The sequence below is a fragment of the Sphingomonas sp. genome (genome assembly GCF_029239295.1).
Taxonomy (GTDB): Bacteria; Pseudomonadota; Alphaproteobacteria; order Sphingomonadales; family Sphingomonadaceae; genus Sphingomonas.
The window spans coordinates 57,672-114,479 of record NZ_JAQZBC010000006.1; the positions used below are offsets into that span (position 1 = coordinate 57,672).

Annotated in this window: 54 protein-coding genes and 1 tRNA gene (2 of these 55 running past the window's edge); 42 read left to right on the forward strand and 13 right to left on the reverse strand. The window is 65.4% G+C overall.

Annotated elements, in window-relative coordinates:
• Positions 1-605 carry the 5' portion of an XRE family transcriptional regulator gene (locus K0S66_RS07460; RefSeq protein ID WP_301074722.1) on the reverse strand. The gene continues 313 nt to the left of window position 1, outside the view, so 605 of the gene's 918 nt are visible here — the first part of the coding sequence; its start codon is at positions 603-605; its stop codon lies beyond the left edge, outside the window.
• 17 nt (positions 606-622) lie between these two features.
• On the opposite strand from K0S66_RS07460, the gene K0S66_RS07465 reads away from it, so the two are divergent.
• From K0S66_RS07465 to K0S66_RS07610, 30 genes are all read left to right on the forward strand, one after another.
• Positions 623-1,117: a hypothetical protein gene (locus K0S66_RS07465; RefSeq protein ID WP_301074723.1), complete on the forward strand. Its 495-nt coding sequence runs from the start codon at positions 623-625 to the stop codon at positions 1,115-1,117.
• Positions 1,114-1,404 (forward strand): hypothetical protein, encoded by a 291-nt coding sequence (locus K0S66_RS07470; protein ID WP_301074724.1) that lies wholly within the window; start codon positions 1,114-1,116, stop codon positions 1,402-1,404. The genes K0S66_RS07465 and K0S66_RS07470 overlap by 4 nt, the downstream gene beginning before the upstream one ends.
• A complete protein-coding gene (locus K0S66_RS07475; protein WP_301074725.1) occupies positions 1,401-2,012 on the forward strand; it encodes a hypothetical protein in 612 nt (203 codons plus the stop codon). Before K0S66_RS07470 ends, K0S66_RS07475 begins: the two co-directional genes overlap by 4 nt.
• A 14-nt stretch (positions 2,013-2,026) precedes the next feature.
• Complete coding sequence (locus tag K0S66_RS07480) at positions 2,027-2,200, forward strand: hypothetical protein (protein WP_301074726.1); 174 nt, start codon at positions 2,027-2,029, stop codon at positions 2,198-2,200.
• A 226-nt stretch (positions 2,201-2,426) separates the two neighbouring features.
• Positions 2,427-2,987 carry a hypothetical protein gene (locus K0S66_RS07485; RefSeq protein WP_301074727.1) on the forward strand — a complete coding sequence of 187 codons (561 nt, stop codon included), beginning with the start codon at positions 2,427-2,429 and terminating at the stop codon, positions 2,985-2,987.
• 28 nt (positions 2,988-3,015) lie between these two features.
• Positions 3,016-6,024, forward strand: a complete 3,009-nt coding sequence (locus K0S66_RS07490) for a phage/plasmid primase, P4 family (protein WP_301074728.1) — start codon at positions 3,016-3,018, stop codon at positions 6,022-6,024.
• 281 nt (positions 6,025-6,305) lie between these two features.
• Positions 6,306-6,833, forward strand: a complete 528-nt coding sequence (locus tag K0S66_RS07495) for a hypothetical protein (RefSeq protein WP_301074729.1) — start codon at positions 6,306-6,308, stop codon at positions 6,831-6,833.
• A 170-nt stretch (positions 6,834-7,003) separates the two neighbouring features.
• Positions 7,004-7,363 (forward strand): HNH endonuclease signature motif containing protein, encoded by a 360-nt coding sequence (locus K0S66_RS07500; RefSeq protein WP_125944229.1) that lies wholly within the window; start codon positions 7,004-7,006, stop codon positions 7,361-7,363.
• A 100-nt stretch (positions 7,364-7,463) separates the two neighbouring features.
• Positions 7,464-7,895 (forward strand): hypothetical protein, encoded by a 432-nt coding sequence (locus K0S66_RS07505; RefSeq protein WP_301074730.1) that lies wholly within the window; start codon positions 7,464-7,466, stop codon positions 7,893-7,895.
• Positions 7,874-9,598: a terminase large subunit gene (locus K0S66_RS07510; protein ID WP_125944227.1), complete on the forward strand. Its 1,725-nt coding sequence runs from the start codon at positions 7,874-7,876 to the stop codon at positions 9,596-9,598. Before K0S66_RS07505 ends, K0S66_RS07510 begins: the two co-directional genes overlap by 22 nt.
• Positions 9,598-10,959 (forward strand): phage portal protein, encoded by a 1,362-nt coding sequence (locus tag K0S66_RS07515; RefSeq protein ID WP_125944226.1) that lies wholly within the window; start codon positions 9,598-9,600, stop codon positions 10,957-10,959. Before K0S66_RS07510 ends, K0S66_RS07515 begins: the two co-directional genes overlap by 1 nt.
• On the forward strand, positions 10,956-11,852 hold the full coding sequence (locus K0S66_RS07520) for a S49 family peptidase (RefSeq protein WP_301074731.1): 897 nt from the start codon (positions 10,956-10,958) through the stop codon (positions 11,850-11,852). Before K0S66_RS07515 ends, K0S66_RS07520 begins: the two co-directional genes overlap by 4 nt.
• 108 nt (positions 11,853-11,960) lie before the next feature.
• On the forward strand, positions 11,961-13,385 hold the full coding sequence (locus K0S66_RS07525) for a phage major capsid protein (protein ID WP_301074732.1): 1,425 nt from the start codon (positions 11,961-11,963) through the stop codon (positions 13,383-13,385).
• Between the two features lie 51 nt (positions 13,386-13,436).
• Complete coding sequence (locus K0S66_RS07530) at positions 13,437-13,913, forward strand: hypothetical protein (RefSeq protein ID WP_301074733.1); 477 nt, start codon at positions 13,437-13,439, stop codon at positions 13,911-13,913.
• Positions 13,914-13,915: 2 nt separating this feature from the next.
• Entirely contained in the window at positions 13,916-14,485 is a 570-nt protein-coding gene (locus K0S66_RS07535) for a head-tail connector protein (protein WP_125944223.1), read from the forward strand.
• A complete protein-coding gene (locus tag K0S66_RS07540; protein WP_301074734.1) occupies positions 14,482-14,850 on the forward strand; it encodes a head-tail adaptor protein in 369 nt (122 codons plus the stop codon). Before K0S66_RS07535 ends, K0S66_RS07540 begins: the two co-directional genes overlap by 4 nt.
• Positions 14,850-15,428, forward strand: a complete 579-nt coding sequence (locus K0S66_RS07545) for an HK97 gp10 family phage protein (RefSeq protein WP_301074735.1) — start codon at positions 14,850-14,852, stop codon at positions 15,426-15,428. The genes K0S66_RS07540 and K0S66_RS07545 overlap by 1 nt, the downstream gene beginning before the upstream one ends.
• Entirely contained in the window at positions 15,425-15,844 is a 420-nt protein-coding gene (locus K0S66_RS07550; RefSeq protein WP_301074736.1) for a hypothetical protein, read from the forward strand. The genes K0S66_RS07545 and K0S66_RS07550 overlap by 4 nt, the downstream gene beginning before the upstream one ends.
• Before the next feature lie 11 nt (positions 15,845-15,855).
• The gene (locus K0S66_RS07555; protein WP_125944219.1) at positions 15,856-16,059 is read left to right on the forward strand and encodes a hypothetical protein; all 204 of its coding nucleotides are present in this window, start codon (positions 15,856-15,858) and stop codon (positions 16,057-16,059) included.
• A 67-nt stretch (positions 16,060-16,126) separates the two neighbouring features.
• Complete coding sequence (locus K0S66_RS07560) at positions 16,127-16,579, forward strand: hypothetical protein (protein WP_301074737.1); 453 nt, start codon at positions 16,127-16,129, stop codon at positions 16,577-16,579.
• Between the two features lie 113 nt (positions 16,580-16,692).
• The gene (locus K0S66_RS07565; protein WP_301074738.1) at positions 16,693-17,127 is read left to right on the forward strand and encodes a hypothetical protein; all 435 of its coding nucleotides are present in this window, start codon (positions 16,693-16,695) and stop codon (positions 17,125-17,127) included.
• Positions 17,128-17,264: 137 nt separating this feature from the next.
• The gene (locus tag K0S66_RS07570) at positions 17,265-17,558 is read left to right on the forward strand and encodes a hypothetical protein (protein WP_301074739.1); all 294 of its coding nucleotides are present in this window, start codon (positions 17,265-17,267) and stop codon (positions 17,556-17,558) included.
• Positions 17,559-17,599: 41 nt separating this feature from the next.
• Positions 17,600-22,516, forward strand: a complete 4,917-nt coding sequence (locus tag K0S66_RS07575; protein WP_301074740.1) for a hypothetical protein — start codon at positions 17,600-17,602, stop codon at positions 22,514-22,516.
• Positions 22,513-26,382: a hypothetical protein gene (locus K0S66_RS07580; protein ID WP_301074741.1), complete on the forward strand. Its 3,870-nt coding sequence runs from the start codon at positions 22,513-22,515 to the stop codon at positions 26,380-26,382. The genes K0S66_RS07575 and K0S66_RS07580 overlap by 4 nt, the downstream gene beginning before the upstream one ends.
• An 11-nt stretch (positions 26,383-26,393) precedes the next feature.
• Positions 26,394-27,917, forward strand: a complete 1,524-nt coding sequence (locus tag K0S66_RS07585; protein ID WP_301074742.1) for a hypothetical protein — start codon at positions 26,394-26,396, stop codon at positions 27,915-27,917.
• Between the two features lie 26 nt (positions 27,918-27,943).
• Positions 27,944-28,480: a hypothetical protein gene (locus K0S66_RS07590; protein WP_301074743.1), complete on the forward strand. Its 537-nt coding sequence runs from the start codon at positions 27,944-27,946 to the stop codon at positions 28,478-28,480.
• Positions 28,481-28,572: 92 nt separating this feature from the next.
• Positions 28,573-28,935, forward strand: coding sequence for a hypothetical protein (locus K0S66_RS07595; RefSeq protein WP_301074744.1), 363 nt, complete (start codon positions 28,573-28,575; stop codon positions 28,933-28,935).
• A gap of 128 nt (positions 28,936-29,063) precedes the next feature.
• A complete protein-coding gene (locus K0S66_RS07600) occupies positions 29,064-29,573 on the forward strand; it encodes a TIGR02594 family protein (RefSeq protein WP_301074745.1) in 510 nt (169 codons plus the stop codon).
• Positions 29,570-29,926 carry a hypothetical protein gene (locus K0S66_RS07605; RefSeq protein ID WP_301074746.1) on the forward strand — a complete coding sequence of 119 codons (357 nt, stop codon included), beginning with the start codon at positions 29,570-29,572 and terminating at the stop codon, positions 29,924-29,926. Before K0S66_RS07600 ends, K0S66_RS07605 begins: the two co-directional genes overlap by 4 nt.
• A 618-nt stretch (positions 29,927-30,544) precedes the next feature.
• Positions 30,545-31,069 carry a hypothetical protein gene (locus K0S66_RS07610; RefSeq protein WP_301074747.1) on the forward strand — a complete coding sequence of 175 codons (525 nt, stop codon included), beginning with the start codon at positions 30,545-30,547 and terminating at the stop codon, positions 31,067-31,069.
• Between the two features lie 326 nt (positions 31,070-31,395).
• Here K0S66_RS07610 and K0S66_RS07615 read toward each other — a convergent pair whose 3' ends face one another.
• Complete coding sequence (locus K0S66_RS07615) at positions 31,396-31,533, reverse strand: hypothetical protein (RefSeq protein WP_301074748.1); 138 nt, start codon at positions 31,531-31,533, stop codon at positions 31,396-31,398.
• A gap of 402 nt (positions 31,534-31,935) precedes the next feature.
• On the opposite strand from K0S66_RS07615, the gene K0S66_RS07620 reads away from it, so the two are divergent.
• Positions 31,936-32,427, forward strand: a complete 492-nt coding sequence (locus K0S66_RS07620; protein ID WP_301074749.1) for a ferritin-like domain-containing protein — start codon at positions 31,936-31,938, stop codon at positions 32,425-32,427.
• A 341-nt stretch (positions 32,428-32,768) separates the two neighbouring features.
• On the opposite strand, the gene K0S66_RS07625 is transcribed toward K0S66_RS07620, so the two are convergent.
• The 5 genes from K0S66_RS07625 to K0S66_RS07645 form a co-directional block, all read right to left on the reverse strand.
• Positions 32,769-34,037, reverse strand: coding sequence for a hypothetical protein (locus K0S66_RS07625; RefSeq protein WP_301074750.1), 1,269 nt, complete (start codon positions 34,035-34,037; stop codon positions 32,769-32,771).
• 322 nt (positions 34,038-34,359) lie between these two features.
• Positions 34,360-34,965, reverse strand: a complete 606-nt coding sequence (locus tag K0S66_RS07630; RefSeq protein ID WP_301074751.1) for a hypothetical protein — start codon at positions 34,963-34,965, stop codon at positions 34,360-34,362.
• A gap of 14 nt (positions 34,966-34,979) precedes the next feature.
• A complete protein-coding gene (locus K0S66_RS07635; protein ID WP_301074752.1) occupies positions 34,980-35,534 on the reverse strand; it encodes a hypothetical protein in 555 nt (184 codons plus the stop codon).
• Positions 35,535-35,537: 3 nt separating this feature from the next.
• Entirely contained in the window at positions 35,538-36,347 is an 810-nt protein-coding gene (locus K0S66_RS07640; RefSeq protein ID WP_301074753.1) for a hypothetical protein, read from the reverse strand.
• Positions 36,348-36,873: 526 nt separating this feature from the next.
• Complete coding sequence (locus K0S66_RS07645; protein ID WP_301074754.1) at positions 36,874-37,413, reverse strand: hypothetical protein; 540 nt, start codon at positions 37,411-37,413, stop codon at positions 36,874-36,876.
• A 246-nt stretch (positions 37,414-37,659) separates the two neighbouring features.
• Between K0S66_RS07645 and K0S66_RS07650 the strand changes: the two genes are divergently transcribed.
• A complete protein-coding gene (locus tag K0S66_RS07650; RefSeq protein ID WP_301074755.1) occupies positions 37,660-38,493 on the forward strand; it encodes a S1/P1 nuclease in 834 nt (277 codons plus the stop codon).
• Between the two features lie 149 nt (positions 38,494-38,642).
• Positions 38,643-39,140, forward strand: a complete 498-nt coding sequence (locus K0S66_RS07655) for a CinA family protein (RefSeq protein WP_301074756.1) — start codon at positions 38,643-38,645, stop codon at positions 39,138-39,140.
• A gap of 25 nt (positions 39,141-39,165) precedes the next feature.
• Here K0S66_RS07655 and K0S66_RS07660 read toward each other — a convergent pair whose 3' ends face one another.
• On the reverse strand, positions 39,166-39,825 hold the full coding sequence (locus K0S66_RS07660; protein WP_301074757.1) for a uracil-DNA glycosylase: 660 nt from the start codon (positions 39,823-39,825) through the stop codon (positions 39,166-39,168).
• 23 nt (positions 39,826-39,848) lie between these two features.
• On the opposite strand from K0S66_RS07660, the gene folK reads away from it, so the two are divergent.
• Both folK and K0S66_RS07670 read left to right on the forward strand, forming a co-directional pair.
• Positions 39,849-40,355: a 2-amino-4-hydroxy-6-hydroxymethyldihydropteridine diphosphokinase gene (folK, locus tag K0S66_RS07665; RefSeq protein ID WP_301074758.1), complete on the forward strand. Its 507-nt coding sequence runs from the start codon at positions 39,849-39,851 to the stop codon at positions 40,353-40,355.
• A tRNA-Lys gene (locus K0S66_RS07670) sits at positions 40,346-40,421 on the forward strand. Before folK ends, K0S66_RS07670 begins: the two co-directional genes overlap by 10 nt.
• A gap of 80 nt (positions 40,422-40,501) precedes the next feature.
• Here K0S66_RS07670 and K0S66_RS07675 read toward each other — a convergent pair.
• Complete coding sequence (locus K0S66_RS07675; RefSeq protein ID WP_301074759.1) at positions 40,502-41,503, reverse strand: 2-hydroxyacid dehydrogenase; 1,002 nt, start codon at positions 41,501-41,503, stop codon at positions 40,502-40,504.
• A gap of 301 nt (positions 41,504-41,804) precedes the next feature.
• Here K0S66_RS07675 and K0S66_RS07680 point away from each other — a divergent pair, with 301 nt between their 5' ends.
• From K0S66_RS07680 to paoC, 4 genes are all read left to right on the forward strand, one after another.
• Positions 41,805-44,480, forward strand: coding sequence for an HAD-IC family P-type ATPase (locus K0S66_RS07680; protein WP_301074760.1), 2,676 nt, complete (start codon positions 41,805-41,807; stop codon positions 44,478-44,480).
• A 217-nt stretch (positions 44,481-44,697) separates the two neighbouring features.
• On the forward strand, positions 44,698-45,336 hold the full coding sequence (gene paoA / locus K0S66_RS07685; protein ID WP_301074761.1) for an aldehyde dehydrogenase iron-sulfur subunit PaoA: 639 nt from the start codon (positions 44,698-44,700) through the stop codon (positions 45,334-45,336).
• The gene (locus K0S66_RS07690; RefSeq protein ID WP_301074762.1) at positions 45,333-46,283 is read left to right on the forward strand and encodes a xanthine dehydrogenase family protein subunit M; all 951 of its coding nucleotides are present in this window, start codon (positions 45,333-45,335) and stop codon (positions 46,281-46,283) included. The genes paoA and K0S66_RS07690 overlap by 4 nt, the downstream gene beginning before the upstream one ends.
• A 4-nt stretch (positions 46,284-46,287) precedes the next feature.
• Positions 46,288-48,507: an aldehyde oxidoreductase molybdenum-binding subunit PaoC gene (gene paoC / locus K0S66_RS07695; protein WP_301074763.1), complete on the forward strand. Its 2,220-nt coding sequence runs from the start codon at positions 46,288-46,290 to the stop codon at positions 48,505-48,507.
• Positions 48,508-48,518: 11 nt separating this feature from the next.
• Here paoC and K0S66_RS07700 read toward each other — a convergent pair whose 3' ends face one another.
• Entirely contained in the window at positions 48,519-49,160 is a 642-nt protein-coding gene (locus tag K0S66_RS07700) for an arylesterase (protein ID WP_301074932.1), read from the reverse strand.
• Between the two features lie 92 nt (positions 49,161-49,252).
• Between K0S66_RS07700 and K0S66_RS07705 the strand changes: the two genes are divergently transcribed.
• From K0S66_RS07705 to dinB, 3 genes are all read left to right on the forward strand, one after another.
• A complete protein-coding gene (locus K0S66_RS07705) occupies positions 49,253-49,924 on the forward strand; it encodes an ATP-binding cassette domain-containing protein (RefSeq protein ID WP_301074933.1) in 672 nt (223 codons plus the stop codon).
• The gene (locus K0S66_RS07710; RefSeq protein ID WP_301074764.1) at positions 49,921-52,410 is read left to right on the forward strand and encodes an FtsX-like permease family protein; all 2,490 of its coding nucleotides are present in this window, start codon (positions 49,921-49,923) and stop codon (positions 52,408-52,410) included. The genes K0S66_RS07705 and K0S66_RS07710 overlap by 4 nt, the downstream gene beginning before the upstream one ends.
• An 84-nt stretch (positions 52,411-52,494) precedes the next feature.
• Entirely contained in the window at positions 52,495-53,586 is a 1,092-nt protein-coding gene (dinB, locus tag K0S66_RS07715; RefSeq protein ID WP_301074765.1) for a DNA polymerase IV, read from the forward strand.
• Between the two features lie 104 nt (positions 53,587-53,690).
• Here the strand turns inward: dinB and K0S66_RS16760 are convergent, their stop codons facing one another.
• The 3 genes from K0S66_RS16760 to K0S66_RS07730 form a co-directional block, all read right to left on the reverse strand.
• On the reverse strand, positions 53,691-54,185 hold the full coding sequence (locus K0S66_RS16760) for a hypothetical protein (RefSeq protein WP_366520794.1): 495 nt from the start codon (positions 54,183-54,185) through the stop codon (positions 53,691-53,693).
• Positions 54,186-54,374: 189 nt separating this feature from the next.
• Entirely contained in the window at positions 54,375-55,841 is a 1,467-nt protein-coding gene (locus K0S66_RS07725) for an MFS transporter (RefSeq protein ID WP_301074766.1), read from the reverse strand.
• Between the two features lie 89 nt (positions 55,842-55,930).
• Positions 55,931-56,808 carry the final stretch of a TonB-dependent receptor gene (locus K0S66_RS07730; protein WP_301074767.1) on the reverse strand. It continues 1,732 nt past the right edge of the window, so 878 of the gene's 2,610 nt are visible here — the last part of the coding sequence; its start codon lies off the right edge, out of view; it ends in the stop codon at positions 55,931-55,933.

The following is a 56,808-nucleotide window of genomic DNA, read 5'->3' on the forward strand; positions in this document are numbered from 1 at the left end:
GGCTGCTGAATGGCTTCCTTGTATGCGCCAGCGGCAACGCGACCGATGATCGGGACCGTGCGGACCGCCGACGCGGCGAGCGCGCTGGGCGTCGGCGCAGCGCCGAGCCACGACTCAATTTTGATGATCTCGTTATGTTTGAACGGCCGCTTGCCCGTGAGCCGCTTGGACACGGCGGTTGGATCTATCCCGAGCAACTCGGCAAGGTCCGCCTGGTTGTACCCGCGCTCCTTCATCAAGCGCCGAATAGTCTCATTTTCCATGCCCATGGTTAGGCAGCCAACACTGCCATAATGGCAACTGCCGTTATGGCATTTTACCCCTTGCTTTGAACATGCCATTTTGGCATTTTCATCGGCATGGACACGTTCGCTTCTGATCTGATCAACGCTTTGGGGGGCACCGCGCAGGTCGCGGAGCTGTGCGACGCCCCAATGTCGACCGTGCATAACATGCGACGCCGGCTCACTGGTTCGCGGCTGAACCACCTCCGCCGGATCGCTGTCATGGAGGGGCTGGCCCATCGGGTTGCCGAAGTAGCCGTTCAGCATGGCATCGATCTCCCGCCCTTGGCGCGGCGTTCCGAGGTGGGCGAGCAGCAGCATCAACGGGTTGATGCAGCATGAGCGGCCGGAAAATCCACCGGTCTGATCGGACTATTTCGGGTAGTTTTCTGCTCGAAACGATCGGCGACAGCCTGCGCGATATCAAAGGCGAAGATGGCCTGATCGATGCGGATCTGGGCCGCGTGCTTGGCAAACATTCTGACAGCGTCGCGACCTATCGCGCCGGAGCCGGCGACATGGGGGCCGTGTCGTTCCTGTTCGGCTGCAAGGAATGGGACGGCCGGTTCGCCAATCCTGTCCTGCGGCAGCTGGGGCTGCGCCTGGTCCGCATCCCGCAGATGATGGCGACCCAGCAGGATCTGTTGGCTCTGCTCGCCCGCAAGGCGCGGGAGGCGAGCGACGTGACCACCGCGATCGTCGGCGGACTGGCAGACGGAAAGTTCTCCGCGGCTGATGCGCGCGCTGCCCTGAGCGAAGCGCACGAGCTGCTCGACGTGCTGCTCGCGATGATCGCCGAACTTGAAGCCATCGAAGCTGGAGAGACACGATGAACCGACTGCGTCTGCCCGTTCGGGTGCCGAATGAAGGCGCGCGCCGGTTGGCTTGGTGGCTCTGTGAACAGCCACGCGATGCCATGAAACGACTGGCCGACACCCTGCCTGTCGAGCCCACCACGGTCGAGCGCTGGATCTCGGGAGGCATCGAGCCGGGCGCGGAGGTCTCTTATGCGATCTCGCTCTTCACCCAGCATGCAGTAGTCACGTCGGATTGGCGGTCGCCCCCTGAGGGCGGCTGGTTCGATCGCCCTGCCCCCCGCACCTATCGGAAGGCTGCATGATGCGGCCGGCCAACATCATCACGGATCACGCGCAGCCTGCCTCCCCCCCGCCGGGTGGCGCGTGCCGGGGAGGAGGAGGGAAAGCCCCCCGCTCTTCCTCCTCCCCGGAAAGCTGGGCCGTCGACGTGCCCGCGTTCGATCGCTGGGTCGCGGGTGCCGCGCCGGGCGAGCGCATGCTGTACGCGCGCGGTGAGCAGATCCCGCGGCACGCCCCGGCCTGGTCGCATGCGCGCGAGCTGGCCGAGGACGAGGTGATCACGCTGACAAGCGGCCGCGACCCGGAGAACAAGCGCGCGTTCTGCTATTATGCGGTTCGCGTTGCGGCGCCGATCGCGCAGCCGACCCCGGCTCCCCCAGTCGAGGTCAATGAGGACGATCCGACGGAGCTGGTGCTGCGCGCGATCCGGCGTGCGGCGAACCTTCGCCTCCCCTGCCCGACGAACGCCTCGCTGGCGACCACCTGCGGGCTGAAGGATGCCGCAGCCGCCAGCTATCGGATTCGCTGCCTGGTGCAATCGGGGCAGCTGCGGATCGAAGATCAGGGGCCGGGCAAGCCGCGCATCGCGACGATTGTCGGCACTGGCAAGCAAACCCGCCGGGGCGCTTGAAGCAAGCGCCCGCCTTGACCGCTCGCAACCTGCGCAGCGCCTTCGCGAGCTACCGCGCGAACATCGAGATCGCGCGCGATCCCGACGAGCGTCCGATGGTTCGGGATGCTGCTTGGTCGCGGGCGGCAAAGGCGCGGACGCGGCTGGAGCGCGCATTCACGGCGCTTGAGGCAGGTGCGGCATCATGATGCGCTCGGCCGCTCACCCCTGCCGATCGGGCTGCGGGCGTCAGCGCCCGACCAGCGCGATGGATTTCTGCCGCACCTGCTTCGACCGGATCCCGCGCGATATCCGCCAACGCATGCGCGCCGCGCGGGACGCTAAGGCGGCGCACCTGTCAGCGCGCGCAGTGTCGGACGCAATGACCTGGCTGCGCGAGCACCCCCTCACCTCTGCCGGCCGGGGAGCTGTCGAATGAGCGATATCGCCGATTACGCGGCCGAGATCACCGACGAGCACGTCGCCTTGGGCATCGCCCGCGCGCGGGTGCCGATCGCGGCGGGTCAGCCGGGCGAGTGCGAGGATTGCGGCGAATACATGCCGCGCATCGTCAACGGACAATGCGGCTTCTGCCGCGACGGGCGCACGCCGCCTCCGGGATGGGAGCCCCCGGTTGCCCGGCCCCTCACGCAAGAGGAACCGACAATGGCCAATGGAAAGTCTGTGATGCTGCCGGGCACGGCAACGGCCGCGATCGGGCTGCTGGAGCGGCATGCGCGCGACAACGACATCTCGCTCGGCCTCGCGGCCGCACAGCTGATCGAGCGTGGCGAACCCGCCGAACCAGCGGCGCGCGAGGTTGTCACCCTCGATCTGTTTGCCATCGGTGCCGATGTGCTGCTCGCCCACCTCGGCGAGCGGATCGACCAGTCGGGCGAGCTGGACGCGCTGAAGCGGGAGAACGCGGCGCTCGGGGCTGAGCTGGAAGCGGCGAAGGCGAAGTTGGCGCAGGTGAGCGCGGCTCTGTCGGCCTGATCGGCCGGCAGCGGGGGAAGGTTTCATCGTGTCAGTATCCAAGCTGCCGTCGCCGATGGGGCAGGCGGCAATCCAATATGCGCGCCGGGGCTGGACCGTGTTTCCGTGTCGGGAGCGGGAAACGACGGCGTTCGTGCGGGGCGAAGAGCGCACCTTCCAAGCCAAGGCGCCGTACACCGGCAAGGGGCTGAAGGATGCCACGACGCATGAGCCGACGATCCTCGCCTGGTGGCGGGAGCATCCGGACGCGCTGATCGGCCTGCCGCTCGGCGAGAACGGCTTCTTTGTGCTGGACTTCGATCCGGAGATCGATCCCGATACGGGCGAAGCCTACACGCTCGATCGCCTGAAGGCGGATCTTGAAGAGCAGATGGGCTGCGCGCTGCCGCGATCGGTGACGGCGCTGACGCAATCCGACGGCGTCCATGTGTGGCTGAAGCAACCGAAAGACGGCGAGCCGATCCGCAACCGTGGCAACCTGCCCCGTCACGTCGACGTGCGCGGCCAGGGCGGTTACGTGATCGCGCCCCCGTCAGTGATGGTCGACACCGGCGCCCGCTATCGCTGGCTCGATCGCGGCGACTGGCGCGACGATGATGCCTTTGCCGAGGCGCCGCCTGCCCTGATCGAGATCCTTCGCGCGCCGAAGCAACGGCCGGCGAACAGCGCGTCCCCTCGGCCGGCCGCACAGCCGCGGCCGCACTCGAACGGGCGCGCGGCCGTCGACGTCGACGCAGACGTGCGGAGATATGCGCTGTCGGCGCTCGACGGCGAATGCCGATCGATCCGCGAAGCTGGATCCGGCCAGCGCAACGCCACGCTCAATGAAGCCGCGTTCAAGGTGGCAACTCTCGTCGCGGCCGGCGCGCTCGATGCCGGCGTTGCGCGGGCGAGCGTGGAGGCCGCTGCGCGTGACAATCCCGGCCGCGATGATGCGGGGCAGCTCGCCGCGACGATCGACAGCGGATGGACAGCCGGGCTCAACAGCCCTCGCGATCTCGGAGAGATCGCGGCTGCATCGCGCTCCCGCAGGGAGCGCACTGACCGCTCGCGCCCGCCCGCCCGCGCCGCTGCCGCGCGCGAGGAAAAATCCGCATCCTTCCGGTCTGGAAGGATGGATGGCTTGCAAGTGCTGTCGGAGGGGGAGCGGGAGCGCCTTCGCAAGGTTGCGGCCGGCTGGCTCGCCCGGCGGGTGGAGCATGTCGAGGCCGAACGGGACGCGATCCTGCGGCTTGCCTATGGTGTCGGCCGGCGCCTCGCGGCCGGGCTGCTCGACGAGCCGGCCGCGCTGGACCAGCTGGCGGCGGTGTGGGCCGACGTTGCCGATGTGAGCCGCGACGATATCGTGAGCGCGATCGATGACGGGTTCGCGCGTGGGTTCGATCTGGGCCCGCTGCTCGTCACCATGCGCTGCCTCGCCCACCCGCTGACCGACTTCGGGATTGCCGAACGGTTTCGCGATCGGTTCGGCGAGGATTTCCGGTTCACGACGGCTAAAGGCTGGCTCGGCTGGGACGGCCGGCGCTGGAAGGTGTTGGACCAGGACGAAAAGACGCCGCCTGCCGAAGTGGTCGCTGCGGTGTTCGAGACGGTTCGTGCCATTCAGGATGAAGCCCGCTTCGTCGCGGACACTGGGGTCAAGTGGACGCTCGTGGGCGAGGGCAAGGATGCCCGGCTTGATCTGGAGGACGAAGGCAACCCGCACGGGCTCGATCGGTGGATCCCGAAGGGCAAGAGTTTCGAGCTGCTGTCGACCAAGATCGCGGTGTTCGGCCGCCAGTCGGAAACGACCGGCAAGCCCGTTGCTGTCGCGATGCTGGCGCGGCGCTGGCTCACGGTGCCGATCGAGGCGTTCGATCACGACAAATATGCGGTCAATGTCCTGAACGGCACGCTGCGCTTCCGCACCGAGGATCTGCCCGACGGCAGCCGGCGCGGCGTGGTCGAATTGTCGCCCCACGATCGGAGCGACATGCAGACCAAGCTATCGCCGGTCGAATATGATCCTGCCGCCACGGCGCCGCGGTATGACTCCATGATCGAGTGGGCGCAGCCGGACGCAACGATGCGCCGGTATCTGCACCAGGTGGGCGGCTATGCGCTGACCGGCGACGCTGGCGAGCAGAAGCTGTGGTTCTGGTACGGCCGCGGCCGCAACGGCAAGGGCGTGACGATGGAGAGCTGGGCGCACGTCGCCGGCGACTACAGCGGCACGATTCCGATCGGCTCGTTCCTTGATCAAGGCATCAAGAAACGTGGCGACCAGGCGTCGCCGGATCTCGCGAAGCTTGCCGGCGTCCGCATGCTGCGATCGTCGGAGCCGGGCCGTAACGAGAAGCTGGATAGCGGCCTGATCAAGCTGGTGACGGGCGGCGAGCCGATCCCGGTTCGCATGCTGCACCGCGGGTTCTTCGACCTCGATCCGATCTTCAAGTTGATCATCCAAGGCAACACCAAGTTCGACATCCCCGATACCGACGACGGGATCTGGGGACGCATGAAGCTGATCCCCTGGCTGCGGAACATCGAGAAGCCCGAGCCTGGCGTCGCGAACTGGCCGGAGAAAGATCCGAACCTCGCCTCCAAGATCAAGACGCAGGAGGCGTCGGGCGTGCTCAACCGGCTGGTTGCCGGCCTGCTCGACTATATGTCGCACGGGCTAGTGGAGCCGAAGAGCGTCACCGAAGCCACCAGCGCCTACCGTGACGCCAGCGACCCGCTCGCCCGCTTCCTGCGGCTGTGCGTCGTCAGCGATCCGGATTCGCGCGTCCAATCGTCGAAGCTGCACGAGGTGTTCGTCGCGTGGAGCAAGGCGGCCGGCGAACGCGACTGGTCGAACAAGGGCTTCTCGAACGCGATGGTCGAGAAGGGATATCAGAAAAAGGCGTCCGACGGGATGCAGTGGCTCGGCATCCGCCTGGTGCGTGAGGTCGGCGATTTCGTCGACGAGAACGGCAAGCCGCGCACGCTCGACGGCGAGTTCGCGGATCCTCCGGACAATGCGCCGCCCTTCGGCGAGGACGAACTGCCGCCCTGACGCTGGCCTGCATGACTGATCCTTCCGGTTTGGAAGGGTGCCGGAAGGATACCGGAAGGGAAAAGGCGAGGATTTCCGCGGGTTCGGAAGGTTCGGAAGGGTTGTCGTGATGTTTCTTCGTATCTGTGTGCGCGCATGCGCAGGCGCACGATAGATCACATATACATATCCTTCCGATCCTTCCGATCCTTCCATAGTTGAGAATAAAGGGCGTTTCTCCAATGAGTTATGAAGGTCATCGCTGTGGAAGGATGGCAATGGAAGGTTCCAGCGCCGGAAGGATGCCTGTTCGCCCCCGTTGGTTGGCTCTGGCGGTCGCTGCGGGGCTCACCGAGTATGAGGCGGTGCAGGAGCGGCTGGTCGAAGCCTGGGGCTTCCTGCGCCGGATGCCGGACCGTGAGGCGGGCTGGATCCGCGAGCCGGGCGCGAGCGGGATCTACCAGCGGGGCCAGCTGAGCCGGCAGGAGCTGTGGGCGCAGTACAAGGTCGACAGCGATGACTATGATCGCGACCAGCGCCCCACCCTTCCCGGCCTGCGCTCACATGAGGTTGACCGCATGTGGGAGGCGCTCGGTTGGATCGATGCGGTGGTCGAGCCGCGCGATCGCAAGCTGCTCGGCGTCGTGCTGGGCCAGCTGAGCCGCGACAACGCGCGGCCCGCGTGGGTGTCAGCGGCCAAGGCAATCGGCTGGGGTGGGCATCCAGACACCCTCGCCAAGCGCTACGGGCGCGCCCTGACGGCCATCTGCGTGTATATCGACAAGGCTGAAACCCGCAGAAATGCGCACCTAGAGGCCGTCAAGCCCTAGAGAGCGGGTGGCATGCAAATAAACAATTCGGGCTCTAGGCCTCTCTGGCCATATTTCACGTCATGCTCGGGCAACGCTTCGTGCTGCGGCCGGGCAGCTCTCCCTTTCCGAACCTCGCGACGGGCGTCTCACCATTGGTGCGGCGCCCGTCGGCGTTTTGGTGATGATGCATGACGAAGTTCCGTGCCTTGGCGCCGCGCTTCCGATCGCTGCCGCCTCGGTTCGGGAGCGCGCTGCCGGTGACACGGCAGGATCGGGATCGCGACCGCGACCAGCGCGAATGGCGCAAGTGGTACAAGACGGCGCGCTGGCAACGGCTGCGCATGTCGGTGTTGGTGCGCGACCTGTTCACCTGCCAGTGGCCGGGCTGCGGCAGGATCGAGGCGGACACGTCGAAGCTGGTCGCTGACCATCGCCGGCCGCATCGCGGTGACGAAGCGATGTTCTGGGATCCGGACAACCTGCAGTGCCTCTGCAAGCCCTGCCACGACAGCAGGAAGCAGCGCGCGGAGAACCGCGGGCACCGCTGACCCGGGGGGGGGTGGGTCAAAGTCGACAGGGGCGCGGCCCCCTAGACCGCATACCGTCTCACGTGGAGATTTTTTTGTGGCTGAGTGGGATTTTGACCTGTTGGGCGATCCCATCCCGGCGGGTCTGGGGAAGCGTGGGCGCCCGCCGCACCTGCCGACCGACGAAAACCGGCGCAAAATCATAGCTTTAATGGCGTTCGATAAGAACGAAGCCCAGATCGCGGCCGCATTGAGCATCAGCGTGCCGACGCTGAAGAAGCATTATTTTCGTGAGCTGGCCGCCAAGCTGGAAGCCCGCCAGCGGGTCGAGGGCAAGCTGCTCGGCGCGCTCATGAAGGAGGTCGACGCCGGTAACGTCTCGGCGATCGACAAGGTGTTCAAACGGCTCGATCGCCACGACCTGGCGCGGGGCATCCAGCCGCCTACGGCAACGAAGCCTGCCAAGGCTAAGCCGCTCGGCAAGAAGGCGCAGGCCGAGATCGACGCGCACGACAATTCGGGTGAGGGCCGTTGGGGCTCACTGCTCAACTAGGCTGGCAGTTCGCCTGCCCTGATTGGGTTGAGCGGCTGCGGGAGGGGCGTTCGCTCCTTCCGGATCTGCCGCTCGACGAGGATGAGGCCGAGCGCGCGGTCGGGATCTTCAACGAGCTGCGCCTGCCGGACGTGCCTGGGCAGCCCCGGCTTGAGGATGCTGGCGGCGAGTGGGGCCGCGACATCGTGCGAGCGCTATTCGGCTCGCTCTCCGCTGCGGGCATCCGCCAGGTGCCGGGCATCTTCGCCATGGTGCCGAAGAAGAACGCCAAGACGACGAATGGCGCGGCCATCATGATGACCGCCATGCTGATCAACAAACGGCCTCGGGCCGAGTATCAGCTGATCGGCCCCACGCAGGAGATTGCCGACACCGCCTTCCAGCAGGCGGTGGGCATGATCGAGGCCGACGCGTTCCTGAAGCGCCGGTTCCACGTGGCCGAGCACACGAAGACGATCACCGACCGCGTCAACAAGGCGCGGCTGAAGGTGAAGACGTTCGACATGAAGGTCGCGACCGGATCCAAGCCGGTCGGTGTTCTGATCGACGAGCTGCACCTGATGGGGAACATCTCCTATGCCGCCCGAGTGATCGGGCAGCTGACCGGCGGCATGATCGCCAATCCGGAATCGTTCCTGATCATCATCACCACGCAGTCGGACGAAGCGCCGGCCGGTGTGTTCAAGTCTGAACTGGATTACGCCCGCGCCGTTCGCGACGGCCGGATCGAAGAGCCGCGCATGCTGCCGATGCTCTACGAGTTCCCGGAAGGGATGCAGACGGCAGACGACAAGCCGTGGCGCGATCCGAAACTGTGGCACATGGTGCTGCCGAACCTTGGCCGATCCATCACGATCGACCGACTGGTCGCCGAGTATCGCACCGCGCGTGACAAGGGTGAGGAGGAAGAGCGGCGCTGGGCGTCGCAGCACCTCAACATCCAGATCGGGCTCGCGCTGCACACCGACCGCTGGCGCGGCGTCGACTATTGGGCGAAAGCGACCGACTTCACGCTGCTCGGCCTCGACGAGCTGATCGAGCGGTCCGAAGTGATCACGGGCGGTTTCGACGGCGGTGGACTGGACGATCTTGCGGGCTTGGCTCTCATCGGACGGGAGACCGGCACGCGCCGCTGGCTCGGCTGGTGTCGAGCGTGGGCGCAAGATGACGTGTTCCGCACCAGGCTGGAGATCGCGCCACGCCTGAACGACTTCGTGGAAGCAGGCGATCTGATCAAATGCGGCGACGCGACCGAGGATATGATCGGTGTCGCCGATGTGCTCGAACGGGTTCTGGAAGCGGGGCTGTTCCCCGAAACGCACGCGGTTGGCTTCGACCCCGCGGGCGTGTCGGCAATCATGGACGAGCTGCTGACCCGCGGCTTCGCTGAGGAACAGATCACCTTCGTCACGCAGGGCTTCCGCCTCTCCCCGGCCACGTGGGGGCTGGAGCGCAAGCTGAAAGACGGCACGTTCGTTCACGCCCCGCAGGCCTTGATGGACTGGTGCGTCAGCAACGCGAAGGCCGAGCAGCGCGGCAACGCGGTGCTGATTACGAAGCAAGCAGCCGGCAAGGCCAAGATCGACCCGCTGATCGCGTTGTTCAACGCGTTCATGCTTATGAGCCGTAGCCCCGAAGCATCGGGCGGTCCCTCGGTTTACGAGGACCGCGGCATCCTCGAAATCGAAGTGGATTATCTCTGATGGGACGTCTGGCCAACGCCCTCAGGGCGTTCACCTCGCCGCCAAAGCAGTCGCTGGTCGCGTCGCCGGAGATCGGCGCCGGCCCGCATTACGGACAGTCCAGCAGCGTCGGTGCCAATGACGGCTGGTTCCTGAAGGTGCTTGGCGGTGGGCCCACCAAGGCTGGCACCTTCGTGTCGGAAGGCAACGCCCTCTATTCGCCCGTTGTGTTCGCTTGCGTGAACCGGATCGCCAACCCGATCGCCAACTTTCCGGTGTCGATCGTCGAGCCGGACGGCCGAGGCGGGTTCACGCGCGTCAACGAGCATCCCATGTCGCAGCGCCTCGGGCTGCGACCTAACGATTTCATGTCGTCGCGCACGTTGCGCAAGACGACGCAGGGGCACGCGCTCCTTTGGGGCAACGGTTATCAGGAGATCGAGCGAAACGGCCGCGGCGAAGCGGTAGGGCTCTGGCCGCTCCTGCCGGACAGGACGCGGCCGCACCGCGTGGGCGACCACCTGGTGTTCCGCACCAACATCGATGGCACGACGTACCAGCTCGACCAGCAGAACGTCGCGCACATCATGGACCTCAGCCACGATGGCTATGTCGGGCTGTCGCAGGTGGCGTTGGCACGCGAAGCGATGGGCATGGTCAAGGCGCTTGAGACGTTTGGCGGCAAGTTCTTCGCCAACGACATGAAGTCGGGCGGCTTCCTGATGCACCCTGGCAAGCTCAGCCCGCGTGCTCGCGGCAACGTGAACGGGCCGAACGGGGAGCAGAAAGCCGCGGCGGAAAATCCTGCGTCGGTGGTCGAGAAGCAGGGCGGGCTGGAAAACGCGCACCGTGTGAAGGTGCTCGAAGAGGGAATGAAGTTCGTCCAGACGACGATCCCACCTGAAGATGGCCAGTTCCTCGCCACGCGCGAGTTCCAGATCGCCGAGATCGCGCGCATGTACGACGTGCCCCTCGTGCTGCTGCAGAGCCACGAGAAGTCGACCAGCTGGGGATCCGGGATCGAGCAGCTGATGCTCGGCTTCATCATGCAAACCGTCGCGCCTTGGGTACAGGCGACCGAGCAGGAGCTGTCGTGGAAGCTGTTCACCGAGGCCGAGCGCGCGCGCGGCCTGCGGGTCAAGTTCAACATGAACGCGCTGCTGCGCGGCGACATGGAAGCCCGCTCTGCCTTCTACAAGACGATGTTCGAGCTGGGCATGACCATGAACCAGATCCTCGCACTGGAGGACATGAACGGCATCGGGCCGGACGGCGACATCAACTTCGTGTCGAACAACGTCCAGACACTTGAACGTGCGAAGGTCGGCCAGCCGATCCCGATCTCGCGCATTCGGGCGGGCGAACGAGAGGACAGCGAATGAAGTATCCCTACCTGCTCGCAGCCTTTGCGTCCGAGTTCTGGGCGATGGAAGAGACCAAGCTGCTCGCCATCGTCGATTTCCTCGCCATGCAGGCGGAAGGCCACAAGTTCACGGCACAGGAGATCGAGGCGCGGATTTCACCAGCGACCGCCTCTGCCGTGGCCCGCAAAGACGGCGCCGTCGCTGTCGTGCCGCTTCGTGGCATCATCTCGCCGCGCGTCAGCGTGGTCGAGAACAGCTCGACGGGCGGCGGGGCGACCGCGGAAGGCTTCGCCTCGACGATCGACCGCATGGCCGATGATGACGCCGTGAAGGCCATCATTGTCGATGCTGATACGCCTGGCGGTAACGTGCTGGGCGTCGACGAAGCCTCCGCTGCAGTCGCTGCGGCGAAAGAGCGCAAGCCCGTGATCGTTCAGGTGACCGGAAACCTTGCCAGCGCCGGCTATTGGATCGGCTGCTCGGCCAGTGAGATCGTTATGTCGCCCAGCTCGGCCGCGGGAGCGATCGGTGTTCGCACCGCATATGACGACGTGACTGAGGCGCTCGCCAAGTCGGGTGTGTCGCGCGAGATCATCGCGGCCGGCAAGTTCAAGGGCGAGGGACTGCTCGGCCCCCTCTCCGACGACACCCGTACCTACATGCAGGGACGAATTGACGAATATTACGGCATGTTCGTCGACCGCGTCGCTGCCGGCCGCGATGTGGCGACCTCCGCAGTGCGGGATGGCTTCGGCCAGGGCCGCATGCTCGGCGCCAAGGCGGCCGTGCGTGAGAAGATGGCGGATCGCATTGCCACCATGAAGGAAACGCTTGCGCGCTTTGGCGCTGGTGGCCCCGCCCCGCGGCGCTTCGCGCCGGAACGGGAAAAGCGAGCGCTCGCGCTCATCTGAAATCCTGCCCTTCGGAAAGGGATCGCCCCCGTTCGCTGTCGGAGCGAGCGGTTCCGGGCGCGTGTCCGACAACCTCAACAACATGGCCTGCGGGCCGGGAGATCCTCAATGCGGAAGACCATGCTTCTCGCGGCCGCGTCCATGGTCGCGGCCATCGGCCCCATGTCGGCGAACGAGCGTCGTCACGGGCGCTATATGCGCGACGGTGACGGGCACAGCGCCCCCTTGACCGGCCTTGCTGCCCTGCGGGCGCAGCGCAACACCCTTGTCGCCACCATGCGCGGCATGATCAACGCGGCCGAGACGGAGAACCGCGACTTCACGGCCGAGGAAACGGCCGCCTATGACGAGCACCAGGCGGTGCTCGCATCTCTGACGACGCGCATCGGCCGCCTTGTCGGCATCGAGACGGCAGAGGCGGCTGGTGCCGCGGTCACTCAGGCCGTTTCGCGTCGGCAGGGCATCACTCCCCCGCCCGGCCCGCATGGTCGCCGCGAGTTCGAGAGCCTTGGCGAGTTCATGGCAGCTGTCCGGTTCAACCCGAACGACCAGCGCCTCAACTTCGTCGAAGGCGTCGGCTCGCAGGGCGAGGATGGCACCGAGATCGGCGCCGAGCTGCGCATGGATGATCACCAGACGGGCGGCGGGTTCCTGGTGCCCACGCAATTCCGTCAGGAGATCATGCGGGTGCAGGAGCAGGATGCGCTGGTGCGTCCGCGCGCCAATGTCATCCCGGCCGGCTCGCCGCCCGATGCGGCGCTCACGATCCCCGCACTCGATCAATCCGGTGCCGGTCCGAACAACATCTTCGGCGGTGTGCAGGTCCAGTGGATCGAGGAAGGCGGCGACAAGCCGGAAACTGACGTAAACCTGCGCTCGATCACGCTGGAGCCGAAGGAAGTCGCCGGCACGATCGTCGTCACTGACAAGATGCTGCGCAACTGGCAGGCCGCCAGTTCCTTCCTCGAAAATCTTCTGCGGGGTGCAGTGACGCAGGCTGAGGATTATGCGTTCCTCCGCGGCGATGGTGTAGGCAAGCCGCTCGGCGCCATCAACTCGCCGGCGATGTTCCTGGTCAATCGCCGCACTGCCGGTCAGGTCACCTATCTGGATCTACTCGACATGGTGTCGCACCTGCTGATGCGTGGCGGCACGGCACCGGTGTGGTCCATGCCGCAGGGTGCTCTGGTTCAGATCGCCACGCTTCAGGATCCGGAAGGCCGCTACATCTGGAAGCCGGACGCGCGCGATGGCTTCGCCGGCACGCTGCTGGGCTATCCGGTTCGCTGGAACAACCGCGCGCCGGTACTCGGCACCAAGGGCGACATCACCCTCGTCGACTGGTCGCAGTATCTGATCAAGGATGGCTCCGGCCCGTTCGTGGCGGCGTCGGAACACGTGCTGTTCCGGCAGAACAAGACGGTGATCAAGATCTTCTGGAACGTCGACGGCAAGCCCTGGCTGACCGCGCCGATCCGGGAGGAGAACGGCTGGCAGGTGTCGCCGTTCGTCGGCCTGACCGTTCCCGCCTGACCAACGCGCCCCGGCAGCAGCCGGGACGCCCCTCCAATCGATAGGTGATCGATGCGATATCTCGTGATCTCGCCGTGCGTCGACGCGCGCACTGGCAAAGAGTTTGCAGCCGGCGACGAGTTCCTGCCCGAACCGGACACGGCACAGGCCGAACGCCTCATCAAGGCCGGTTGCCTCGACTTCATTCCGGATGGCGCGCCGCTTCTTCCCGGCACCGATCACGCGGACGCGGTGGTTGTGGATCTTCGCGACCAGCTTGCCCGCGCCAACGACACGATCATCGGCTTGAATGAGCGTGTCGGTCAGCTGACCGCCGCGAACGATGATCTCGCGGAGGCGGGCAAGAACATCGCGGCCAAGCTGGAAGCTGCGCGCAACGAACTGATCGCCGCGACCGGTGATCTAAACACTCTTCGGGCCGAGCGCGATCAGCTGGAGCAGCAGGTCAAGGATCTGACCGACAACCTCAAGGGCGAAGATGGTCCGGCCGAGCCTGCAGCGGCTAAGCCGGCTAAGCAGCGCTCCTAATCATGTTCAGCGTCGTCGTGGCGACTGCGCCCGCTCCGGTGGTTAGCCTGGCGGAAGCAAAGCAACACCTGAAGGTCAGCCATTCCGCGGAAGACGCGCTGATCGAAGGGATGGTGGCTGCGGCGACGCAAACAATCGACGGCCCCGAAGGATGGCTGGGCCGCGCGGTGGGCGTGCAGACGCTGGAGGCGCGGTTCAGCCTCCTGTTCGACCGCCCGTCGCTGCGGCTTCCCTATCCGCCCGTGGTGGAGCTGCTGACCGTTCGGTACCTCGACCGCAGCGATGCTGAGCGCTCGGCTGATCCCGCCGACTTCGACCTTTATGGCGACGCGGTGTCGCCAGCCGGTTCCACCTGGCCATGGGAGGGCGCATCGCTCCGGCCCGATGCAGGGCGCATCACGTACCGCGCGGGCTACGAGACCCTGCCGGCGCCGATCCGAGTGGCAATCCTCCTGATGGTTGGCGATCTCTATCGGAACCGTGAAACGACCGCAGCAGTCGCGATGAGCAAGGTGCCGATGTCGACGAACGTCGAGGCGCTGCTCAATCCCTTCCGAGTTTACACCTTGTGAGCGGGCTGGCGCGCGGCGAACTGGATCGCCTGATCAGGATTGAGCGGCCGATCGCGGACGAGAGCTTCGACGGCGCCGGTTCCGGCACGTGGGTACTGGTTGAGGATAACGTCTGGGCAGGCATCAAGGATGTACTGCCAAGCCGCGCCGAGCGGCTTGCTGATGGTATCACGATCGCCACACGCCCCGCTCGCGTCCGCATGGATTATCGTCCGCACCTCACCGGTGACATGCGCTTCGTCGATATCACCGACGGCGTCGACGGTCGGGTGATGCAGATCGTCGCTGGTCCAGCGGACATCGGCAGGCGCGATGGCAGCGAGTTTATGGTCGAGGATTACTCGACCGCTGGCAACCACGCCTGATGGCTCGCGTACGTGGAGGCGCCGCGACGCGACGCTACATGCAGCAGCTGCCAGAGCTGTTCCGCGAGCGCGTGTTGCGCGGGGCTGCGCGGCGTGGAGCAACTGTCATCGCTGACGGTGCGAAGGAGCGGCTAGGCGGCCGTAGCGCCGATGGGCCTGGCGGTGGGAAGGTGCTGATTGCCGATTCCGTGAAGGTGCGTGTCAGGCTGAAGGGCGAGGTGGTGCGTGGCCGCGTGTTGCTGAACGGCCCCGGCGCCTATGTCGGCCGCTGGCTTGAGTATGGCACCGACCCGCACTTCATCAGCGTCGACCCGCAATACCGCAACGGCAAGACCGCCCGGCGGATCAACAAGTCGATCGCTGATGGCAACGAAAGCCTGAAGACCAGCCTGGTCATCAACGGCAAGCCCGTCGGCGCGACGGTTTACCACCCCGGTGCTCGCAAGGTGCCGTTCCTGCGGCCGGCCGTGGATACGCTGGAGCGCGAGGCGCTTGCCGCGGCGCAGACTTACATCAACGCCCGCGCCACTCGCGCCGGCCTTCTGGCAGGCCCCGCAGCTGAAGAGGATGACGCATGAGCGGCGCCGATGTTGTTACCGGCAGCGATATCATCGGTGCGCTGCTGCGTGGGTATGAACCGCTGACCCGCTTCGTGCCTTCCGACCGGATCAAGGCTGGTCGTTTGGGCACAGCCCCCCTGCCCGCGCTGGTTATTACCATGATCAGCAGCGTCGATCGGCAAACCCTCAAGCGTGGCCGCATGGTGCGACGTACCGATCGCATCTCGGTGACGGTCCGAGCCGAGAGCCACCGCGACCGTAAGTTTGCGATCCGGCTCATCCGCCTCGCCTGCGCTGACCGCACCGGCAGGATTGCCGGCGCCGAGCGCGTCTCGGTGCTTACGGCGGGCAAGGGCCCGGAGGTCGATGGACCCGCCGACAGCTTCGAACAGGCGCAGGACTTCAAGGTCAGTTTCGACGAACCCGCTTTCTGAGGAGAAAAGCCATGTCAGCTACCAAAACCATCAGCGCAAAGGTGCTGCGCGACTTCAACGACGCCGGCTCCGAAAGCCGCTTCACCAAGGGCAAGACCGTCCCGCTCGAGGTCGGTGTGTTCGACAACTACCGTGCGGCAGGCCTGGTCGAGGCAGCGTCGGAGGACGCAGCGCCGGCTGGCGGTGCAGCTCGCGCACCGCGCCCCCGCGACTAACCCGCTCGTCCGCCGTCCGGCGGGCGAATTCGCCGGCGCTGCCGGCCCATCAACAGGAGAACACCCGATGAGTGGTTCCACCGCAGCAGGTTCGTCGATCGCCATCGGCGCGACCGCACCGGCTACCTATGACGAAGCAGGCTTTACGGCGCTCACGCTGACCGAAGTCGGCGGCGTCGACAAGATCGGCTCGCTCGGCGCCAGCTTCGCCAAGGTCGAGTTTCAGCCGCTCAAGGGGCCGAAGCAGAAGTATAAGGGGTCGGTCGACTATGGCGCCCTGCAGCCGACCTACGCGATCGACGCCGAGGACGCCGGCCAGGCGCTGATGGAAACGGCGGCCGACGACGAGACGCAGAAGCTCTATCCGATCGTCGTCACCTATCCGACGGGCCATAAGCGCTGCTTCATGGGCCGCGTCTTCGGCTCGCCCGAAACGGTCGATGGCGCCGACACGATGCTGATGGCCGCCCCGGCAATCGAGATCTGCTCGAAGCCGATCAAGATCAACCCGGCCGGCTGATTTCCCTCCCGTTCCCGGCGCCCGCGACGCCGGTTCTTCCTGCACTGGCTCGCCCCGCTCGTCGCGGGTTTGCGGGGCGGGTCGGTGCGCCATCCTCCCGCGAAGGATTATCCATGACCAAGCTGTTCAACATCGCCGCCCTCGCTGTCGCATCGACCGCCGTCATCCACGTCAAGGACGCGAGCGGTCAGCCGGCCTATGCCGATGAAGCCCGCAAGCTGCCGATCCGCATCCACCTCCACGGCCCCGGCAGCGACATCGCCGGCGTGGTCGAGAGCCGCCAGTCGGCGCGTGCGCTGAAGCGCTTTCAGGAGAACGACGGCAAGATGACCGCCGCGTCGCCGGAAGAGCGTCTCACCGAGACCGCCGCGGATCTCGCGACGCTCACCGCCCGGTTCGAAAACTTCACCTATGGCGAGGGTGAGCTGACCGGCGAGGATCTCTACCGCGCCGTCTATGCCGATCCGAAGCTCGGCTTCGTGACCAAGCAGGTCGCAAAGTTCTTCGGTGACTGGGGAAACTTCAGCGACGCCTCGAAGGCGGCCTGACCCTCTGGGTCCGGCAGCTGGCGTGGTATCATACCGCGCCGAAGCCGGATCCCCGGAGCAAACGGGGAAAGGGTGACGCGCCGGTCGCGCTGCCCACCCGCATCGAGCAGCTGAAGCGGCGCAAGATCGATCCGCAGATGCCGCCCAACGCCGCGCCGCACATCACCGACCGCCTGATCGAGATCGGTCTGACCGAGGCGGCCGGGATGGGCGCGGTGCCGCTCAGCTGGCGCGAGATCAAGGCGTGGCGCGAGAGCGTCGGCCTGACGATCGAGCCATGGGAGATGCGGCTGCTGCGCCGCCTTTCCGCCGCCTACCTCGCCGAGACCCGCCGGGCCGAAAGCGAGCTTTGTCCGCCGCCCTGGCGGACGCAACCCACCGCCCGCGAACGCGAGATCGAACTGGCCGAGCTGCAAAGGCTGCTCGGCTGATCGATCCCGCGTTCGCTCACCGATGACCGGGAGGAACGCCGATGCTCGACGACGATGCTCCCGGTCTCCACGCCGATTTTCTGATCGACACCGGCAATTCGGCTGACGAGCTGATCCGCCTGGCCTCGGTCATGGAATCGACCGAGGTGAAGGTGCTGGCGGAGGCGCAGCGCATCGAGCGCGCCACCAGCAACATGGTCGACACGACGGCCGCGACCGCGGGGATCAAGGCGTTCGCCGATACCGCCGCGCGCGAGGTTCAATCAGTCGTCGCCGCTGCCAGCCAGTCGCGCGCCGGCCTCGAGCGGATCTTCGGCCGCCCGCTGAACTTCAGCACCGGTGGCCCGGCCGCGACGCGCGAGCTGCAGGCGACCGCGCGCGAGGTCAACAAGACCGAGAGCGAGATCGAGAAGCTGATCCGCACGCTCGATCGCGAGGCCGCCTCGGTCGGCAAGACGCGCGACGAGCAGCGCGCCCTTCGTGCGGAGCAGCTCGCCCTGACCGCCGTAACGCAGGGCAACACCGAAGCGGCCGACCGGCTGCTGGCCAGCATGCGCCAGCTTGATGCCGCGCGCGAATCGCTGGCGGAAACGAAGCTCGCCATCCAGCTGGCGGCCGAGGCCGGCGCCGCGCGCGAGCGTGCCGCAGCCGAGGCGCAGCTGATTGCCGAGCTGCGCGAGCGCGAGCGGATCCAGGCGGCGATCGCCCGCATCGATGGATCGGATCGTGGCCGCGCGACCGACGCCGGCGCGACCTTCAGCGCGCTTGCTGCAAAGGCGGCCGAGGACGAGGCACGCGCGACCGCGATCGCCGCGGCATCGGCCAAGCAGCTGGCTGACGAGCATGCCCGGCTTGCTGACCAGGTGCGCGGATCGCAGCTGGCGATGGAAGCCGACGCGGCCGCGGCCGAGCGGCTGCGCATGAGCACCGATCCGTTGTATGCAGCGACCGCACGCATCAACGCCGAGATCGCAGAAAGCACCCGGCTCTATTACGCTGGTGCCACGGGGCCGGCGGAATATGCCCGCCAGCAGATGGTGTTGACGCAGCGCCTCCACGAAGCCAGCCAGGCGCATGACATCATGCAGTCCGCCGCCAAGCGCGGCACCGGCTCGCTCACCCAGCTGTCGTTCCAGCTGAACGACGTTGCCACGATGGCAATGGCGGGATCCCCGCCGTTCCAGATCTTCGCGACCCAGATCGGCCAGATCATTCAGGTGGCGCAGCAGGCCGAGGGCGGCGTGAAGGGCCTGGCCGGCGAGATCGGCGGCTTCCTGCTGCGCTTCTCGCCGCTGATCGGCGTGATGGCGGCCGGTACCGCCGGCTTCCTGCTGTTCGATCGTGCCGTGTCCAAGGGCGTCGACACCAAGGCGATGATCGATGGCCTGGGTCTTACCAAGGACGAGATCGAGAAGCTGAAGAACACGTCGGTCAGCAGCGGCGATGTCATCAAGGCGACGTTCCAGGTCATGGCTGCGCGGGTCGGCTTCCACCTGGGCGATATGACCAAGTTCTTCGGCGACGCGCTCGACTGGATGACAAAGGCCGGCCGCGTCACGCTGGCGGCACTTTACGCCAGCTTCATGGGCACCTTCCGCGGCATTGCCGCGATCGTGAAGGGCGTGTTCGACGGTAAGGGGATCGGCGAGATCCTGGCCGACGTCGGCGATGCCTATACCGGCGCCTTCGACGAGGCGAACGGCGCGATGGTTCGTTTCGGCGAGGACGTCACCAAGCAGATCGCCTCCAACAAGCTCGCCGACCTGAAGAAGCAGGCCGACGCGCTCAAGGAAGACCGGACCCCGAAAAAGGACCGGCACGGCGAGCAGCTCGAGCGCGAAGGCCGCGCGATCGAGGCGCAGATCCGCAACCTCTACGCGCTGGCCGATGCCTATGGCGTGTCCGGTGCCGAGGCGCTGATCGCCGAGGCGCGCGTGAAGGCCGAAAGCGAAGCGATCAAGAAGCGCGCCGACATCGAGGAGCGCGTCGCGCGCCAAGTGCGCTTGGTTGTCGCGCAGCGGGTCGCCGACGCCGCCAAATCGACCGCCGCAATGCGCGAGGAGGTGGCGATGATCGAGAAGATCAACGCCGAGGTCGCGGCCGGCAACGTGCCGGCACAGCTGGCAGCAGACCTGGTCCGCGATCGCCTGGAGGATTTGCCGCTGCTCGCCGCTCTCGAGGCCGCGCGCACGGTGAAGGATGTGCAGGGCATCAAGGCCGCGTCGGAAGCGCTTGATGCGCAGCGCGCCACCCGCGAGCGGCTTGCCGAGGTCCAGCGCGAACAGCAGCGCCTCAGCGCCATGTCGTCGGGCGCCGATCGCCTCGCCGAGCTGCAGGAAGAGCTGCGCCTCGTCGGCGCGACCGAGGAGGTACGGGTGCGCGCGCTCGCCACGTTGCGCGCCACGCAGGAAGCGGCCGCGAATGGCTGGACCGGGCAGAAGGGCGCCGATTACGTCAAGCAGCAGGTCAAGATCGCCGAGACGCAGTTCCAACTCGCGCAGGCGCAGGATTCCTTCAACGCTTCGCTGACCTTCACTGCCGACAAATGGGATCTGATCGCCCGCAACGTGCAGAATGCGGCTGGCGGGATGGCGGATGCGTTCGGCGAGGTCGGCCGCTCGATCGGCGATGTCGCCTCCATCTATGCGGGCTTCCAGGCGAACCGCGCCCGCCTCGATGCCCAGCATCGTGCGGAAGTGGAAAAGGCCGGCAACGACGAGGCTGCCCAGGCTCGCGCCAACACCAAGTTCGCGATCGCCTCCGCAACCGCTCAGGTCGGCTTGTTCGGCGACCTGAGTTCCGCCGCCAAGGGCTTCTTCAAGGAAGGGAGCGACGGCTACAAAGCCATGGCCGCTGCCGAGAAGGCGTTCCGCGCGATCGAGTTCGCCCTGTCGGTGCGCGCCATGGCGCAGGACGCGATCGAGACGGCCAGCTCGATCGCGAAGAGCGGCGTTCGCGCCGCGGCGCATGGGGCCGAGGCAGTCGCGAAGGCAATCTCGTCGCTGCCGTTCCCGCTCAACATCGCAGCCGGCGCCGCGACCGCGGCTGTGCTGGCGTCGATCGGAATCGCGATCGGCGGCGCCTTTGGTGGCGGCAGCAAGAAGGATCTCGAGCCGGCCAATACCGGCACCGGCACGGTGCTGGGCGACGGCAAGGCGCAGTCGGAGAGCCTGAAGCGCTCGATCGACCAGCTGCGCGAGGTCGACACGCTGACCAACACCTTCGCGCGCCAGATGGCTGGATCGCTACGCTCGATCGACGGCCAAATCGGTGGCCTGGCGGCCGTCTTGGTGCGCGGCGGCAACGTCAACGCCGACAGCAAGGTTGCCGAGGGGTTCAAGCCCAACGCGATCGGCTCGGTGCTGGGCGCCATTCCGTTGATCGGTGGCGTGCTGTCGTCGCTGTTCGGCAGCAAGACGTCGGTCATCGCCAGCGGCATCTATGGCCGCGCGCAGTCGCTCGACCAGATCCTCGCCGGCGGCTTCGACGCTTCGACCTACAGCGACGTGGAAAAGAAGAAGAAGTTTCTCGGGATCACCACCGGCACGTCCTACTCGACGCAGTTCGGCCAGGCCGACGCGGCGCTCGAGCAGCAATTCACCCTGGTGCTGCGCTCCTTTGCCGACGCGATCGCCGGCGCGGCCGAGCCGCTCGGCCAATCGACCGGCGCGATCGAGGCACGCCTGAAGGGCTTCGTCGTCAACATCGGCAAGATCGACCTGAAGGGGCTGACCGGCGCCGAGATCCAGGAGAAGCTAGAGGCAGTATTCGGCGCGGCGGCCGACAGCATGGCCAGCGCTGCCTTCCCGGGAATCGAGCGGTTCCAGAAGGTCGGCGAAGGCGCTTTCGAGACGCTGGTGCGCGTGGCGTCGACGGCCGAGGCAGTCACCAACGCGCTCGGCCAGATGGGCGGCGCCGCGCGTGCCATGTCGATCGACGCCAAGCTCGCGCTGGCCGACCAGTTCGACAGCATCGGCGATCTGACCGGCGCGATCGGGAGCTATTTCGAAGCCTTCTATTCGCCGGCCGAGCAGACCGCGGCCAGGACCGAGCAGCTGGCCCGCGTCTTCCGCGATCTCGGCCTGACGATGCCGGCATCGCTTGCCGCCTATCGCGAGCTGGTCGAGGCGCAGGATCTCAACACCAGCGCCGGTCAGGCGGCCTATGCCACCCTGATCCAGCTGGCGCCGGCGTTTGCCGAGCTGCAGGAGAAGCTCGCCGGCGCCAAATCCGCGGCCGACGTGGCGGCCGAGCGCGCGGATCTCGAGCGGCGGCTGCTCGAGCTGCGCGGCGACACCGCAGCGCTCCGCGCACTCGAGCTCGCGAAGCTCGATGCCAGCAACCGCGCGCTGCAGCAGCAGATCTATGATCTGCAGGACGCGCAGGAAGCCGCCCGGGCGGCCGACGAGCTGCGCAAGGCGTGGTCGTCGGTCGGCGACAGCATCATGGACGAGGTGCGGCGGATCCGCGGCCTGGCCGATGCCGGCGGCGGCAACAGCTTCGCCTCACTGATGGGCCAGTTCAACGCCGCCAATGCCAAGGCACGCGCCGGCGACATGGATGCCGCCAAGAGCCTGCCGCAGCTCAGCCAGGCGCTGCTCAGCGCCGCAGCCGATGCTGCGACCAGCCGGCAGGAGCTGGCGCGTGTCCAGGCGCAGACCGCCGCGGCGCTCGAGGCGACCTATGGTGTCGTCGGCGCGCTCGCGACCAACAAGCCGGAGAGCAAGGCTGATCAGATTGCCTCCGCCGTCGACGGCCGCGCCATGGCGCCAAGCTCGGCAGCCAACGACGATCGTGCGGCCGAGCAGAGCGCCTTGCGTGGCGAGATCGCCCAGCTGCGCGCCGACATGACCGCCGGCACCGCGGCGATCGCCGCCAACACCGGCCGCATCGCCAAGCATCTCGACAATGTGACCGCCAGCAGCGGCGGTGACGCAATCTCGGTGGAGGCGGCATGAAGATCGTCACCGACACCGGCCCCATTGAGCTGGGCACCACCGAGACGACGCCGCGCATCGGGATCGTCGATTATAGCAAGCGGGTCACCGACGACTTCGGCGTGACGACGGTGGTCGAGCGCGGCTTCTCGCGCCGGTTGTCGGTGCGCATGGCGTTGCCGTTCGGCGACGTCGACGCGCTGCAGCGCCGGCTTGCCGATCTGAGGGCAGCGCGGGTGCGCTGGGTGGCTGACGACCGCTTCAGCTGGCTGAGCGCCGACGGCTATTACAAGGATTTCGAGCTGGATCTCGCCGTCCCGCCGATCAGCTATTGCACGCTAACGGTGGAAGGCCTGGCCGAGACTGAAGTCGTGGCGGATCCCGGCGGAGATCCGGCGCCGGAAGGAGAGGCATCGACCTTCCAGCTCCTTCAGCCGACCGGCATCACCGATGCCGTCCTGGTCAGCAGCAGCGTGCCCGAGGATCCGGCGCCGGCGTGGTCGGCCGACACGACCTATCCCGCCGGCGCAATCGTTGCGCGGGCGCACCGCCGCCACGAGAGCCTGATCGCCGACAACAAGGGTAACGATCCGGCCGCGAACGGCCCGGCTTGGCTCGACATCGGCCCGACCAATCGCTGGGCGATGTTCGACGACGCGCTCGGTACCGAGACGAGCGCGGCCGGCGTGATCGTCGTGCAGCTAGATGCCGGGGCTGCGACCGGTCTCGCGCTCCTCGACGTGCGCGGTGCAACGGTGCGGGTGCAGGCGCCAGGCTATGACCGCACGCAGCAGGTCGGCGCCGGCGCGATCACCTTCCTCGATCTGCCGGGCCTCGCCGGCACGATCACGGTGACGATCGCCGGCGCCGGCAATGTCGCTGTCGGCACGCTCCTGGTCGGCCAGATTGTTGGCCTTGGCATCACCGAGGCCGCGCCCTCTGCCGGGATCACCGACTTCAGCCGCAAGGAGGTCGACGATTTTGGCGAAGTGACGATCGTTCAGCGCGCCTGGGCGAAGAAGATGGCGGCTCGCGCGCTGATCCGATCCGATGCGGTCGACGTGGTCGCCAACCGGATTGCAGCCGTTCGCGCGCGACCGGCGCTTTGGATCGGACAGACCGGCATGGACAGCCTGACGCTGTTCGGCTTCTTCAAGGACTTCTCGATCGAGGTGGGCGACAGCCTCAGCAAGCTGTCGCTGTCGATCGAGGGTCTGAGCAAGGCGACCAAACCGAAGCCGCTCGGCGCCGGCGTGAATTGGGAAGACATCGCCGATCCCACCGGTACCAAGCCGGCGAACAATGCTGACGTCACCGGCGAGAACACCGCGAAGGATACTGAAGCCGTCGGCGGGATGCCGGCGACGGAGGTGATTGCCCAGCTCGACCGCATCGAGCCGATCGAGGCGCAGTTCGGGCCGATCAAGTCGGACATCAGCGCGCTGAAGGATGTGCGGCTGGAGCATGACGACGCGCTGGCGCAGCTGGCCGACGTCACCGCCGACCAGGGCGCCGCGCAGCGGCAGATCACGCGCGACGTCGGTCGCATCGATGAGGCGGTGCTGCGCGCGCTGATGGAAAGCGCTCGTACGCGCGACGTGCTGCGTGATGCCGGCATCGTCGTGGACCCTGCGACCGGACAGGTCCGGATCTACGCGATCGACCAGCTGCGCGATCGCACCTCGACGGCCGAGATCGCCATCGATGCGGTCAAGGGTGTCGTGTCGACCAAGGCATCGGTCAACCAGGTGCAGGAGCTGATCGCTCAGGCGGTGCTCGATCCGTCGCAGGTTGCCGAGCTGGAGCCGATCATCGCCCGGCTGACGTCGGCCGAGAGCGAGATCGACGGCCTGAACGCCGCGGTCGCGCTGAAGGCGTCGCTGGTCGAGGTGACCGCGATCGGTGGCCGCACGTCGGACGTTGAGCAGACGCTCGACGCGCTCGCCGGCGAGATGTCGAGCAAGGCGAGCACGACAATCGTCGATCAGCTCGGCATCCGGCTCGGCTCAGCCGAACAGATGCTGTCCGCGCTGCCGGATGTGTCGGGCTATTCAGTCACCGTGCGCCAGGCGCGCGTCGCGGCGGACGATGCGGCCGAGGCGGCGCTGCGCGGCATGCTCGCCGGCGACGTGGCGAGCCGGTACCAGCTGTCGCAGATCGCCGAGGCGCGGCAGGAGCTGACCACCAAGCTGGTCGACGGCTTCAGCGCCGAGGCGATCGCGCGCACCGCGCTAACCGTCCAGATCGGGCAGATCCGCGCATCGGTGCTGTCGGAGGCGCAGGCCAGCGTCACGCGCGACAGCCTGTTGACCCAGCGTGTCGATGCTCAGGGCGGCGCGCTGGACAACCAGGCGGCGGCGATCGGGCGGCTTGATCGCGTATCGCTAGACAATGCTGGTGGCATTGCCTCAGCGCAGATGACGATCCGGCAGCAGATCAGCGCATCGGACAGCAGTGACGAGGCGCTGCTGCGCGCGCTGGTCGCCGGCGACCAGGCCGGCCGCGCCCGCATCGGGCAGGCGGTGCAAATCCAGACCGAGTTTACGACCACGCTGGTCGAAAACGAGAGGGCGGCAGCGGTCGCGCGCCAGTCGCTGCTCGCACGGATGAACGCGGCCGATGCGGCGATCGTCACTACGGCGAAGGTAGCCGCTGATGCGAACGCGGCAACGGCGGAGCGGGTTAACGCGCTCGAAGTGGTGTTCAACGATGCGGCGAGCGGACTGCCAGCCACCAGGGCGCGCATCAACGCGCTGGAAGAAGCGACGGCGGAGCGCGATGCCGCCTTTGGCCGGCGCCTCGACCTGATCGAAGGGTCGATCGAGGATCCGGAGACCGGACTGGTGGCGATCCACGCCACCGTGGCGCAGGATCGTCAGGCCAGCGTCACGCGCGACGATGCCAACGCGCGCGACATCCAACAGGTGTCGGCACAGGTGAACGACCCGGCGACTGGCTTGCCAGCGACGCGCGCGGTTGTTGCTGCGGTCGACGAGGCCAGTGCCACGCGCGACGAGGCGATCGGCCGGCTAGTTCAGCAGATCCAGGCGGTTATCGATGGCGTCGGCAGCGTTGGCTTGCAGCAGGCTTTCACCGCTGTCGTGAACCGGCTGGGGCTGATCGAAGGTAAGTACACTCTCGCGATCGACAGCGACGGCAGCCTCAACGGCATCGAGCTGATCGGCTCCACCAGCGGCCCCGGTTCCTTGAACCTGATCAACACCGATCTTCGAATGGGCACCGGCCGAGTGATCATGAACACCGGCACGGTGATGCGGGTGGAGGGTATTGGCTTCGGTAAGTACGGCGACTTGGTCAGCTGGTTCGGCCCCACCATGGCGATTTCCGAGTGCACGAAGGCCAACGCCACCAGCTACGAGGGGATGGACAACAGCGCCTATTTCGGCGGTTCCTTGTCGGCCGGCGTGCTGAAGAACGCGGTCACCTCGTCGCTGACCACCGCCAACGCTTCGCTCGAGCTTGGCCCGTTCGGCACCACCGGCAAGCCGAAGAGCATCGTCGCCAGCTACAGCTACAGCCTGCGCCGGCGGGTCAACGCGCCAGGCGGCACGATCACCGGCACGCCGAGCGCCACGCTGAAGCTGGAGCGGCGCCGCGGTGCCGACGGACCTTGGGTCGAGCTGCAGACCGGCACGATCACCGGAGAGACCAGCTACGCCGCACCGGAAGGTGTCACGCCTGGCCTCGGCACACAGACGATGTCGGGCGCGATCACCATCACGGACAATTCGGAGGGTGCGCAGGACTTCTCCTACCGCCTGACGCTCGTGTCGCGGACGCTTGCCACCTTCAACTTCACGTCCCCCAACGACGGGCCGGCCGGTGAGCCGATCCAGAGCCTCTCGCTCGTCTCCGTCGAACAATAAGGATCTCGCTTATGCCTTGGTATCGCACCGGGACCGTCACGGTCACGAATGGCTCCGCGATCGTCACCGGCGCTGGCACCGACTTCGTCGGCAATGTCAGCATCGGCGAGGGTTTCGTCGCGCCGGATCGCGGCGTCTATGAGGTCGCGCAGGTCATCTCGGCCACGCAACTCCAACTTGCCACGGCCTATCAGGGCGCCACGGCCGGTGGCCAAGGCTTCAGCATGCTGCCGACGCAAAGCCAGATGCGCGACCTGGCGATCGGAGCGGCGCAGCTGCTCAATACGTTCGGCGCGGTCCGCGACGGGATTGGGCAGGGCCTCATTGCTGATGGTTCGCCTGCTGCTCCGGGCCTGCGCTTTGCGGCGGATCAGGACACCGGGCTGGTTCGCACTTCCGCAAATCGCCTCGCTTTGGTCACCGGTGGCCAGGTGCGGCTCGAGCTATCGTCAGATGCTCAAACCACCTTTTACTCCAGCTATATCGTCTCCGGCGGTTCAGGTGCTCGGCCCCCAATCGGCCTGGTGGGAAGCGAGAACGGTCAGAACGCCTTCATCTTCGGCGGGCAGGGCTTGGTCCAAGGTGAAGGTGCGCCGGACAATGGACCGACAATCTACGCCTACTTCACGAACCCGATCCGCTTCTACACCTCTACGGGGGAGAGGATGCGGATCGACGGCATGGGCAACCTGCTGGTTGGCGTACTCAGTGGCACGTGTCACCGGATCAGCAAGTCGGTGGGCCTCGGCAATCCGATCCTGCAAATTCGGGACGAAGCACAGGGCGTCGCAGCCCTGGCGGTCCAGTCAGTTAACCAGGCGAATTACTCGTCGATGGGCGCTGGCCTGTTCGCCGGGGTCAACACGTCCACCGGCCGCACCATGAATGCCGGCGGCACGATCAATGCGGTTGGCGCCGATTATGCCGAATACATGCCGAAGGCTGCAGGCTGCGGTATTATCGCCAAGGGCGACGTTTGCGGCGTTGATCGCGTCGGCCGACTGACGAAGACCTGGGCGGACGCGGTCAGCTTCGTGATCAAGAGCACGGATCCGTCGCTGGTCGGCGGCGACACTTGGGCCGCGCACCTGCGGCCGAAGCCCGAGCAACCCGGCGCCGAGCCGCAAGCGCCGGCCTTCCCGGCCGCGCCGACCGGCGAGGCGGACGAGGCATCGGTTGCTGCGTGGGTTGCAGCGCAAGCGGCTTATCCTGCGCTCCTCGCATCCTATCAGTCAGAGCATGCCGCCTGGCAGCAGGCCGTGGATGCGTATGCGGCGGATCTCGCCGCATGGCAGGATGAACTCGAGACCGCGCGTCAGTGCGTTGATCGCATCGCGTTCTGCGGCCAGGTGCCCTGCAACGTCACCGGCGAGTTCGACGCCGGTGACTACATCATCGCCGCGGCGAACGGCGCCGGGATCAAGGCGATCGCGGTGAAACCAGACGCGATCACGCTGCCGCAATACATGCGCCGGATCGGCAAGGTCTGGGCGATCCGCGACGGCCGCGCCTGGATCGACGTGCAGCACGGCTGATCGACACCCCTTCTTCGGAGATGCCGATGAGCGATCCAACAATCGCCGAACGGGCGTTCGCCAACATGGTGACCGCTACGAGGGCTCCGCCCAGCTTTGACGGGCAAGGCTGGCTCGTCGCGCTGAACCTCTTTGCGATGACGGCTGGCTTCTGCCTTACCGTCATGCTCGCGGGCAAGATCGTCCGGGACATGAGGCGCAACCGGTATCGGGATAAGCTTCGCGAGCCGGTGACCATATTGCGTCTGACCGTGCTGGCCTTCGCGTTTGCTGGCGTTCTGCGCTTCGGCGGTGAGGCTGCCGCACTGTGGGGCTGGAACCCTGCCGATCCTTCTGCGACGGCAGCGGCGACGCTGGCGAAGCGCCTGCTCGATCCGTTCGCAGCGGGGCTCGCCTGGCTTGGGTTCGGCCTGTTCGTGCTCGCCGAGCGCGGCATCATCGACCAGCTGCGCAAGCAGCCCTTTCCGATCAACATGTGGGCCAGCCTGGAGCAGCTCAAGCGCCCCGCGATCGTCGTGGCGCTTTGCTTCGTCGCTGCCGTTGGAGTGGTTAGCACGCGATGATCATCGAGCGCGGGGCCGGTGCGGCCGCAACTGGTTTGCTCGCCGTGGGCGCAGCAACCGCAGCTCAGCCGGCAACGGCGAGCTTCTTCGGAATGCCCTTTGAGATCGCCACCGCCATCGCCGCAATGTTCGGCTGCATCGTGACGCGGGTCATCGTCGGCCAGTCCGACAAGGTGTCCCGCTGGCGGGTTCGCGTGCCGATCGACGTTCTATCGGGCGGCGTGACGTTCTTCCTCGTCGTTGCGACGCGACCCTCGCTGCTGACGGCGCTGGTGCTGGGCATCACCGTCGCCGCACTGGGCGCCTCGATCATCAAGATCGCGGAGGTGCGCGGCCGGAAGCTGATCGACGCGCTGTTGCCTGGCGGCGTGGGTGACGACGATCACGAAGCCGGCATCGCCCGGGCGATGGATCAGCTCCACCGCATCCCCGATCCCGAGAAACACTCCGGCTGAGGACGGCGCCTTACCCCGCCGTAGTGACACAGGTGGGCAAGGCGCCGCGGCGGCCGACGGGACGAAGCCCGCGGCCGCACACCCACGCCCTCCGCCATCCTGACACCCAACACAAGGAAAGAACGATCATGGCATCCGAACCGGCGTGGCTGCTTGCCGCGCGGGCTAAGCTCGGCACGCGCGAAGCGCCGGGCAACGCCAACAATCCGACGATCATGGGATGGGCGAAGCGGCTCGGCACGAAGGTGCTGGGCGTCGCGTACAACGCCGATAGCGTGCCCTGGTGCGGTGTGTTCGTCGCCGCCTGCCTGGCAGAAGACGGGATCGAGGCTGCCCCGATCGCGGTGCGCGCAAAGGCATGGGCTACGTGGGGCCAGAACATTCGGCCTGAACGGGTCGCGCCGGGCGCTGTGCTGGTGTTCGAGCGGCCCGGCGGCGGGCACGTCGGCTTCTACGTCGGCGAGGATCAAGCCGCTTATCACGTGCTGGGCGGCAACCAGGGCGATCGCGTCTCGATCATGCGGATCGAGAAGGCCCGCTGCATTGCCCGGCGCTGGCCAGCGGGTCGGCCCGTGCTTGGCGGACCCAAAGCTATGACGGCGACCGCCGGCATTCCTCTGTCGAGGAACGAGCGGTGAGGCCGCTGCCACGCTGGGCGATCCTTACCGCCGCTGTCGTTCTGCTGCTTCTGGCCGGCCTTGCGGTGAGCCGCTGCGCCGCCCCCTCACCTAAGCAGCAGGCCGCGCAAGCCGTCGATCTCGATCGGTCCGAGGCCGCTGCCGTCGGATTCAACCGCGGCATGATCGCCGAGCGCGCGGCCACTGCCAATCAGCTGGAGCACGATCACGCGTTCCGGAACAGCCAAGAGGAACTGATCGATGCGGCTCGCGAAGCGGACAATGGCTCTGGTGTCGGCCCTGCTACTGCCAGCGTGCTTGAGCGCATGCGCCAGCAACAAGCCGCGGGTCGTCGTGATGGTGCCGCCCGCTGAGCGGCTGACGTGCGCGCCAGAACCGGCAGTGCCGCCAGTGATCAGCGATCGGAGTACTGCCGATTATATCGTGTCGCTGGCTGGCGCGGGGGCGGACTGCCGATCGGCCGTTCGGTGGTTGCGCGATTGGGCCGCTCGCGTAGGAAAGCAGTAGTTTTTGCGAGCTCGTTTGGGTCACGCCGAGTCTTTGGCGCAACGAGCCGATATCGTGCCCGGCTGCCCTGGTTCAGGATGAGGTGAGGCGGTGCGTCGGTAGGTGTGAGGGAACCCACCAGCCTGCCCCGCATTGTGCACGCGCTTAGTGTTGAAGCGTAATCAATGTATCCTGAACTCGTCTATTTTGATGGGGCGCATTTTGCCCACATCGTGACCCGCGAAGAACACCTGAGGCTCAAACGCAGATCTACGTCTAGCCGGCAGTCGCGCGCCTCGAGCCGTCCCCCGTTCGTGCTCGCCGCGGCGTGACCCGCTAGGTCATGAAGATAGTAGCCGCAGCAGTCCAATCGACGCTGGCAGACTGGTATTCGACAAGCGGGACCCCATCTCCCATGCACGCTATTCGTCTTGTCCGGGCCCACCGGATAGCCAGCACTTCTCTCGACCCGAGAGAGACCGATCATGCCTACCATCATCTCTTCGTTTCAGCGCGATGCCGAGGCGAGCGCTCTGGCGAGCTCGACGTCGAACGATCCCGCTCAGCTGATGGCTCATCGCGACCTTCAACATGACTATGAGGATCAGGCAAAGATCGCGGTGTCGGTCTCCAAAGAGACTGCCCGAACGGCGGCCGTGAGGTTGTTCAGCAAGGGGATCGCGCTCCTTTTTTCCCGTCAGATCCTCGCACGTCCCGCTGATGAGCCCCCCAATTCCTCCAGCCCATACATTAGTGTCGGGGATGAGAGCCGCGCGGATTGGGCGGGCGAGGAAAGGTACATTCTGGGACGAGAAGAGCTGTCGAAATTCAATGCTCTGCACGCGAAGTCCGCGTCAGCGAGGCACGCCCATGGAGCCCTGGCGCTGGCGTATGGCCGAGCGCTTGAAGAGGGGGCATTCCCCGGTGTCCGAGCAGATCCGCGCGACCCTCGGCAGCGCTCAAGCTCCGCACTGGACGGCTGGGAGAACGAGGGCGGCAGCAACAGGTGAAGCGCCAGCGGCAGATGCCGTCGTCCCAGCTTTCTTCCATGTCGTGCTCCCTGTGAGAGGGTAACGTATGCGGAGCGTGGCATGTAGGAAGCGCGGCGGTTGGTAAAAAAAATGCCCGGCGGCATTCAGCTAGAAGCTCGCCGGGCAGTCTCTTCGCGCTCGCCCCCAGGGGGAGGGAGCTGCATCTGAGATCACAGACCTGCCAGCTTGGCGCACCTGAGGAGAACTACGTAGGCCCTTGGGAGCGCTCGCCCATAACCCACACCGCGACAGCCAATGCCACCAGCATCCCTAAGAACCCGATCAGGAAGCGGCGGTCGAGATCCTCAATGCAGCATCATGCTGCGGCGCTCCGCCTCGGCAACGATCGCGTCGGCCTCGGGATCGCCGGGCTGCATGGTCGTGCGGAGATAGGCGGCTTCAAGCTCTTCGTCGGTGAGGCTGGCGAGTATGTCGGCGTCCATCTTTTCTATCCTCTACCGATCATGAAGCGGAGTCGAGGGCCTCATTGGTGCCGATCTGGTCGGGCGGACGTTTGCATTCAAACAGCAAGGTATTTCCCGTGGATCAACGCACCACCATCGCTTACATCCTGATGGCCGTCATGGCAGCGGGCATCACGGCCGTCATATGGTATGCTCGCCAGAACAACGCACGCCGACGTGCATCCCGCATTCGCTCAGCTGATCTTCAGCGCCATAGCGCCAGAGTCAAAGAATAGCAGGATTACAGGCTGACGATCCGGTTGGCAGCGTTACGCAGGATCACCCGCAGACTGAGGCAAACGCCGGATCGAGATCGAAGGCTCTTCGTTCAGGCCGTCTGAATCGCGTCGTCACCCGAAACCTAAAGGCAAGGAGCTTCTCATGGCTGCAAAAACGCTCGAAACGCTGTTCCACGACACGCTCAGGGACATCTACTACGCTGAGCGCAAGATCCTCAAGTCACTCCCCAAGATGGCCCGCGCAGCGCAGTCTGAGGAATTGAAAGCGGCATTCCAGAAGCACAAGGACCAGACTGAGGGCCAGATCGAACGACTTCAGCAAGTGTTCGAGATCATTGGCAAGCCGGCACGTGGAAAGACCTGCGACGCGATCGAGGGCATTCTCGCCGAAGGCGAGGAGATCATGGAGGAGTACAAGGATACTCCCGCGCTCGACGCCGGCCTGCTCGCGGCTGCCCAGGCGGTCGAGCATTATGAAATCACGCGCTATGGCACACTGAAGCGGTGGGCAACGGTGCTGAAGCTCAACGATGCCGTGAAGCTGCTGGACGAAACGCTTCAAGAAGAGTCTCAGACCGATGAAGACCTCACCACGATTGCAGACGCTACCGTGAACGCCGAAGCACTGGCGTAAGACTGTGCCGCGCTATCACGCTTTCTGAGCGCGGCCCACTTGGTCTTATTAGAAGGCTGGTGAATAAACTCACCGGCCTTCTTCGACTTCAGGGCGGCTCCGCTTGAACCGCGTTTTTCAGCCAGCGAGGCAGCCAAAGCAGTAGTCGTGGGCGCCTCTCGCGAGCGATAGCTCGCTAGTCGATTGGAGCTGCCGCACCCGCGGCCAGTGTTCCCCCCTCCCCTGTAAGCCATTGATATTCTATAGGCGGCGTTGTGCCCTAGATGGGCAAGACCCATTGGTTTGCTTGGACATTTTTGGTCCACGACGAAAGCGTGAGGTTCAGCAGGTCGAACCTGCAGTTACGCCGACGCGCCGGGTGCCAGGTGGTCAGTAGCCCACTTCATATAAAAGAGTAGGAATGGATCGGTAATGATGAGCGCATCCTCGCTCTCGACCCATTCGAGTGGCGGTTCGCCCTCGATCTTTTCTCGGGCGACCTTGCTCATGTTGCTGAGCGCTGAAGTGATCTCATGCTTTGCCGGCATGGAACCGGGTTTAAGCAAGCCCTGTAGCGCTACGCGAAGATCCTCGTACTCGGTGCGCTGCTGAGGGCCCAATGCCGCGAGAGCCGTCAGGATTGCAGAGTACTTATCTTGACTACGTCCGTCCTTAAACTCGCGTAGCATCCGCTTTTTCTTCGCATCGGGACCCTGCCGCAGCTTGCTATATTTCGGAAACCCTTTGCTCTTGGCGATTTCAGCAAGCGCAGCATCTAGCTCGCCAACTACAATCTCTTGCTTTACGACTGCACGTGACGAGATGCCGCTGGCGATACAAAGCTCGCTGCAGATTTCCTGAACCAATAACGGGTTGCCGAAACCCTCTTCGCAAATCTTCTTGTTCAAGCCTGGATCGTTGGTGACATTGAGCGCGTCGAAACCGCGACTGGGTATCTGCAGAAGATCATCCAAGTCCCACGGCGGGATCTCCACGTGCTTGAAGCGCCCCTCGAGTTCCTGTTCGACAGTCATCGGATCGAACGCCCGGTGGGGAACGGCGAGAAGAATAACCGCCAAACCTTTGAACACAGCGCCCTTCAGTGCCCGAATAATCGCGCGCTGTACGCTTTTGTCGATGTAGTGGAAGTCATCGACCAAAAGGGACACGTCACGTTCAACCAGGGAATCGAGCGCGGCCCGTTGCGTGTTGATCGTGTATGTAACGGAGCGCTCGTGAGTTTTCCCTTGAGCTGACCCGCTTCGGACGCTTGCTTTCACTCCGGGTATTGATCCCTCGAGCACGGCTTCGTCGGTGGCCGTACCAGTTCCTGCGACCTTGCGGGACCTCTGCGATCCCACTTCCAAGGTGTAGGCGATCTGTTCCCAAAAGTCCTCTTCGGACTTAACCTGTCCTCCCTCGATCGTGACACTATCGCCGGTCTGATCAAGGACGTGATTGCATAGGACGGTCTTGCCGGACTTGGTCGATCCGGTGACCACGTTTATCGAGTATCCTCGACTAAGCGCATCTTTGACGCGCTTCTCTAGACCTAGGTGCTCGCGGCTGACGTAGGTGATTGATGGCTGCCCGCCGGGCGTGAAAACTTCCTTGAGCTTCAGTGTCTTCATGTTTTCGCCTGCCTTGCCGCGCCGCGCCAACTCTGGAGCAGCCGTGCGATAACGGCAAGCGCTAGACCAGGCGCTCACGCGTGCCCGTTCGGCCCCAGCGATTCCCGCGTGTTTCCCGACCGCTAGTCCTCTGGCTGGTATCGCGCCACAGGCGCTAGTGATCGGTCCAAAAGGTTAGACATGCGGCGCGGGACTGCGCAGAACCGCGTGCCTCATTAGTGGCATGTTAGACGGGCCATGCGGTTGAAATTTCGCCTTTATGCAAGGCCCGGTCGGGCCTCCACATGAAGCCTCCCGCAGCTTTGAGCGCGCCGAAGACGGGTTAGTAGGATAGCTTACGATAATCGGCTAGGCGCACGGTCTTCTTGCTAAAGAGTGCGAGCAACTTACGCCGTACTTCTCGCTGCTTGGCTCCCTTTCGCGCCACCGACGGCGTGAAGACGGAGGCATGTGCCGGCTTGTCAGGGAGCGCCGTGTCGTAAACCATGCACATGCGCTCACTGCCGTCCTCGAAGACAAGCGAGCGGAGATCACCCGCGCTAGTCTGCATCACAAGCTGAATTCCTCTTTCCTGAGGAGGCAACTTCGAAGCGCCGGTGGCTTTAATCGCATTAATGGCTGCTTGTAGCTCACTGTCCTGAGCCAGGGCCTCGCGAAACAAAGATAAGTCTATCGTTGTAGCATCTTGAAAGGCCAGCGGACTAATGACTCCAGTCACAGGGTCGAGATGTATCGGGTCCACAATGAACTTGGTGAGAAGTTCATTGTCTTCTACGCGGCCCGGTGAATGCCCGCTAATGCTCTCGGCTTCGCACTCTCCTTTGCTATACGCTGCATATACTGCGTCTTGTAAGCCCGCGCCCCTTAAGCATAACTCGCCAAATATGATCGCGCATGAGGGCTTGCTGGGTTGTTCGGCTTGATCCACGCCGGATCCCTCAATCATTTCCGATTGTTGAGATATGCAGAGGCTAGAGCCCAGGCGACGCCCTCAGGAAGACCTACATCAGGCATGTCTTCTTCGTTGTCGACCTGAGGTCGACCTTTGACCTCGATCAGGTAACCGACTTTTCCGTCTTCAAGAATCTCAATGTCGGCGTACAGTTTTTCGTCGGACCAAAACAAACCCGTGCGGCCGTCAGCGCCAACACTGGCCATTGGAATGGGGAACGGGAGATTGCGCAAGCGCTTAATCAGCTCAACAGTCGCATCGACGGCTTCCTTCACAGGCGGGCAAGAGCCGGGGCCGGCCCAGCCGGGCTCGACATTCTTCATTCGATACAATCGACGAAGTTGGCGATCAGCTGGCATTTCAGAAACGGCATGATATGCGGACGTGTCTACGATTGTTCCTCCATTAAGACTGAAGGAGGCCGAACGCGCGGCCGCGGTGCACGTCTTCGCCCACGCGTCTGTAAACTGCTTGAGTCCCGTGATGTTCGAGGCTGCCAGCGACGTCTCACCGTTTTTATCGATAATCTGATTTGATTGCGTCATCTATCAGCACCCAATCGCAGCGAGGTAATCATCGCTAAGCACTTGGGCTAAAATGGTCTTTTGGAACTCGTGAAGGTTCTTTATTAGATCTCCAACAATCTCGGCCTCACGCCCCCGCTCGACTAAAAGGGGCGGCTGACCCTCTACGTCAAACATATCACCTGTAAGCACCGTTAGATCCGCCACGCGTCTCACTATGTTATGAGGGGCTCGAGCTTGGTCAGCTACAGTTACGTTGACGTTAACGAGGCGCCGCCGCATCGGGGACTGTGGGATGAAAACACCGAAATGCGAGTGCCAAGGCTGGTCAGACGCACGATCGTACATCGTAACCCACCTAGTTCCTTCACGGAACACCTCCCCTGCAGGAGGATTACCCTCCACTGCCAAGAAAACGTCTTCGTACTGCAGAAGAACAGACGCAATCGCTGGCACTGTTCCAAGATAAACTGGAACGAGGGCAAGCGCGACCTTACTGGCAAAATCGAAGAACCCAGACCAGCTGTCATACTTGCGAACTGTGAGGGTGAGCGCCTGCATTTCACACTTCAGCTCGGCTTCGATCTGACCGTCCGTTGCGAACCTTTGAAACGAGACGCCCACGGGGAGGTTCGTAGGTATGCCCGAACCAAACACGAATTGCGGCATAACCTGCTGCTGCCTTCCCGGCAGCCCGTTTTCCGTTGCAAGCGCTGCTGCCTGCACCGTCAGGGCTTCGAAAGTTGGAGCATCAATTGGCGTCACAAACCGGATCACCAAAGCGCAGCTTTCGATCGCGTTGTGCCCGGCGAGCGGTTCAAACGACAGGGTCATCGGCTCGCATTCTCGCATTCCTTTGTTCGATCGCAAGCGCGTCGTGCTGTCAACGCGCCACATGCGCCGCCATATGGCGATGACACGCGTTTCGGCAAACTTTCATCGCTGCCTGAACCGGGATGCGGTTGGAAGCAAGGCCGGCGTCGGAGTGAGCGCTGACGTCAACTGTCTTGCCTTTGAGCCCGGCGCAGAACGCGGGCGAGATCCCGGCTGCTTTTTGGATCTTACAGGTCCTTTGCAACTACGGCCGCGATAGCGAGCGAGGTAGCAATCTGGTCGATAACGTTTTCACCTATCGCCTCTGCCGCTTTGATCCCCGTAGGATCGCCTCCAAAGCTTCCTCAGTACTCGCGTCCATCGTCTCCCCCCACAGCCGGCCAGTCCGGTATCGCACCGGTATCGCACCGGTATCGCAAACGATCATATTCAGGCCGCGGTAACAAGCCGAATGGTGCAGCGTCTCTCGGTGATTGAGGTTTAGGTGCAGGATTGGGAGCAATCGCACTGCAGTGCGCAGGGGTACTCAGCCAGATCGCCTCGTTGCCCTGAGGCTCGCTTGGGCGTCCGCCTCTACGTCCCCGAGCAGCCGTTCCCACCAAGCGATTGCGCGCGAGAGTGCTTCATTGCGAGTGAGGACCTCGGCGCCAACGAGTAGATCGTCCGCTTCATCGTCCGTGCCTCGCGGCTCGAGAACGTATTCGTCGGACTTGTACTCCTTCAGTAGTAGGTTGCGCTCGCGCTCAATGAAGTCGTGAAACACATCGTCTGCCCTCGATCCGGCTTGAACCCTCCTCCACTGACTCTTCACTGCGTCGCGGAGGTGATCGCTTCTTTCCCCGTCTACCTTGGCGAGAACATGCCCGACCGAGCGCAGCAAAACCAGCACAGTGAACCAGCGTAACCGGCGCTCCAAAGGCGTCGTGGCGGACCGAAATTCCCTGGCCGCGTGGTGGCAGTCGCGCAGCACTCGACGAGCTGCCACCGCATCAGCTCTTGCGCCAAAAGGATCGTTGCGGTCGGTGCGGAACTGTCGCTCGCCGCGGTTCGGGAAGGTCTTAGCCATATGCGACCTTATATAGGTTCAAGATCAGCCCTACGCTTCGGCCTTGAGCCAATTACGTTCTTGGCGTGTTCCCTTCACCCGCTCCATCGATATTCAACGATCTTCTCCGAGTACGCGCCAGGCCGGTGCGGTAAAAGTGCGGTAGATAACCGTTGGACCGTCGGCGAGCTCCCTCCGCGTTGCGCAGGGCGGTAAAGCCAAGTTCCCCGCCCCGCTCAGATAGCCACGGTTCAGCTTCGCGGCTCTATGCGCGCGGCGATGTTTACGCGTACTCTGATCACCGCCGGCTCGCTCCTGGCCGCTTCCCCCGCCCTTGCTTGGGGGGCCAACGGCCACCGCATTACCGGCGCCATCGCCGAACAGAATTTAAGCGGGCTGGCGAAGGCCAATGTGCAACTGCTGATAGGATCCGAAACCCTTGCGGAAGCCGCGACGTGGCCGGACGACATGAAGTCGGACCCCGCACCGTTCTGGCAGAAGACTGCCAGCCCGTGGCACTATGTCACCGTTGCTGCCGGCGACATCTACAAGCCCAGCATGGCGCCTGCCGACGGAGACGCCATCACCGCGCTCACCAGATTCACGGCAACGCTGCAGGATCCCACCGCCGGTCTTGAGGACAAGCGTATTGCCCTGCGCTTCGTCGTTCACATCATTGGCGATTTGCATCAGCCGCTTCATGTCGGCCGCGGAAACGACCGCGGAGGGAATGACACCTCCGTGGCGTTCTTCAACCGGCCGACCAATCTGCATTCTCTCTGGGATTCCGGGCTGATCGAGCAGAAGCAGTTGTCATTCTCGGAATATGCGAGCTTCCTCTCGCGTTCGATCACGCCGGAGAATGTTGTTGCGTGGAGTGATCCGCGCCCCGGCACCTGGATGACCGAAAGCGTAAAGCTAAGAGAGCAAATCTACCCGCAGGATCCAAAACTCTCCTGGTCGTACGCATACCAACACCGTTCCGCTCTCGATGAGCGCCTCAAACAGGCGGGCGTGCGCATTGCAACTTACCTGAACTGGTTGTTCGCCCCCGGCGACCCTCGCAAGCTGTCGAAATCACCCTTGCTGTTTGCAGAATAGTGGCCTTGGGCTTTCGGTAGAAAGCCTACGCTTCGAAGCGGGCAAGCACATCGGGCACCGTGCCGATTAGCGTCCCAATGACGATTTGCACTGCCGCCTTCTCTCGCCGATGATCAGCCCGCGCCGCCCCCAACAGCAAAGGCTCTTTGATGCTCCACTCCCTTCACCCGCTTGCGCAACAAGCAGCTGCGCTGCTGAGCCAGGATCGTCAGACCATTGCAGTTGCCGATGGCGCGACCGGCGGGTTGATCCTTGCAGGGTTGCTGACGGTGCCGGGCGCGACACGCTTCTGTCGGGGCGGCGGCGTGGTCTATTCGATGAAGGGACGCGATGTCCTGCTCGGGCTGCCGCGCGCCGAACTGGCCGGAATGGAATCCGTGACGGAAGCCTATGCGCTATTACAGGCTCGCGGCATCCGCGATCGATTCGGTGCCGATTGGGGGATCGCGGAAACAGGCTCCGCTGGCCCCGATCAGCATCCGCGCGGTGCGCCTGCCGGGCGCAGCTGCATTGCTGTTGTGGGGCCCGATGTGGCGATCGCGACGACCGTTGACACCGCGTCCGCGGACCGGATCGCCAACATGGAGGCGTTCGCCCAGGCAGCGCTGACCTTCCTTGTCGCTACACTGGAAGGCCAAACCGCCTGATGCCTGCGCCGCGCGGCGGCTCACCTCAGCCGTCGCGGCAGGCCAGCGCTCGTTCGAACACCGCCTCGAACATCGGCGCGGTCAGCCGCCCGGTGTTCTGATTGTAGCGCGAACAATGGTAGCTATCGATCAGCAAGCGCCCGTCCGGCATGCGATGCTCCGCCAGATGGCCGAACTTCGCCTTGGGCAAGCGACCGCCGAGTGCCTTTACCGTCGACTGATGGGCAATCTGGCCCAGCGCGACGAATACCTTGGCCTTGGGCAATGCAGCGATGGGTGCTTCCAGGAAGGGTCGGCAGGTGCGAATTTCCTCAGGCGTCGGCTTGTTCTCGGGCGGGAGGCAGCGCACCGCGTTGATGAGCATCGCCCCGCGAAGCTGCAGCCCGTCGTCCGGCCGTGCATCAAACCGTCCTTCGCTCAGGCCGTATTTATCCAGCGTGGCATACAGCAACTCGCCCGCATAATCGCCAGTGAACGGCCGGCCGGTGCGATTCGCGCCATGCTTCCCCGGCGCCAGCCCGACGATCACCAACCAGGCATCGGGATCGCCAAACGCCGGGACCGGAGCATTCCACCACGTCGGATATTCGGCCTGCAGCGCGTGGCGGAAGGCGGCAAGACGCGGACACAAGGGGCAATCATGGGGCGGTTCAGTGGCGGGCAAGGCGGAGAGTGCGTGATCCATCGCGGTGCGATAGGCGCAGTGGCATGATGCGCTCAACCTATGTCGTGGGAATTGGGTCGAACCGGCGCGGCGTTCATGGGTCGCCCGCGGCGGAAGTTGCAGCCGCGCTGGCCGCGCTGCCCGGTCGCGTGATCGATGTCGCGCCGATCTTCCCCACCGCACCGCTCGGCCCTTCCATCAGGCGATACGCCAATACCGCGGCCGTGCTGGAGAGCGAGCTCGCGCCGGGCGACCTGCTGCACCGGCTGAAGACGATCGAGCACACCTTCGGCCGCCGGCGCGGCCAGCGCTGGGGCGCCCGCGTGATCGATCTCGACATCCTGTTGTGGTCAGGCGGAACCTGGGAAGAGCCAGGCCTGATCGTCCCCCACACCGCTTTTCGCACCCGTGATTTCGTGCTGGGTCCGCTCGCCAGGGTCGTGCCCGGCTGGCGGGATCCGATCAGTGGATTGACTGTGCGACACCTCAATGCCCGGTTGACCCGCCGCCGCGCTCTGCCTAGGCGCAGCGGCGCTGGTGAGGGTCCGTAGCTCAGTTGGTAGAGCAAGCGACTTTTAATCGAGAGGTCCCGGGTTCGAGCCCCGGCGGACCCACCAGCGCCTCCCCGCGCCACCTAGTTCGTGCCCCGCTTCGAACGCGGATCGGCTAGCGACGATCGCTTGTCCGCGCGGGCTTATCAGTCGGCGCACACCTCATATTCGGGGCTACCAGTGTCTTCGAACGCACTGACATTCCCGATCGTCGTTTCCGCGATGGTCGTCATCGCATCGACGGTGAAGAATGCCTGGTGGCCGGTGACGAGCACGTTGGGAAAGGTGAGCAGCCGCGCAAACACATCGTCCTGGATCATGCTGTTGGACAGGTCGTTGAAGAACATGCCCCCTTCCTCCTCATAGACATCGAGGCCAAGCGTCCCGATCGCGCCCGACTTCAACCCGTCGATCGCCGCGCGCGTATCGATCAGCGCGCCGCGGCTGGTGTTGATTAGCATCACGCCGCGCTTCATCCCGTCGATGGCCGCGCGATCGATCAGATGGTGGTTCGCGGAGGTCAGCGGGCAGTGCAGCGTCACGATATCGGACTGGCGCAACAGATCAGGCACCTCGACATAGCTGCCGCCCAGCGCTTCAAACGCGGGATTGCGCATGGGGTCGCTGCCCAACAGACGGCAGCCAAAACCGCTGAGGATGCGCGCGGTGGCCATCCCGATCAGCCCGGTCCCGATGATCCCGGCCGTGCGGCCATGCATGTTGAACCCGATCAGGCCCTCAAGCGCGAAATTGCCCTCGCGCACCCGATCCCGCGCGCGATAGATTTTCCGGTTGAGCGACAGCATCAATGCCACCGTATGTTCCGCCACGGCTTCCGGCGAATAGGCGGGCACCCGCGCCACCATGAGGCCCAGCGCACGCGCGCGTGCCAGATCGACATTGTTGAACCCGGCGCTGCGCAGCGCCACCAGGCGGGTTCCACCGGCATGGAGGACCGACAAGGTATCGGCGTCCAGCTGATCGTCAACGAACGCGCAGACGCACCCCGCGCCAGCCGCAAGGCTCGCCGATTGTGCATCCAGCCTGGGCTCCAGGAAGGTCAGCGTATGCCGGCCACCCTGCGCCGCATTGGCCGCGGAAAGGAACGTACGATCATAGGCCTTGGCGCTGAAAACCGCGATCTTCACCTGTCGTCTCCCGTCAGCTGGTCGTCGTCAACGTGCGGATGGCACGGATAGCACCAGTTGCCCCGAAGCGTCAGGTTCGACCCTTGTGGGATGCGGTTTGGATCGATGCGCCACCCGGGGAGCGCCTGAAGGTGCCATGCGTTGAAGGTGCGACGGCATCCGGGGAGAAGCGGATGATGGTGACAGCGATCGCAGCAGCCGGCTTGTTCAGAGCGGATCGCTCGCGTCCCTCGGCCGCGCGCGGCGCCCGATCGTCGCTCCCCCAACCAAGCGCTCGCCCCATCGCCACCGCGGCGGCATCTTGACCGCCGCCGGTGGGGACCGCGCCTGGCACGCCGTCGAAGCGGCAACCGCTTGCGCCGCGCTCGAAACCGGCGCGATGGGCTTGTCGGATGACGCGGTGGCGGAACGCCAGCGCAGCTACGGAAAGAACCTGCTGCCCTCTCCACCCCGCCGCAGTGCGCTGCGGCGGTTCCTCTCGCAGTTCAACAACACGCTGATCTACGTGCTGCTCGGCGGCGCGCTGGCCGCGGCGCTGCTCAACCACGCGGTCGACGCCGGGGTCATCATCGCCGTGGTCATCGCCAACGCGGTCATCGGCTTCATCCAGGAAGGCCGCGCAGAACGCGCGCTGGAATCGCTCAACGATCTGATCGCGCCGCATGCGGCCGTGCTGCGCGACGGCCACCGCCAGACCGTCGACGTGGCGGATCTGGTGCCCGGCGACATCGTGTTGCTGGAGGCGGGCGACCGTGTTCCCGCAGACCTTCGCTTGATCGAGACACACCGTCTGCTGGTGGATGAGGCGCTGCTTACCGGCGAGTCGGTCGCGGCAGAGAAGGAAAGCGGCGCCGTCTCCGCCGATGCGCCACTCGCCGACCGGCGCAACATGGCCTTTTCCGGCACGCTCGTGGCCGCCGGCCAGGCGGAGGGGGTCGTCGTCGCCACCGGCGTGTCGACGCAGATCGGCCGGATCAGCACGATGATTCACGGCGTCACTCCGATGGCGACACCGCTGTTGGAACAAATCGATCGCTTTGCCCGCCGGTTCACCTGGTTTGTCCTGATCGGCGGCACGCTGCTCTTCGCCTTCGCCGTCCTGGTGCGCGACTATGACTGGATAGAGGCTCTGATCGCGGTGGTGGCGATCGCCGTCGGCATCGTTCCCGAGGGGCTGCCCGCGGTCATCACCATCACGCTGGCAATCGGCGTGCGGCGAATGGCGCAGCGGCAGGCGGTGATCCGCAAATTGCCCGCAGTCGAGACGCTGGGGGCCACTTCCGTGATCTGCACCGACAAGACCGGCACGTTGACCCGCAACGAGATGACCGCCCGATCGGTGACCGCGCCGACCGGAAATTGGTCCGTCACCGGGGCCGGTTACGATCCTGCTGCGGGCGAGGTGCGCGGCGTGCCATTCATCGGCGCTGTCGGCGCGCAGCTTCTGTGGTGCGCGCAGCTCTGCAACGACGCGGTGCTGAACCAGACGGGCGGCGAGTGGCACGTCGAGGGCGATCCGATGGAGGGTGCCCTTCTCGTGCTGGCGCGAAAGGCGGGCGAACATGTCGGGGCCGTGCGGCACAGCTGGCCGCGCCGCGATGCCATTCCGTTCGATGCCGCGCATCGCTTCATGGCGACGCTCCACCAGTCACCTGATGGCGGCTGCGTCGCCTTCATCAAGGGCGCACCCGAGACGCTGTTCGCCATGGCCGAGCCGGGCTTCGATACCGTCGGCTGGACCCAACGCGTGGCTGCCGCCGCCTCCTCCGGCGAACGCGTCCTCGCGTTCGGGCTCAAATCCTTTGCCGATGATCGCGAGACGTTGACCTTTGATGACCTGACGGACGGCGTCACGTTCCTCGGCATCATCGGCTTCATCGATCCGCCCCGTGATGAGGCGGCGCCGGCAATCGCCGAGGCACATTCGGCCGGCATCGATGTGAAGATGATCACCGGCGATCACGCCGCCACCGCGCTTGCGATCGCGCGCCAGCTCGATCTCGCCCCCGATCCCCGCGCGCTCACCGGGGTGGAGGTGGAGGCGATGGACGACGCCGCGCTCGCCGCGCGGGTGCGGGATACCGCCGTGTTCGCGCGCACCAGCCCGGAGCACAAGCTGCGTATCGTGCGCGCCCTTCAATCGCACGGCTTGACCGTCGCGATGACCGGAGACGGCGTGAACGATGCGCCGCCGCTGAAGCAGGCCGATGTCGGCGTGGCCATGGGTATCAAGGGCACCGCCGCGGCAAAGGAGGCGGCGGAAATGGTGCTCCTCGACGACAATTTCGCCTCGATCGTCAGTGCGGTGAGCGAAGGGCGAACCGTCTATGACAACATCCGGAAAGTCATCACCTGGGAAATCCCGACGAATGGCGGTGAGACGCTGACGGTCGTTCTCGCGATCGTGCTCGGCTTCGCCTTGCCGATGACGGCAACCCAGATCCTGTGGATCAACCTGGTCCTGTGCGTGACGCTGGGTCTCGTGCTCGCCTTCGAGCCGCCGGAGCCCGACGTGATGCGCCGCCCGCCGCGACGGCGCGACGCGCCGCTCCTGTCACCCTTCCTGCTGTGGCGCGTGGTGATCGTTTCGATCCTCCTCACCATCGCGACGCTCGGCGTCTTCTTCTTCACGCTTAATCAAGGTCGCGGGCTCGAGGTCGCCCGTACGATGGTCGTCAACATGTTCATCGTTGCCGAGATCTTCTACCTGTTCAACGTGCGTTACTTGCATCTCACGTCGCTCAGCTGGCAGGGCGTGCTTGGAACGCCGCTCGTCTTGCTGTCGATTGCCGCGCTCGTCGTAATGCAACTGTTGTTCACCTTCACACCGTTCATGAACCGCGTGTTCGACAGCCGCCCTCTCACATTTGTCGATGGCGTGCTGATCGTCGCCATTGGCGCTGCGTTGATGGTGCTTCTGGAACTGGAAAAACTGCTGATGCGTCGTTTGGGCTGGTTCGCCGAACTACGCGATTGATCCTCTGCGACCTGCGCGGGCGCGCGATGTTATCGCAAATCCGAAACGCTGCTTTTCTTCATTGCTCCTAGCCCGTCCTCATCGGGTGGAATGATCACCCGCATTTGCGATCTCACAGCAATTCCTCGGCTCCAATCGGCAAGAGTGGCGTTATGCTGCACATGCGCATGTCGAGCGCGCTCGCGCGACGCTGATCGAACAGGAGGAACTACCGTCCATGTCGGACAAGATAGAAATGGGCGTGTCCCGCCGCGGCGTACTTGCAGGCAGCGCCGCCAGCGTCGCGATTGCAGCGGCGCCGGCGCACGGCGCACCCCTTCCCCAATCCAAGTCGTCGGAGGCGCCCATGATGCCGGTCCGCTTTACCGTGAATGGCGAACAGCGTTCGCTAACGCTCGATCCCCGCACGACATTGCTCGACGCCTTGCGCGAACATCTGCAGCTTACCGGCACCAAGAAGGGCTGCGACCATGGTCAGTGCGGCGCCTGCACCGTGATCGTCGACGGGCGGCGGATCAATTCCTGCCTCAGCCTCGCCGTGATGCACGAAGGCGACACTGTCACGACCATCGAAGGGCTGGGCACGCCGGACAAATTGCATCCGATGCAGGCGGCCTTCGTGAAACATGACGGTTATCAGTGCGGCTATTGCACCCCCGGCCAGATCTGCTCGGCGGTCGCTGTGCTGGATGAAATCAAGGCAGGCATCCCCAGCCATGTTCAGGCCGACGTGGCTGAGCGACCCGGCTTCACCACCGTGGAAATGCGCGAGCGGATGAGCGGTAACATCTGCCGCTGCGGCGCTTATTCGAACATCGCCGATGCCATGGCGGACGTTGCGGGGGTGAAGGCATGAGGGCGTTCACCTACGAACGGGCGACCGATCCGGTCGCCGCGGCGCGGATCGTTGCCGCGAAGCCGGGCGCAAAGTTCATCGCCGGGGGCACCAATCTGCTCGATCTGATGAAGATCGAGGTGGAAACGCCGACCCATCTGGTCGACGTGCAGGATCTGGATCTCGACAAGATCGAGGCGACGCCTGACGGCGGCCTGCGGATTGGCGCATTGGTCAGCAATACTGATCTCGCCGCTGATGAACGCGTGCGCCGCGATTATGCGGTGCTGACCCGCGCCCTTGTGGCGGGTGCCAGCGGGCAGCTGCGCAACAAGGCGTCGACCGCCGGAAATTTGCTCCAGCGTACACGCTGCCCCTATTTCTACGACGTCAACATGCCGTGCAACAAGCGTAAGCCCGGATCGGGCTGCGCGGCGATCGGCGGCTATTCACGCCAGCTTGGCGTCATCGGCGTGTCCGACAAGTGCATCGCCACCTTCCCCGGTGACATGCCGGTCGCGCTTCGGCTGCTCGACGCCGTGGTGGAAACGGTCGACCCTCAGGGCCAGCGTCGGTCGATCCCGATTGCCGACTTCCACCGTTTGTGGGGCGACCGCCCGGAGCAGGACACCGTGCTCAATCGCGGGGAGCTGATCACCGCCGTCACCCTGCCCGCTCCGCTTGGCGGCAAGCACTTCTACGAAAAGGTGCGCGATCGCGCTTCCTATGCCTTTGCGCTCGTCTCGGTCGCGGCGGTGATCCAGCCGGACGGAACCGGACGGGTGGCGTTTGGCGGCGTCGCGCCCAAACCATGGCGTGTCGAGGAAGCCGAGGCGTTGCTGCCGCAGGGGGCCGCCGCCGTCACGGCGCGCGCATTCCAGGGCGCGACGCCGACCAAGGACAATGCGTTCAAGCTGCCGCTCGCGACCCGCGCGCTGGCTTCCGTGATCGCTCAAGCGAAGGCCTGATCCCATGAAGTTCGAAAAAGCCGAGGGCCAGAACCCGATCGATCGCATGAAGGTCGTCGGACGCGCGCACGACCGCATCGACGGCCCCCTCAAGACCAGTGGTCTGGCGCCTTATGCCTATGAGCATCACGCCGAGATCAAGAACCCGGCCTATGGCTATATCGTCGGCGCCGGTGTCGCGAAGGGACGTATCACCCGGATCGACACGGCAGCGGCAAAGGCGGCGCCGGGCGTGATCGCCATTGTCACCGCGGCTGACGCAGGCAAGATTGGCAAGGGCAAGAACAACACGGCAAAGCTGCTCGCCGGCCCGGACGTCGACCATTACCATCAGGCCGTCGCACTGGTGGTCGCGGAAACGTTCGAACAGGCACGCGCCGCCGCCGGGCTGGTGCGGGTCGATTATGCGCGCGCAAATGGCCGCTACGACCTGACCGAGCAGTTGAAGGTCGCGCCGCTCGTCGGCGGCTCTGGCGGTCCGAACAGCGGCTCCTCGCCGGTCGAACGCGTCGGCAAGTTCGAAGAGGCGTTTGCCGCCGCCCCGGTGAAGCTGGACGCGGAATATCACACCCCCGATCACAGCCACGCGATGATGGAACCGCACGCTTCGATCGCGGTATGGAATGGCGACGAACTGACGCTCTGGACCTCGAACCAGATGATCGCCTGGAGCAAGCGTGACGTCGCGCTGACGCTGAACATGCCGGAGGACAAGGTCCGCCTGATCTCGCCCTATATCGGCGGCGGTTTCGGCGGAAAGCTGTTCGTGCGCGCGGATGCGCTGATGGCGGCGCTCGGCGCACGCGCGGCGAAACGCCCGGTGAAGGTCGCGCTGCAACGCCCGCTTATCGCCAACAACACCACGCATCGCCCCGCTACGCATCAGCGGATCCGCCTTGGCGCGATGAAGGACGGCACCATCACCGCGATCGCGCACGAAAGCGGCTCGGGCGATCTGCCCGATGGCGGCCCGGAAACCGCCGTGCAGCAGACGAAGCTGCTGTACGCCGGCCCCAACCGGATGACCGCGATGCGGCTTGCCGTACTCGATTTGCCGGAGGGCAATGCGATGCGCGCCCCCGGCGAGGCGCCCGGCATGATGGCGCTTGAGATCGCGATGGACGAAATGGCCGAGAAGCTCGGGATGGATCCCGTCGCCTTTCGGATCAAGAACGATACCCAGGTCGATCCCGAAAAGCCGCAGCGCCGCTTCTCGCAGCGCCAGCTCGTCCGCTGCCTCAACGACGGCGCGCAGCGTTTCGGCTGGGATCGCCGACAGGCAAAGCCCGCACAGGTCCGCGACGGTCAGTGGCTCGTCGGGATGGGCGTCGCCTCCGCCTTCCGCAACCACATCAACACAACCTCCGGCGCGCGCGTGCGCCTGTCGCCCGAAGGAATCGTGACGGTCGAAACCGACATGACCGACATCGGCACGGGCACCTACACGATCATCGCCCAGACCGCCGGCGAGATGCTCGGCGTGCCGGCCGAGGCGGTGGTGGTGAAGCTGGGCGATTCATCCTTCCCCGTCTCCGCCGGCTCAGGCGGTCAATGGGGCGCGGCCAATTCGACCGCTGGCGTCTATGCCGCCTGTACCAAGTTGCGGGAGCAGATCGCCCAGCGGCTCGGCTTCAATTCGGCCGATGCGGTGTTCGATGGCGGCCGCGTCACCAGCGGCAATCGCGCGGCCACGCTGCGCGATGCCGCCGCGCAGGGCGAGTTGGTGGCCGAGGAAAAGATCGAGTTCGGCAATCTGGACGACGAATGGCAAATGTCGACCTTCGGCGCGCATTTCGTGGAGGTCGGGGTCAACGCTTATACTGGCGTCACCCGCGTGCGCCGCATGCTTGCCGTCTGCGCCGCCGGCCGCATCCTCAATCCCAAGTCAGCACGCAGCCAGGTTATCGGCGCAATGACGATGGGCGTCGGCTCGGCGTTGATGGAGGAACTGGCGGTCGACAAGCGTTTCGGCTTCTTCGTGAACCACGATCTTGCCAGCTACGAGGTGCCGGTCCATGCCGATATCCCGCATCAGGAAGTCGTTTTCCTCGACGAGGCGGATGACAAGGCGAACCCGATGAAGGCCAAGGGTGTCGGCGAACTCGGCATTTGCGGCGTCGGCGCAGCGGTGGCCAACGCGATCTACAATGCCACTGGCGTCCGCGTGCGGGATTACCCCATCACGCTCGACAAATATCTCGAGAAGCTGCCGGCAGTCGCCTGACCCCGATGGTGTCAGCCGCGCGCGGCGGGGGTGCGCCGGTCCGGAAGGGCCAGGCGCACCGCCGGCACGATGCGGCGCACGATGATGTCGACGCCGCGCGCGTTGGGATGCCGCCCATCGGCCTGGAACAGCGCCTGGTTGCCCGCCACACCGTCGAGGAAGAATGGGTAGAGCGGCACGCCATGCTTGCGCGCCAGCCGCGGGTACATCGCCTCGAACGCGCGGCGATAGTCGCTGCCCAGGTTCGGCGCCGCGCGCATGCCGACCAGCAGCACGCGGATCTGGCGCCGCTTCAACTCGGTCAGGATCAGGTCGAGGTTCCTCTCGGTAGCGGCCGGCGACAGGCCGCGCAGCATGTCGTTCGCGCCCAGCTCGACGATCACCAGGTCCGGCTTTCGCTTCAGCCCGCGCAGTCCCCAGGCGAGCCGCGCGCGCCCTTGCGCCGACGTGTCGCCCGCCACGCCGCCATTGCGCACCGTGACGTCGGGCATCGTGCGGCGAAGCGCCCCCTCCAGCCGGGTGGGAAATCCCTGCGCGGGCGGCAGGCCATAGCCGGCGGTCAGGCTGTCACCGAATGCCCAGATCAGCCGCTCTGCCTTCACGGGCGCAGCGGCGAACAGCACACCGGCAAGGAGCAAATGGACAGCAACCATCATCGCCCTGTATCCGCGCCATTGTGATAGCATCCGCTTCTCCCTCGTCGCCCGGCCCTAGCCCGGATGGCAGCCCCGACGATACCGTCGTCATCCACGCCCGCAATCTGACGCTGTCGCTGGGACGACCGCCGGCGCGCACTGACATCCTGCGCGGGATCGACCTGACCGTGCGGCGCGGCGAAAGCGTTGCGCTGCTTGGCCCGTCGGGTTCGGGCAAGTCATCGCTCATGGCACTCCTCTCGGGCATGGAGCGCCCGACGGGCGGCAGTGTGACCGTTGCCGGGCTCGCCTTCGATCGCTTGAACGAGGATCAACTCGCGATGGCGCGGCGCGGCCGCATCGGCATCATCCTTCAGGCGTTTCACCTGCTGCCGACGATGACCGCGCTTGAAAATGTCGCGGTGCCGATGGAGCTGGCCGGCATGCCCGATCCCTTCGCGCAGGCGGAGGCGGAACTGACCGCGGTAGGCCTCGGCCACCGGCTGACCCACTATCCGGCGCAACTGTCGGGCGGTGAACAGCAGCGCGTGGCGATTGCCCGCGCGCTGGCGCCGCGTCCGGCGCTGCTCTTCGCCGACGAGCCGACCGGCAACCTCGATGGCGCAACCGGGGCGGCGATCATGGATCTGCTGTTCGCGCGCCACGCCGCGGCTGACACTACCCTCTTCGTCATCACCCACGATCCCGCGCTCGCGGCGCGGTGCTGCCGGGTAATCTCGCTCGCCGACGGGCGCGTCGTCAGCGATAGCGCCGCCGAATGATCAACGCGTGGCGGCTCGCCCTTCGCGATCTGCGGGCCGGCGGCCGCGGGCTGTGGCTGCTGCTCGTCTGCCTGTTTCTCGGCACCGCCGCGCTTGCCGGTATCGGCTCGCTCTCCGCGTCGATCACCAGCGCGCTGGACGCGCAGAGCCGGCAGTTGCTCGGCGGCGACGTCGAGCTCCGCGTGTCGCAGCGACGCGCCACGGTCGAGGAGAATGCAGCCTTCGCCGCCTTCGGCCGCACGTCTGAGGTCATCGCCGTCAACACCATGGCTCAGCCGCTGAACGGCGGCGCGCCGGCGCTCATCAACTTGCGAGCCGTCGACGACGCATGGCCGCTGGTCGGCCGCCTCGCGCTGGAGCCGGGCGCGCTGCGGCCGCGCCCGCACGGCAATCAGGTGGCCATCGCCCCCGCGCTGGCGCAGCGACTGAAGGTGAAGGTGGGCGACACTGTGCGCATCGGCGCCGCCCGCTTGCGGATCATCGGGCTGATCGAAGCCGAGCCGGACGCGCTGGGGTTCAGCTTCGGCCCCACCGCGCTGGTCGACATGGCTGGGCTGGATGCCACGCGCGTGCTGCAGCCGGGCAGCCTCTATCAGGCGCGTACCCGCATCCTGCTGCGCCCGGGCCTTGATCCCGCCACTGTCGGCGACACCGTCGCCCGCCGCTATCCAAGCGCCGGATGGAGCGCGCGGACGCCGGAGGACGCCTCCGGCAATGTGAAGCGAAGTATCGATCAGCTTGGCCAGTTCCTGCTGCTCGTCGGGCTGGCTGCGCTGGTGATCGCCGGGATCGGCATCGGCAGCGGGGTCAGCGCCTATCTGACGCGCAAGAGCCGCGTGATTGCCACCCTGAAGGTGCTGGGCGCTCATTCGCGCACGATTGCGGCAATCTTCCTGATCCAGCTGGGTCTGGTGGCAACGGTTGCGGTGCTCGCTGGCCTGGCGCTCGGCACCGCCATCCCGTGGCTTGTCGCGCAGCTTGCGGGGGACGCGCTGCCGGTCCCGCCGCGACTTGGGATCTATCCTGTACCCTTGTTGGTGGCGGCGGGGCTCAGCCTGCTCGTCGCCCTGCTCTTTTCGCTGCCCGCACTCGCCCGCGCGCGCTCGGTGCCGGCCGCCAGCCTTCTGCGTGACGCGATCGACAACTCGGCTCGTCCTCCCGTCCGGGTCCTGCTCGGCATGGCGGCAGTCCTCGCGCTGCTTGTCGCGCTGACTGTGCTCACCGCCAGCAATCGCGGCGTGGCGCTGGGGTTCACCGCTGCCACGGGCGCGGTGCTCGCGACGCTCTGGATCCTCGGCATAGTCCTTCGCCGGGGCCTGTCCCGCCTCCCGCGCCCACGCCCTCCGCTGTTCCGGCTGGCGCTAGCCAACCTGCACCGCCCCGGGGCGCAGACCGACCGGCTGGTCGTCGCGCTGGGGCTTGGCTTCTCCTTGTTCGTGGCGCTCGCCGTCATCGACACCAGCCTTTCGAACGAACTCGCCAGTGCCGCCCCGGCCAAGGCGCCGCGCTTCTTCGCCATCGATGTCCAGCCGGAGGATGAACCCGCGTTCCGCGCCGCCGTCCGCCGCGCCGCCCCCACTGCCACGATCGAGGCGGTCCCCTCGCTTCGTGGCTCAATCGTCGCGCTGAAGGGCCGGCGCGTGGCGGACATGAAGAACCTGCCGGAGGATGCGTGGATCCTGCGCGGCGATCGCACCATCACTTGGTCGGCCACCGTCCCGCCGCGCAACACGGTGGTCGCGGGGGAATGGTGGCCGCGCAACTATCGTGGGCCGCCGTTGATCTCGCTCGAGGATCGCGCCGCCGAACAGCTCGGCCTGAAGGTCGGCGAGACGATCACCGTCGCGGTCCTGGGTGTCGACGTTCCCGCCCGAATCGCCGCGCTGCGAAAGGTCGACTGGCAGGGGCTCGGCCTCAATTTCGCGCTGATCTTTTCGCCCGGCTATATCGAGGAGGCGCCGCACGGAATTCTCGCCAGCGTCTATGCGCCGGCCGGGCGCGATGGCATGATCGCCGGCGAAGTGGCGCGCGCGCTCCCCTCCGTCACCATGCTGCGCACGGGCGACGTCATTGGTCAGATCAGCGAACTGCTCGGCCAGGTTGCAATTGCGATCCGCGCCGCGGCGGCTGTTACCGTGGTGGCCGGCATCGTGGTGCTGATCGGCGCGGTTACCGCCTCTGGGCAAGCACGACGCTACGACACCATCATCCTGAAATTGCTGGGCGGCAGCCGGGCCCAACTGCTGACCGGACAGGCGCTGGAATATGGCCTCCTTGCGCTCCTGCTCGCCGCCGTCGCGCTGCTTATCGGCATGGCGGGCGGCTGGTATGTCGTGACGCAGGTGCTCGATCTGACCTGGGCGCCGGACCCCCTGGTCGTCGGCCTGACGCTGGCCGGCGCGATCGTCGCCACGCTCGGCATCGGTGTGCTCAGCAGCCTCCCGGCGCTCCGCGCGTCGCCGGCGGCGGGGTTGCGCAGCGACTGATCGGCCAGCCGAACAGGGCGTTGTGCCTCGTCCCGGGCATGATCATCGTTCCCTGTCCGTTCCTTCGCTGCTATGGCCTGCGCCATGATGGCCGGTCCGACTCGAAAGATCATCCATGTCGACATGGACGCCTTTTTCGCGTCGGTGGAACAGCGCGACGATCCGTCGCTGCGCGGTCGACCGGTCGCCGTTGGCCATGCTGCGGCGCGCGGGGTCGTGGCGGCCGCCAGCTATGAGGCACGCGTCTTTGGGGTGCGCAGCGCGCTGCCGTCCGTAACCGCGCTTCGTCGCTGCCCCGACCTCGTCTTCGTTCCGCCCCGCTTCGATGTGTACAAGGCCGTTTCGCGCCAGATCCACGCGATCTTCGCCGAATTCACGCCGCTCATTCAGCCATTGTCGCTGGACGAGGCATATCTGGACGTGACCCAGAACCGTGCCGGTTTGCCGACGGCATGGGCCACCGCAAAGGCGATCCGCGCCCGCATTCTGGAGGAAACCGGCCTCACCGCATCGGCGGGCGTTTCGTACAACAAGTTCCTGGCGAAGCTCGCGTCCGACCACCGAAAGCCCAACGGGCAGTTCGCGGTGACACCCGACATGGGTGCCGCCTGGGTCGAAACGCTGCCGGTTTCCCGCTTCCACGGTGTCGGCCCGGTGACAGCGGCGAAGATGAAGCGGCTCGGCATCGAAACCGGCGGCGATCTGCGCGCCAAGCCGCTCGACTTTCTGGAACGGCATTTCGGCAGTTCCGCCAGCTGGTATTATGCCATCGCACGCGGGATCGACGATCGCCCGGTGAACCCCAACCGCGTGCGTAAATCCTCCGGCTCGGAAACCACCTTCGATCGCGACCTGACCGATCCTCAGGAAATCGAGGCCGGCATCATCCGCATGGCTGACGACGTATGGTCCTGGTGTGAAAAGGCCGGCGCCTTCGGCCGAACTGTTACCGTAAAGATCAAGTTCAAGAACTTCCGCCAGATCACGCGCAGCCGCAGCCATAACCACGCCATCGTCACGCGCGACCAGCTGGTCAGTGCCAGCCTCGATCTCGTCCGGTCGATCTATCCCCCGGAAACCGGCATTCGGCTGGTTGGGGTCACCGTCTCGAACTTCGACGCCCCCACCGCAGACGACCCGCAGGATTTGCCGCTGTTCGACGTGGCGGCGTCCTAACCGCTAACATTGGAGAAAGCGGCCGCCGCCTGAGCGTTAGAGAACACGAAAGCGCCACTCCCTGTCGACCGGCCCTTCAGCGTCACATCGCTCAACCGCTCGGATCAGCGACCCGGCATGGAGAAGGAAGGCGGGTCGCTCGCCGGGAACGACTCGTCCGATGCCTCATCCACCTCCGACCAACGCGGCTGGGCGTCGCGGATCTCTTCCGGCCCGGCATCGCGAACCTGGCTGAACCCGCCCTGCTCCCCCGGGAGCCGCGTCAGCGCGGCGGGCGCGGGCGCCGGCTCAGGCCGGTCTGCTCGCCGAAAGCGTCCAACGGCATAGCCCATCACCAGCGCCAGCAGGACCCACGGCAGCGTTGAGGGGGGGTGTGCCTCGCGCGCCCCGCCGCGGCGCTGGGGCGTCACCGCTTCAGCATAGGCGACGCCGGAAACCTCCTCGACAATTACCAACTGATCATCGTCCGCATTCACCAGCCGCTGATACGCCGGCGGGCCGCGGTCTGCGGCGCCCTCGCCGCGGAGGCCGTTGTCGGCACCGGATTGGTGGTTCGACGAATCCGCCATGCCATAAACGCGGGTGTCAGGATCGGCCATCAGAGTGAATCCTCGCGGTTAGGGGTGCGCTGGCGCCATCGAGCATCGAACGTGGCAGGACGGTGGAGGCCCCGACGACGGTCTCTCGCGATGATGCCATGCCTCGTCACGACTTGCCTCGATGCTGCTGACGAAAAAAGCCGCGACATGCCTCCGCGGTTCCGCTCGCCACCCGCACGGCTCGCGCGGCTACACCACGCCGCGCACTTCAGGCACGTCGAGTGCGCTCAGCCGGGCCTCATGCCCTTCGCGATCGATGCGGTAGAATTTCCATACCGCGATCGACAGGAAACTCAGTGCCGTGACCAGCGTCAGGAAGGTCCAGCCAAGCGCCGCCAGCGTCTCGGCAGGCACTTGTCCGGGAAGCGCGCGGCGCGGAAAGGCGATGAACGTCAGGATCGCGCCGCCCATCACCGTTCCCATCGCCGTGATGATCTTCTGGATGAACTGATCCGCCGCGGTAATCAGCCCCTCGGATCGCCGACCCGTCTTCGCCTGCGCATCTTCGACGATGTCGGCGATCATCGAACTGACCAGGATGAACCCGCCATAATAAAGCACCGCCGATGAGAAGGCGAAGCCGACCAGCGTCGGCAGCAGCCGCGGGTCACCGTTTTCGAAGAACAGGCCGGACAGCCGCAGCAGCAGCGGCATGTTGGTGAGGATCGTGCCGAAGAAGAACAGCCCCATACACGCGGGCTTCTTCCCATAGCGGCGCGACAGCATCGCGCCCACGACCGCGCCAAATGGCGTTGCGACAAATCCGGCCACCGTAGTCAGCAGCAGCGCCGACGCAGGCAGCCCCCAGATGAAGGTCGCGACATAGGCTTCCAATACCGTGCGGACGCCAAAGCCGATCCCCGCCAGCGCGCCGGCGATGATCGCCACCGCCATGTTCCGGTTGTGCAGCGTCTCGGCCGCTTCGCGCAGCGACCGGCGCCAGTTGCGGTCCCGCTCCGGTGGCTCGTACAAGGTGCCGCGATAGCGCCGCGTGCCGAACGCATTGATGAACATCGCGGTCAACATCAGCAGCGCCGAGGCAATGCCCAGCTTGCCATAGCCCGAACGCACCAACTGGCCGACCGCGCCGGCCTCCGGCGACAGGAACCAGCCAAGGCCGAGGAAGGCGGTGATCATGGCGCCGACCGTCCCCAACACCCAGCGCCACGCGACCAGATTGGTCCGCACGTGATAGCCAGGCGCCAGCTCGGGGGTGAGCGCATTCGCCGGCACCTCGAAGAAACTGTAGCACAGGTTCAGCAGCAACGCGGTGACGAGCAGCCAGGCGAAGGTCACGCCGGGCGATAGCCCGACCGGCGGATTCCACATGAGCGCGCACAGGATCGCGGTTGGGATCGGCGCTGCGAACATGAGCGTATGCCGCCGGCCGAACCGGGATCGCAGATTGTCGGAGAAATGGCCGATCGCGGGATCCCAGACCGCATCGAACGCGATGACAATGGCCAACGCCAGACTGACCGTCCACGCCTCCAGGCCGACCACCTGGCTGTAGAACAGCAGCATCAGCGACCGAAGATAGATGATTGATCCGCCCGCAATCGCTCCGGAGCCATGCGCTAGCTTCGTCGACAGCGGCAGCGCTGCCGGCGCGCGCCGTTCAGGTGTGTCCGCCACGCCAGCTGCAATAGTGGCCATGAACCTCTCCTACCATGTGCCTGGATGTGCCAGGCCTCAATGCTGTTGGGGCGTGCGCATCTATTCTGATGCGTCACGCCCCACGATCGTCAGAACTTGAACTGTACTTCCACCCCCGCCTGGCGAGGGAAGGTATAGCTGTACACTTGCCGGTAATTGGTCGCCGCCCCGGTCGAGAAGGCGCCGTCATATCCCAGCGTGTCGAAGAGATTGCGGGCAAAGACGATGACGGTGATCCCGTCGTCCGGCCGGGTGTAGGTGATGCGGGCATCAACCTGGTCCCAGCCAGGCGCCCGGCTGATCGGGCTTTCGAACACCGAGTAATAAGCGTCCGATCGATAGGCGTAGCTGGCCGCGAGGAAGACGTGATCGTTGGCGCCTACTTCGATGTCATACAGCGCCGATATCGCAACCTTGTGTCGCGATGCGGCCGGCAGCCTGTTGCCGGTGATATCCTCCAGGACGTTGCCCGGCATGCCCTCGTCATCGAAAAGCCGCGGCGCCCGCAGGATCTTCGTATCGTTGAACGAATAATTCGCGGAGATTTCCAGCGAACGCGTGACGTTCCACGCGCTCTCGACCTCGATTCCCCACGACCGTGACTTGTTGATGTTGAAGAAATTGGTGGTGGTCAGCGTCGATCCCGGTCGGACGACGACAATCGGGATCTGCGCATTCTTATAGTCGTAATAGAATCCGGTGACGTTGAGCATCAGGGCCGGAAGCGGCCGGCTCTTCACGCCGACTTCGAATGCGTCGACGATTTCCTTGTCGACCACCGGGCTGTCGGCGTAGCTCCCCAGATTGAAACCGCCGGCTTTTAGACCACGGCTGTAGCTGCCGAACACCAGCGTATCGTTGTTCGCCTTCCAGTCGAGTCCCAGCCGCCAGGAGAAGCCGGACCAGCTATCCTCCAGCTCGCGGGTCGCCGCGCCGACGCCCGGCAGATTGAGCAGGAAACGGGTCA

What these genes read in the sequence shown, in the direction of transcription:
- K0S66_RS07640 (WP_301074753.1), bottom strand. Translation starts at nt 36,347, where the DNA reads ATGACCCTGTCGTTTGAACCGCTCGCCGGGCACAACGCGATCGAAAGC.
- K0S66_RS07590 (WP_301074743.1), top strand. Translation starts at nt 27,944, where the DNA reads ATGAGCGATCCAACAATCGCCGAACGGGCGTTCGCCAACATGGTGACC.
- K0S66_RS07580 (WP_301074741.1), top strand. Translation starts at nt 22,513, where the DNA reads ATGAAGATCGTCACCGACACCGGCCCCATTGAGCTGGGCACCACCGAG.
- K0S66_RS07620 (WP_301074749.1), top strand. Translation starts at nt 31,936, where the DNA reads ATGGCTGCAAAAACGCTCGAAACGCTGTTCCACGACACGCTCAGGGAC.
- K0S66_RS07600 (WP_301074745.1), top strand. Translation starts at nt 29,064, where the DNA reads ATGGCATCCGAACCGGCGTGGCTGCTTGCCGCGCGGGCTAAGCTCGGC.
- K0S66_RS07535 (WP_125944223.1), top strand. Translation starts at nt 13,916, where the DNA reads ATGTTCAGCGTCGTCGTGGCGACTGCGCCCGCTCCGGTGGTTAGCCTG.
- K0S66_RS16760 (WP_366520794.1), bottom strand. Translation starts at nt 54,185, where the DNA reads ATGGCCGATCCTGACACCCGCGTTTATGGCATGGCGGATTCGTCGAAC.
- K0S66_RS07515 (WP_125944226.1), top strand. Translation starts at nt 9,598, where the DNA reads ATGGGACGTCTGGCCAACGCCCTCAGGGCGTTCACCTCGCCGCCAAAG.
- K0S66_RS07465 (WP_301074723.1), top strand. Translation starts at nt 623, where the DNA reads ATGAGCGGCCGGAAAATCCACCGGTCTGATCGGACTATTTCGGGTAGT.
- paoA (WP_301074761.1), top strand. Translation starts at nt 44,698, where the DNA reads ATGTCGGACAAGATAGAAATGGGCGTGTCCCGCCGCGGCGTACTTGCA.
- K0S66_RS07525 (WP_301074732.1), top strand. Translation starts at nt 11,961, where the DNA reads ATGCGGAAGACCATGCTTCTCGCGGCCGCGTCCATGGTCGCGGCCATC.
- K0S66_RS07545 (WP_301074735.1), top strand. Translation starts at nt 14,850, where the DNA reads ATGGCTCGCGTACGTGGAGGCGCCGCGACGCGACGCTACATGCAGCAG.
- K0S66_RS07625 (WP_301074750.1), bottom strand. Translation starts at nt 34,037, where the DNA reads ATGAAGACACTGAAGCTCAAGGAAGTTTTCACGCCCGGCGGGCAGCCA.
- K0S66_RS07555 (WP_125944219.1), top strand. Translation starts at nt 15,856, where the DNA reads ATGTCAGCTACCAAAACCATCAGCGCAAAGGTGCTGCGCGACTTCAAC.
- K0S66_RS07530 (WP_301074733.1), top strand. Translation starts at nt 13,437, where the DNA reads ATGCGATATCTCGTGATCTCGCCGTGCGTCGACGCGCGCACTGGCAAA.
- K0S66_RS07650 (WP_301074755.1), top strand. Translation starts at nt 37,660, where the DNA reads ATGCGCGCGGCGATGTTTACGCGTACTCTGATCACCGCCGGCTCGCTC.
- folK (WP_301074758.1), top strand. Translation starts at nt 39,849, where the DNA reads ATGATGCGCTCAACCTATGTCGTGGGAATTGGGTCGAACCGGCGCGGC.
- K0S66_RS07475 (WP_301074725.1), top strand. Translation starts at nt 1,401, where the DNA reads ATGATGCGGCCGGCCAACATCATCACGGATCACGCGCAGCCTGCCTCC.
- K0S66_RS07645 (WP_301074754.1), bottom strand. Translation starts at nt 37,413, where the DNA reads ATGGCTAAGACCTTCCCGAACCGCGGCGAGCGACAGTTCCGCACCGAC.
- K0S66_RS07690 (WP_301074762.1), top strand. Translation starts at nt 45,333, where the DNA reads ATGAGGGCGTTCACCTACGAACGGGCGACCGATCCGGTCGCCGCGGCG.
- dinB (WP_301074765.1), top strand. Translation starts at nt 52,495, where the DNA reads ATGATGGCCGGTCCGACTCGAAAGATCATCCATGTCGACATGGACGCC.
- K0S66_RS07495 (WP_301074729.1), top strand. Translation starts at nt 6,306, where the DNA reads ATGCCTGTTCGCCCCCGTTGGTTGGCTCTGGCGGTCGCTGCGGGGCTC.
- K0S66_RS07550 (WP_301074736.1), top strand. Translation starts at nt 15,425, where the DNA reads ATGAGCGGCGCCGATGTTGTTACCGGCAGCGATATCATCGGTGCGCTG.
- K0S66_RS07520 (WP_301074731.1), top strand. Translation starts at nt 10,956, where the DNA reads ATGAAGTATCCCTACCTGCTCGCAGCCTTTGCGTCCGAGTTCTGGGCG.
- K0S66_RS07595 (WP_301074744.1), top strand. Translation starts at nt 28,573, where the DNA reads ATGCCCTTTGAGATCGCCACCGCCATCGCCGCAATGTTCGGCTGCATC.
- K0S66_RS07500 (WP_125944229.1), top strand. Translation starts at nt 7,004, where the DNA reads ATGACGAAGTTCCGTGCCTTGGCGCCGCGCTTCCGATCGCTGCCGCCT.
- K0S66_RS07470 (WP_301074724.1), top strand. Translation starts at nt 1,114, where the DNA reads ATGAACCGACTGCGTCTGCCCGTTCGGGTGCCGAATGAAGGCGCGCGC.
- K0S66_RS07560 (WP_301074737.1), top strand. Translation starts at nt 16,127, where the DNA reads ATGAGTGGTTCCACCGCAGCAGGTTCGTCGATCGCCATCGGCGCGACC.
- K0S66_RS07660 (WP_301074757.1), bottom strand. Translation starts at nt 39,825, where the DNA reads ATGGATCACGCACTCTCCGCCTTGCCCGCCACTGAACCGCCCCATGAT.
- K0S66_RS07655 (WP_301074756.1), top strand. Translation starts at nt 38,643, where the DNA reads ATGCTCCACTCCCTTCACCCGCTTGCGCAACAAGCAGCTGCGCTGCTG.
- K0S66_RS07570 (WP_301074739.1), top strand. Translation starts at nt 17,265, where the DNA reads ATGCCGCCCAACGCCGCGCCGCACATCACCGACCGCCTGATCGAGATC.
- K0S66_RS07585 (WP_301074742.1), top strand. Translation starts at nt 26,394, where the DNA reads ATGCCTTGGTATCGCACCGGGACCGTCACGGTCACGAATGGCTCCGCG.
- K0S66_RS07610 (WP_301074747.1), top strand. Translation starts at nt 30,545, where the DNA reads ATGCCTACCATCATCTCTTCGTTTCAGCGCGATGCCGAGGCGAGCGCT.
- paoC (WP_301074763.1), top strand. Translation starts at nt 46,288, where the DNA reads ATGAAGTTCGAAAAAGCCGAGGGCCAGAACCCGATCGATCGCATGAAG.
- K0S66_RS07635 (WP_301074752.1), bottom strand. Translation starts at nt 35,534, where the DNA reads ATGACGCAATCAAATCAGATTATCGATAAAAACGGTGAGACGTCGCTG.
- K0S66_RS07710 (WP_301074764.1), top strand. Translation starts at nt 49,921, where the DNA reads ATGATCAACGCGTGGCGGCTCGCCCTTCGCGATCTGCGGGCCGGCGGC.
- K0S66_RS07725 (WP_301074766.1), bottom strand. Translation starts at nt 55,841, where the DNA reads ATGGCCACTATTGCAGCTGGCGTGGCGGACACACCTGAACGGCGCGCG.
- K0S66_RS07565 (WP_301074738.1), top strand. Translation starts at nt 16,693, where the DNA reads ATGACCAAGCTGTTCAACATCGCCGCCCTCGCTGTCGCATCGACCGCC.
- K0S66_RS07485 (WP_301074727.1), top strand. Translation starts at nt 2,427, where the DNA reads ATGAGCGATATCGCCGATTACGCGGCCGAGATCACCGACGAGCACGTC.
- K0S66_RS07700 (WP_301074932.1), bottom strand. Translation starts at nt 49,160, where the DNA reads ATGGTTGCTGTCCATTTGCTCCTTGCCGGTGTGCTGTTCGCCGCTGCG.
- K0S66_RS07615 (WP_301074748.1), bottom strand. Translation starts at nt 31,533, where the DNA reads ATGGACGCCGACATACTCGCCAGCCTCACCGACGAAGAGCTTGAAGCC.
- K0S66_RS07575 (WP_301074740.1), top strand. Translation starts at nt 17,600, where the DNA reads ATGCTCGACGACGATGCTCCCGGTCTCCACGCCGATTTTCTGATCGAC.